At 46.2% G+C, this 57,671-nt stretch carries 50 protein-coding genes, 1 tRNA gene and 1 other RNA gene (1 of these 52 running past the window's edge); 33 read left to right on the top strand and 19 right to left on the bottom strand.

Translation table 11 applies throughout. The annotated features are described in order from the left end of the window. From ACIGBN_RS11175 to ACIGBN_RS11165, 3 genes are all read right to left on the bottom strand, one after another. Positions 1–1,246, bottom strand: the 5' portion of a protein-coding gene (locus tag ACIGBN_RS11175) for a methyl-accepting chemotaxis protein (protein WP_133003706.1). Its footprint begins 422 nt before the window's first position; only the first 1,246 of its 1,668 coding nucleotides appear in the window; the start codon lies at positions 1,244–1,246; the stop codon falls past the left edge of the window. Positions 1,247–1,585: 339 nt separating this feature from the next. Then, positions 1,586–1,990 carry a phosphoribosyl-AMP cyclohydrolase gene (gene hisI, locus ACIGBN_RS11170; RefSeq protein ID WP_133003705.1) on the bottom strand — a complete coding sequence of 135 codons (405 nt, stop codon included), beginning with the start codon at positions 1,988–1,990 and terminating at the stop codon, positions 1,586–1,588. A 25-nt stretch (positions 1,991–2,015) separates the two neighbouring features. Then, positions 2,016–2,882: a 6-carboxytetrahydropterin synthase gene (locus ACIGBN_RS11165; protein WP_396665461.1), complete on the bottom strand. Its 867-nt coding sequence runs from the start codon at positions 2,880–2,882 to the stop codon at positions 2,016–2,018. 228 nt (positions 2,883–3,110) lie between these two features. Here ACIGBN_RS11165 and ffs point away from each other — a divergent pair. Beyond that, an RNA gene (ffs, locus tag ACIGBN_RS11160) (signal recognition particle sRNA small type) lies at positions 3,111–3,207 on the top strand. 151 nt (positions 3,208–3,358) lie between these two features. Here ffs and ACIGBN_RS11155 read toward each other — a convergent pair. Together ACIGBN_RS11155 and ACIGBN_RS11150 are read right to left on the bottom strand one after the other, a co-directional pair. Next, complete coding sequence (locus tag ACIGBN_RS11155; RefSeq protein ID WP_396665459.1) at positions 3,359–4,081, bottom strand: SDR family oxidoreductase; 723 nt, start codon at positions 4,079–4,081, stop codon at positions 3,359–3,361. 267 nt (positions 4,082–4,348) lie between these two features. Continuing rightward, positions 4,349–5,278 carry a DMT family transporter gene (locus tag ACIGBN_RS11150; RefSeq protein WP_396665457.1) on the bottom strand — a complete coding sequence of 310 codons (930 nt, stop codon included), beginning with the start codon at positions 5,276–5,278 and terminating at the stop codon, positions 4,349–4,351. A 179-nt stretch (positions 5,279–5,457) separates the two neighbouring features. Between ACIGBN_RS11150 and ACIGBN_RS11145 the strand changes: the two genes are divergently transcribed. The 3 genes from ACIGBN_RS11145 (at position 5,458) to pyrC (ending at position 9,574) form a co-directional block, all read left to right on the top strand. Beyond that, positions 5,458–6,345: a LysR substrate-binding domain-containing protein gene (locus ACIGBN_RS11145; protein ID WP_396665455.1), complete on the top strand. Its 888-nt coding sequence runs from the start codon at positions 5,458–5,460 to the stop codon at positions 6,343–6,345. Positions 6,346–6,522: 177 nt separating this feature from the next. Continuing rightward, positions 6,523–8,373 (top strand): DEAD/DEAH box helicase, encoded by a 1,851-nt coding sequence (locus ACIGBN_RS11140; RefSeq protein ID WP_133003696.1) that lies wholly within the window; start codon positions 6,523–6,525, stop codon positions 8,371–8,373. A 169-nt stretch (positions 8,374–8,542) separates the two neighbouring features. After that, positions 8,543–9,574 (top strand): dihydroorotase, encoded by a 1,032-nt coding sequence (pyrC, locus tag ACIGBN_RS11135; protein ID WP_133003695.1) that lies wholly within the window; start codon positions 8,543–8,545, stop codon positions 9,572–9,574. 224 nt (positions 9,575–9,798) lie between these two features. Here pyrC and ACIGBN_RS11130 read toward each other — a convergent pair. Continuing rightward, a tRNA-Leu gene (locus ACIGBN_RS11130) sits at positions 9,799–9,883 on the bottom strand. Positions 9,884–10,064: 181 nt separating this feature from the next. Here ACIGBN_RS11130 and ACIGBN_RS11125 point away from each other — a divergent pair. From ACIGBN_RS11125 to ACIGBN_RS11105, 5 genes are all read left to right on the top strand, one after another. Then, positions 10,065–10,796, top strand: coding sequence for a DUF599 domain-containing protein (locus ACIGBN_RS11125; RefSeq protein WP_133003694.1), 732 nt, complete (start codon positions 10,065–10,067; stop codon positions 10,794–10,796). Beyond that, entirely contained in the window at positions 10,786–11,487 is a 702-nt protein-coding gene (locus ACIGBN_RS11120) for an O-methyltransferase (protein ID WP_133003693.1), read from the top strand. The genes ACIGBN_RS11125 and ACIGBN_RS11120 overlap by 11 nt, the downstream gene beginning before the upstream one ends. Before the next feature lie 188 nt (positions 11,488–11,675). Next, positions 11,676–13,604, top strand: a complete 1,929-nt coding sequence (htpG, locus tag ACIGBN_RS11115) for a molecular chaperone HtpG (RefSeq protein ID WP_396665451.1) — start codon at positions 11,676–11,678, stop codon at positions 13,602–13,604. A 187-nt stretch (positions 13,605–13,791) separates the two neighbouring features. Then, positions 13,792–14,670 carry a DNA ligase gene (locus tag ACIGBN_RS11110; RefSeq protein WP_396665449.1) on the top strand — a complete coding sequence of 293 codons (879 nt, stop codon included), beginning with the start codon at positions 13,792–13,794 and terminating at the stop codon, positions 14,668–14,670. A gap of 34 nt (positions 14,671–14,704) precedes the next feature. Next, complete coding sequence (locus ACIGBN_RS11105; protein WP_396665447.1) at positions 14,705–15,397, top strand: alpha/beta fold hydrolase; 693 nt, start codon at positions 14,705–14,707, stop codon at positions 15,395–15,397. 60 nt (positions 15,398–15,457) lie between these two features. On the opposite strand, the gene ACIGBN_RS11100 is transcribed toward ACIGBN_RS11105, so the two are convergent. Both ACIGBN_RS11100 and xthA read right to left on the bottom strand, forming a co-directional pair. Then, positions 15,458–15,775: a helix-turn-helix transcriptional regulator gene (locus ACIGBN_RS11100; protein WP_133003690.1), complete on the bottom strand. Its 318-nt coding sequence runs from the start codon at positions 15,773–15,775 to the stop codon at positions 15,458–15,460. Positions 15,776–15,952: 177 nt separating this feature from the next. After that, positions 15,953–16,768, bottom strand: coding sequence for an exodeoxyribonuclease III (gene xthA, locus ACIGBN_RS11095; protein WP_133003689.1), 816 nt, complete (start codon positions 16,766–16,768; stop codon positions 15,953–15,955). A gap of 176 nt (positions 16,769–16,944) precedes the next feature. On the opposite strand from xthA, the gene gorA reads away from it, so the two are divergent. From gorA to ACIGBN_RS11000, 19 genes are all read left to right on the top strand, one after another. Continuing rightward, entirely contained in the window at positions 16,945–18,321 is a 1,377-nt protein-coding gene (gorA, locus tag ACIGBN_RS11090; protein WP_396665444.1) for a glutathione-disulfide reductase, read from the top strand. A gap of 237 nt (positions 18,322–18,558) precedes the next feature. Further along, complete coding sequence (locus tag ACIGBN_RS11085) at positions 18,559–19,140, top strand: DedA family protein (RefSeq protein ID WP_207923398.1); 582 nt, start codon at positions 18,559–18,561, stop codon at positions 19,138–19,140. Then, complete coding sequence (locus tag ACIGBN_RS11080) at positions 19,137–20,270, top strand: D-alanine--D-alanine ligase (protein ID WP_396665442.1); 1,134 nt, start codon at positions 19,137–19,139, stop codon at positions 20,268–20,270. The genes ACIGBN_RS11085 and ACIGBN_RS11080 overlap by 4 nt, the downstream gene beginning before the upstream one ends. A 32-nt stretch (positions 20,271–20,302) precedes the next feature. Further along, the gene (locus tag ACIGBN_RS11075) at positions 20,303–20,851 is read left to right on the top strand and encodes a DinB family protein (protein WP_396665440.1); all 549 of its coding nucleotides are present in this window, start codon (positions 20,303–20,305) and stop codon (positions 20,849–20,851) included. 2 nt (positions 20,852–20,853) lie between these two features. Then, positions 20,854–21,624: an NRDE family protein gene (locus ACIGBN_RS11070; protein WP_396665438.1), complete on the top strand. Its 771-nt coding sequence runs from the start codon at positions 20,854–20,856 to the stop codon at positions 21,622–21,624. Beyond that, a complete protein-coding gene (locus tag ACIGBN_RS11065; RefSeq protein WP_133003684.1) occupies positions 21,621–22,058 on the top strand; it encodes a YHS domain-containing (seleno)protein in 438 nt (145 codons plus the stop codon). The genes ACIGBN_RS11070 and ACIGBN_RS11065 overlap by 4 nt, the downstream gene beginning before the upstream one ends. Before the next feature lie 11 nt (positions 22,059–22,069). Continuing rightward, positions 22,070–22,534, top strand: a complete 465-nt coding sequence (locus ACIGBN_RS11060; protein WP_396665435.1) for a hypothetical protein — start codon at positions 22,070–22,072, stop codon at positions 22,532–22,534. After that, positions 22,528–24,294: a lysophospholipid acyltransferase family protein gene (locus ACIGBN_RS11055; protein ID WP_396665433.1), complete on the top strand. Its 1,767-nt coding sequence runs from the start codon at positions 22,528–22,530 to the stop codon at positions 24,292–24,294. Before ACIGBN_RS11060 ends, ACIGBN_RS11055 begins: the two co-directional genes overlap by 7 nt. 146 nt (positions 24,295–24,440) lie before the next feature. Then, the gene (locus ACIGBN_RS11050) at positions 24,441–25,337 is read left to right on the top strand and encodes an alpha/beta fold hydrolase (protein WP_396665431.1); all 897 of its coding nucleotides are present in this window, start codon (positions 24,441–24,443) and stop codon (positions 25,335–25,337) included. Positions 25,338–25,453: 116 nt separating this feature from the next. Then, on the top strand, positions 25,454–26,929 hold the full coding sequence (locus tag ACIGBN_RS11045; protein WP_396665429.1) for an aminoacyl-histidine dipeptidase: 1,476 nt from the start codon (positions 25,454–25,456) through the stop codon (positions 26,927–26,929). Between the two features lie 210 nt (positions 26,930–27,139). Further along, positions 27,140–28,111, top strand: a complete 972-nt coding sequence (locus ACIGBN_RS11040) for a transposase (protein WP_396665427.1) — start codon at positions 27,140–27,142, stop codon at positions 28,109–28,111. A 567-nt stretch (positions 28,112–28,678) separates the two neighbouring features. Further along, complete coding sequence (locus ACIGBN_RS11035) at positions 28,679–29,371, top strand: cupin domain-containing protein (RefSeq protein WP_396665425.1); 693 nt, start codon at positions 28,679–28,681, stop codon at positions 29,369–29,371. 185 nt (positions 29,372–29,556) lie between these two features. Continuing rightward, positions 29,557–30,399 (top strand): 2Fe-2S iron-sulfur cluster binding domain-containing protein, encoded by an 843-nt coding sequence (locus ACIGBN_RS11030; protein WP_396665423.1) that lies wholly within the window; start codon positions 29,557–29,559, stop codon positions 30,397–30,399. A gap of 86 nt (positions 30,400–30,485) precedes the next feature. Continuing rightward, positions 30,486–31,763 carry an exonuclease subunit SbcD gene (gene sbcD / locus ACIGBN_RS11025; RefSeq protein WP_133003677.1) on the top strand — a complete coding sequence of 426 codons (1,278 nt, stop codon included), beginning with the start codon at positions 30,486–30,488 and terminating at the stop codon, positions 31,761–31,763. Next, positions 31,760–35,479, top strand: coding sequence for an SbcC/MukB-like Walker B domain-containing protein (locus ACIGBN_RS11020; protein ID WP_396665421.1), 3,720 nt, complete (start codon positions 31,760–31,762; stop codon positions 35,477–35,479). Before sbcD ends, ACIGBN_RS11020 begins: the two co-directional genes overlap by 4 nt. A gap of 303 nt (positions 35,480–35,782) precedes the next feature. Further along, positions 35,783–36,508: a septum site-determining protein MinC gene (gene minC / locus ACIGBN_RS11015; RefSeq protein ID WP_133003675.1), complete on the top strand. Its 726-nt coding sequence runs from the start codon at positions 35,783–35,785 to the stop codon at positions 36,506–36,508. Between the two features lie 66 nt (positions 36,509–36,574). Beyond that, complete coding sequence (minD, locus tag ACIGBN_RS11010) at positions 36,575–37,384, top strand: septum site-determining protein MinD (protein ID WP_133003877.1); 810 nt, start codon at positions 36,575–36,577, stop codon at positions 37,382–37,384. Between the two features lies 1 nt (position 37,385). Further along, positions 37,386–37,640: a cell division topological specificity factor MinE gene (gene minE / locus ACIGBN_RS11005; RefSeq protein ID WP_133003674.1), complete on the top strand. Its 255-nt coding sequence runs from the start codon at positions 37,386–37,388 to the stop codon at positions 37,638–37,640. 221 nt (positions 37,641–37,861) lie between these two features. Next, the gene (locus ACIGBN_RS11000) at positions 37,862–38,917 is read left to right on the top strand and encodes an aldo/keto reductase (protein ID WP_343771714.1); all 1,056 of its coding nucleotides are present in this window, start codon (positions 37,862–37,864) and stop codon (positions 38,915–38,917) included. A gap of 355 nt (positions 38,918–39,272) precedes the next feature. Here the strand turns inward: ACIGBN_RS11000 and fusA are convergent, their stop codons facing one another. From fusA to ACIGBN_RS10975, 5 genes are all read right to left on the bottom strand, one after another. Next, on the bottom strand, positions 39,273–41,369 hold the full coding sequence (fusA, locus tag ACIGBN_RS10995; RefSeq protein WP_133003673.1) for an elongation factor G: 2,097 nt from the start codon (positions 41,367–41,369) through the stop codon (positions 39,273–39,275). Positions 41,370–41,555: 186 nt separating this feature from the next. After that, on the bottom strand, positions 41,556–42,725 hold the full coding sequence (locus ACIGBN_RS10990) for a cation:proton antiporter (protein ID WP_133003672.1): 1,170 nt from the start codon (positions 42,723–42,725) through the stop codon (positions 41,556–41,558). A gap of 11 nt (positions 42,726–42,736) precedes the next feature. Continuing rightward, on the bottom strand, positions 42,737–43,405 hold the full coding sequence (locus ACIGBN_RS10985) for a TIGR04211 family SH3 domain-containing protein (protein WP_396665417.1): 669 nt from the start codon (positions 43,403–43,405) through the stop codon (positions 42,737–42,739). A 123-nt stretch (positions 43,406–43,528) separates the two neighbouring features. After that, positions 43,529–44,005: a DUF934 domain-containing protein gene (locus ACIGBN_RS10980; RefSeq protein ID WP_396665415.1), complete on the bottom strand. Its 477-nt coding sequence runs from the start codon at positions 44,003–44,005 to the stop codon at positions 43,529–43,531. Continuing rightward, the gene (locus ACIGBN_RS10975; RefSeq protein ID WP_396665414.1) at positions 43,989–45,650 is read right to left on the bottom strand and encodes a nitrite/sulfite reductase; all 1,662 of its coding nucleotides are present in this window, start codon (positions 45,648–45,650) and stop codon (positions 43,989–43,991) included. Before ACIGBN_RS10975 ends, ACIGBN_RS10980 begins: the two co-directional genes overlap by 17 nt. Positions 45,651–45,886: 236 nt before the next feature. On the opposite strand from ACIGBN_RS10975, the gene nfuA reads away from it, so the two are divergent. Beyond that, entirely contained in the window at positions 45,887–46,468 is a 582-nt protein-coding gene (gene nfuA, locus ACIGBN_RS10970) for a Fe-S biogenesis protein NfuA (RefSeq protein WP_133003668.1), read from the top strand. Positions 46,469–46,559: 91 nt separating this feature from the next. On the opposite strand, the gene ACIGBN_RS10965 is transcribed toward nfuA, so the two are convergent. Together ACIGBN_RS10965 and ACIGBN_RS10960 are read right to left on the bottom strand one after the other, a co-directional pair. Further along, on the bottom strand, positions 46,560–47,636 hold the full coding sequence (locus tag ACIGBN_RS10965; RefSeq protein ID WP_133003667.1) for a 3-deoxy-7-phosphoheptulonate synthase: 1,077 nt from the start codon (positions 47,634–47,636) through the stop codon (positions 46,560–46,562). A gap of 100 nt (positions 47,637–47,736) precedes the next feature. Further along, the gene (locus ACIGBN_RS10960; protein WP_133003666.1) at positions 47,737–48,498 is read right to left on the bottom strand and encodes a sulfite exporter TauE/SafE family protein; all 762 of its coding nucleotides are present in this window, start codon (positions 48,496–48,498) and stop codon (positions 47,737–47,739) included. A 107-nt stretch (positions 48,499–48,605) separates the two neighbouring features. Between ACIGBN_RS10960 and cysB the strand changes: the two genes are divergently transcribed. After that, positions 48,606–49,580, top strand: coding sequence for an HTH-type transcriptional regulator CysB (cysB, locus tag ACIGBN_RS10955; RefSeq protein WP_396665411.1), 975 nt, complete (start codon positions 48,606–48,608; stop codon positions 49,578–49,580). A 56-nt stretch (positions 49,581–49,636) separates the two neighbouring features. On the opposite strand, the gene wrbA is transcribed toward cysB, so the two are convergent. The 4 genes from wrbA to ACIGBN_RS10935 all read right to left on the bottom strand — a co-directional run bounded on the left by wrbA (position 49,637) and on the right by ACIGBN_RS10935 (position 53,297). Further along, on the bottom strand, positions 49,637–50,236 hold the full coding sequence (gene wrbA, locus ACIGBN_RS10950) for an NAD(P)H:quinone oxidoreductase (RefSeq protein ID WP_396665409.1): 600 nt from the start codon (positions 50,234–50,236) through the stop codon (positions 49,637–49,639). After that, the gene (gene arsC / locus ACIGBN_RS10945) at positions 50,236–50,577 is read right to left on the bottom strand and encodes an arsenate reductase (glutaredoxin) (protein ID WP_133003663.1); all 342 of its coding nucleotides are present in this window, start codon (positions 50,575–50,577) and stop codon (positions 50,236–50,238) included. The genes wrbA and arsC overlap by 1 nt, the downstream gene beginning before the upstream one ends. A gap of 79 nt (positions 50,578–50,656) precedes the next feature. Continuing rightward, complete coding sequence (locus ACIGBN_RS10940; RefSeq protein WP_133003662.1) at positions 50,657–52,381, bottom strand: proline--tRNA ligase; 1,725 nt, start codon at positions 52,379–52,381, stop codon at positions 50,657–50,659. A gap of 46 nt (positions 52,382–52,427) precedes the next feature. Continuing rightward, entirely contained in the window at positions 52,428–53,297 is an 870-nt protein-coding gene (locus ACIGBN_RS10935; RefSeq protein ID WP_396665406.1) for an SMP-30/gluconolactonase/LRE family protein, read from the bottom strand. A gap of 85 nt (positions 53,298–53,382) precedes the next feature. Between ACIGBN_RS10935 and ACIGBN_RS10930 the strand changes: the two genes are divergently transcribed. The 3 genes from ACIGBN_RS10930 (at position 53,383) to ACIGBN_RS10920 (ending at position 57,281) form a co-directional block, all read left to right on the top strand. Further along, a complete protein-coding gene (locus ACIGBN_RS10930) occupies positions 53,383–53,826 on the top strand; it encodes an HIT domain-containing protein (protein WP_133003660.1) in 444 nt (147 codons plus the stop codon). Positions 53,827–53,889: 63 nt separating this feature from the next. Further along, a complete protein-coding gene (locus ACIGBN_RS10925; RefSeq protein ID WP_396665404.1) occupies positions 53,890–55,590 on the top strand; it encodes a DUF2786 domain-containing protein in 1,701 nt (566 codons plus the stop codon). A 173-nt stretch (positions 55,591–55,763) separates the two neighbouring features. Beyond that, positions 55,764–57,281, top strand: coding sequence for a fumarate hydratase (locus ACIGBN_RS10920; protein WP_396665402.1), 1,518 nt, complete (start codon positions 55,764–55,766; stop codon positions 57,279–57,281). Positions 57,282–57,671 lie beyond the last annotated feature (390 nt).

The raw sequence follows: 57,671 nt of genomic DNA, 5'->3' as shown, positions 1-57,671 counted from the left end.
GCTCACCGGCTCTGGCGGCTTCGATGGCCGCGTTAAGTGCCAATAGATTCGTTTGTTCAGCAATGCCAAGAATGACATTGAGTATATTACTGATTTCGTTTGTGTTGGCTTCCAGTTCGTTGATGATATTGGCAGAGCTGGAAATCTCTTCGGCTAATTCTTGAATGCTGCCAATCGTATTGGCAACAATTTTGGCGCCTTCATTGGCGGCTATTTCTGCATCGTGGGCGGCTTTACTGGCATCGCTGGTGGATTCAGAAACATGCACGGCAGTGGCTTGAATTTCTTGCACCGCTTGCGATATTTGCGAGGTCTCTTGTTGCTGGCGCTCGACCATCTCGGATGATTCATCGGTGATCTTGTTTAATGCGTTGGCGGAGCTGGTCAGCATGCTACTCGATTGTGCCACCTCATTGATAATACCGCGCAGTTGAGCGACTAGCTTATCCATGGCGGTTTCTAACATGCCAATTTCATCTTTACGGGTAGAGCGAGACTCTTTCAAGATGAGTTCACCTGAGGCGATTTCTTCCGCACGACGAACCGCTTTGCGCAGTGGCACACAAATGCCATTAACAATAATCAGACTGATCACCAGGCCAACAACAATTAGCACGGCGGCAATAATGCCACTGGCGTAGGTGCTTTGGTCCATGCTTTGTTCTTGCTGCTGGGTGGTTTTGTCGTTGTAGTCGTGGAGTGCAGTCAGTATCTCTTCCATCTGTGCATTGATGGCTTTTAAACTGGCGTCGGCGCTGCGGCGTGATTTGTTCGCCTGCATGGTTTTCAGCTTGGTCCACCATTGGTAAGTGGATGTGCTCGCTTTTAAGAAGATGGCTTGTTGCTCTTCAAGGGCGTCAATTTGCGTTAGTAAGACAGTGCGCTCTTCATTGGCTGGCATGGTGGTCAAAATACGTTTGGCATTTTCAATGCTACTGACCAGTTCGTTTGTGTATTTTTTGAATTTTTTCTCGGATTCTTTGATTTGTTCGGTGCCATAACCAATGATGGATTTGGCAATGGAGACCTGAAAGAAACCACGCTCGAACTCAACGGATTGCTGCAGCAAGAGCTGACGGCTTTTTTCTAAATTGCTCATTAGGTCTATGTTCTGGTTAGACAATGTTTGTAATTCGGAAAAAACTTTTTTACTGGAAATGGCGGAGTTCACACTGACGCCAATGATGACGATCGAAAACAACGCAATAAGAGAGAGTATTTTGGTGCGGACAGAAAAATTCAGCATGCATTAACCTAGTTGTCATTATGTGAGAGGTGACTTCATTATTTTGAGCAAAACATATGCCAATAGATACCGAGTATCGGATATCTTTTGTTCTAGCTTAATACGTGTGTAAATTGTTTGTCTATCTACTTGTTCGTTTTCATGAAGTATTCGCTATATATCGGAAAATAAAGGATAAAATCTCTGACTATCATAAATTCGGGAGAGGGAAGTTATGGTGTGGGATTTGTTTGTTTTTTGAACTGAATGAGGGCGAATTTGAGGCAAATAAAAAAGAGACACGGATAGGAAACGGCTTCCTGTGTCTCTTTGTTGAGCAGGTTTGTTGTGTTTTTTGCTTTATTGTGGTGCGCTATGGATGACAACCTTGTCACCCTCAACACGAAAGAAGAAGCAGTCGCGTCGATTGGTGTGGCAGGCAGGGCCTTTTTGATCCACTTGCAATAAAATGCAATCCCCATCGCAATCAAAAGACATGGACACTAAAGATTGTCGATGGCCAGAGCTTTCTCCTTTGCGCCAATAGGTTTGGCGGGAGCGAGACCAATAGCAAACTTGGCTTGTTTCCAGTGTTTCACGAATGGATTTTTCATTCATGTAAGCCAGCATTAATACTTCGCCTGTATCGTGCTGTTGTGCGATGCAGGCAATTAATCCGGCATCGTCTGTTTTAAGATTAGCGAGCACCTCATCCAGTGCTAGCGTCTCGCCTTTCTTCATGGTTTCAAACGCTTTTAAACTCATGCTTTGTTTCCTGTTTTGCTTGTCTTTATTGTGCATCTATTCGTTTTTCTGAAATGGCGCCTTTGCCGACGCCTTCAAAGGCATGAACCTCAAAGTGTGAGCCAGGGTTTTCTTCGGCAAGAGTGTCGGCAATGTGCGCCGAAAGAGACTCTACCGTGGTGTCGCTGTTCAGTATGTAGACTTGCTCGCTGTCGATGAGCAGTTCAAACTGGCCTTGGGCACTTTCATAGCCAAACCTGTGGTAGTGGTGCTCGTCTTCGTCGATCAATTCAAGCAGGTCTTCTTCTGTGCCTAAATAGCTGTCTTCCCAGCGTTTGGCCCATTCTTTTTCTCGTTCTAAACTGCGTTCACCGTCTTCATAAATTTCGATGGTTGAGCGATGGCCATGGGCGATACGTTGGCAATTACCGGCATGCTTTTTTAAACCGTGGCTATATTGGTACTCGGCGCCATCGATGTTTTCAGGTGAAAAGCGTACGCGAACGGCTTCTAGTTCCGCTGGTAGCAAGTTCAATATTTGCGACTCTACCCAGGCCGCTGCCGCTTCTGGGGTGATGGTGCTCATCGGCAAGCGGCAAATAGCTTGGCTTGGTGCTTGGCATAGGAAGCGACGACCATCCGCATGATCAAACTGAAAAGAGACGCGATCCCTGTCTAAGGTGGTGAATGTGGTGCTCGGGTGCTCAGCCGGGATCGCGAGCATATGATCGATGTGATCATCTAGCCACTTCTTAATGTGTTTTTTGACAAGACTGAAGTCGCAGATCATGCTCTCGTCGTTAAGCTTGCCGGTCAGCACTATGTCTGTTTGCCAGCTTTCGCCTAATAAACCGCGCTCAGCATCAAAGTAGGATAAATCCACGTGCGTAAGGTTTTTAACAAATAGCTTCAAGTAGCCACTCCTCTAAAAATGATGGCGCTATCTTACCGTAAATAGCGAAACTGGTACTAATCTAAAAAACAACGAAAGGGTAAGGGGAGTGTGCATAAACTGTTCGTTTTGAGGGGGGAAATGTTTTTTTTGCTAAGCATTTGAAAAACGTAGCAAAACTTGTTGATATTTCATCATGGCTGCGTATAATTCTGCCCCAAGGTCAACAGGCCTCCTTTATGGTGTCTCTGCTGGTCCCCTCGCAACGATAAACCGTTAACCTGGTCAGGTCCGGAAGGAAGCAGCCACAGCGGTGGACTTGTGTGCCGAGGTGCGGCTGGTAGAGATGCCACCTTAATATCTTCAGTCTCCCTTTGTTGTTCATATCTGTTTATTTTAGCCATAGATTGGCTCCATAAATTCAACTATTTCTTCATTTTCAAAATTCACCAAGCCAATGGTATTGCATGTAAAACGCATGGATATTCTGTCGTTATTTAAATGGAGTGTGTTACGCCACCATCGACGCGTATATTTTGGCCAGTAATATAGCCTGCCCCATCTGACAGTAAAAAAGCAATGGTGGCTGCGATTTCTTCGGCTTTACCATAGCGTCCCATGGGCACGCTCTCTCTTCGTTCATCCGTAGCGGGGAGGCTATCAATCCATCCGGGTAATACGTTGTTCATGCGAACGTTTTGCTTTGCATAACGATCGGCAAAAATTTTGGTGAAGCTGGCCAGCCCTGCGCGAAAAACGGTCGAGGTTGGAAAAACCTCAGTAGGCTCAAAGGCCCACGTGGTTGATATGTTCACTATGCTGCCACCGCCTTGCGCCGCCATAATAGGCGCGACCAGTCTAATAGTGCGTACCGCACTCAGAAAATACACTTCCATTCCTAAATGCCAGTCTTCATCGGATATGTCGAGAATGGGTGCGCGCGGTCCGTGACCGGCGGAATTCACTAGGGCGTCAATGCGTCCCCATTTCTCCATGGCTAGATCCACCAGCTTTTGTACATCGTCGATGGATTGGTTTGAACCGGTAACACCTATGCCGCCGAGTTCTTTGGCAAGGGCTTCGCCTTTACCGGAAGAGGACAGAATCGCAACATGGTAGCCATCTTCTGCGAGCTTACGGGCGGCGGCAGCGCCCATGCCAGAGCCGCCGGCGGTAATTAGGGCTACTTTTTGTTGAGTGTTTACTGCTTGTGGATTCATGGTGTGCTCCTTCATGCGGGTGAAGGAATAGTATGTCTAATAGTAGAAGATAGTTCGCGCGATAAATATGCGCGCTATCCAGTAGAAAAACTATTGATTATTGGTGCTGTAAAGCGTGTTTTGGGTAGTGCGGAAGGGTCACTTGAGAAGGTGTTTTGTGTGAGTCCACTGAGGCGCATCAGGATTTTGTTTGGCTATTGAAGTGGCAATGTCGCTAGCCTTGTGGCGTCTGCTGCTAGCGACACAGCTTGTTGCTTGATAAGAGGTTTATTTGATCTGTGCTGACGCGTCTGTTGTTTGCTGTTTTGAATGTGCTGCAAGGGGGATTTTGCGTTTGCCTGTCTGTATTAGGACGACGCCACCTAGGATCATACAAAGGGCTAAAATCACAGTGCCTGTAATGTCTTCGCCTACGATTGCACCGATTAAAACCGCCACGACAGGCGCGATATAAGTAGCGCCTGCAGCTCGCACTGGACCGAGTTTTTCAATAACAAAGTAGTAGATGAAGAAGGCGCCGCCTGTGCCCAATATGCCTAAGCCTAGAATGGCGCCAAGTAGAGCGCGTTGGTCGTTGGCAATGGCGCTAATGCCATCGAAAGGTGTTAGCACAAGCAAGGTAAGGGTGGCGAAACCTGTTTGCCATGTGGCTAAAGCCAGTGGTGGAATTTTTAGCGGGGATAAAAAGCGCTGGGCATAAACAAAAGACACCCCAAGGCTAAATGTGCCTGCTAGCATCCAAAGGATTCCTGCCAATTCAGCACCGGCGACACCTTCCCATGGTCGTGCGCTCACGGCAATGCCAATGAATCCTAGCAATACCCCAGCGCCCATTTGCCATGTGGGACGGTCTTGGCGCAGGAATAGAAAAGCGCATATAAAAGTAAAAATAGGAATGGAGCCACTCAGCAAGCCAGCGATGCTGGTGGGAAGGCGAGCGGTTCCTGCCACAAAGCCATAGTAGTAAAAAGTGGTGGCTAGTACGGACATGATGGCGAAGTGGGGGAGGTGTTTGAGTTGTTGGCGGGTAATGACTTTCGCTTTGATGGCGACCAGCAATAGTGGAACAAAGCCAAAAAATACGCGTAAAAAGACGGTTTGTGTTGGGGAAATTAAATCGGTTGCCCATTTCATAAAAATGAAGTTAGACCCCCAAATGACGCCTAAGGCGACCAATGCAAGATAGGTTCGAAACACCTTGTTGCTCCTTTATGTGGGCTGGTTTGTACTTTTTGTTTTAAGGGTTAATTTTGAAAGTTAGTTGGGTGCGTTCAGTATTGATTTGTTTGCTGGTGTTTAAATTATAGCCGCAAAGCGGCTTTCTTTCGCGCGATAAATAAACATGCTAGCCTGTAGAAAAATTACAGGGTAGATGGATGTTGTATTCACGTCGTAAATTGCCTTCTTTAAATGCCTTACGAGCGTTTGAAGCGGCGGGCAGGAAACTAAATTTTCGAGCGGCAGCGGATGAATTGGGTGTGACCCAAGGTGCGGTTGCCCAGCAAGTGCGGGCGCTAGAGGAGCATTTGGGGATTGTCTTGTTTCAGCGTTTGCCCAGAGGCTTGATTCTGACGTCGCCAGGGGCGGTGTATTTTGCTGAAATCACTCGGGCGTTTGATGTGTTGGGTGAAGCAACCGAGCAGCTGTTGGCCAGCCCAGACACGGTCACCATTAGTGTGCCACCAAGCTTTGCGACAAAGTTATTGATTCCACGACTTGCTGAGCTGAACGCGGCCTTTCCTGATGTGGAGTTGCGTACTGTGGCAACCGAATCGTTAGCCGATTTTGACCGTGACCAAGTGGATATTGCAGTGCGTTTAACAAAAGGGGCATTTCCGGCCAACCTTGAGGCGCAATGTTTGTTTCAGCAAGAACTGGTTGCTGTGGCCAGTCCGCATTTATTGAAAACCGCTGGGCTTCCTTTGACTGCAAAAGAGGTGCAAGGGTTGCCGCTTTTGCATGACTCGCACCAGCATTGGCCTGCGTTCTTGCATTCTCGGGGCAAACTGCCTGGCGCGGTGTTTAATCAAACAACACTGGCGCTGGACGCCGCGTTGGCAGGCCAAGGGGTGGCAATAGCGTGTCGTGCTTTTGTGGCGCAAGATCTTGAAGCTGGGCGTTTGGTGCAAGTAATGGCCCAGTCGTTAACCATTGAACCTCATTATTTTTTAGTACGTAAGCGCTTGCCTGCGCACAGAAAAGCCGCGCAAGACATCTGGGGTTGGTGTGCCAAGCGGCTTTCCTTCGACGCTGTTTCTGAATAAAGGGGGTGCCTTAATTTTGCTTGGCCTTGATTTTGCTTGGATTGTTCACTGGCTAAATTTTTCTTGTTCGTATATAATACCTGATCAGGTTTTCCTCAGAGAATTTCCAGAGTAATTTCGTTAAGGCGTGTAAGTTGTTACAGGCCTTGATCCCACCAAAAAAAGGTACACATTTACATGTCTGACGCTGAAATTCAGCCTACATTTGATTCGTTGGGCTTAATTGCCCCTGTTCTTAAAGCGGTTGCCGACCTCGGTTATGAGCAACCCTCAGCTATCCAAGCGCAAAGTATTCCATATTTACTAGAAGGCCGAGACCTTCTGGGGCAAGCGCAGACGGGTACTGGTAAGACGGCGGCGTTCGCGCTACCGCTACTGTCTCGCATAGACGTTACAGACAAAACGACACAGCTACTTGTATTGGCTCCAACTCGTGAACTTGCTATTCAGGTTTCTGAAGCATTTCAAACTTATGCTCGCCACCTTCCAGATTTTCATGTTCTGCCTATTTACGGCGGCATGTCATACGACACTCAACTTCGTCAGCTAAAGCGTGGCGTTCAAGTTGTTGTTGGTACTCCTGGTCGTGTTATGGACCATATTCGTCGTAAAACATTGAAACTAGATGGCCTTAAAGCGCTGGTTCTTGATGAAGCCGATGAAATGTTACGTATGGGCTTTATCGATGATGTTGAGTGGGTTCTTGAACAGACACCACCAACTCGTCAAATTGCGTTGTTCTCCGCGACTATGCCTTCTGTGATTCGTCAGGTGGCTAACCGTCATTTGAACAATCCTAAAGAAGTCAAAATCGTTACGAAAACATCGACTGCGACAACTATTTCTCAAAAATACTGGCAGGTAAGTGGTCTACATAAGTTAGACGCTTTGACACGTATTCTTGAAATGAACGAACACGATGGCATGATCATCTTTGTTCGTACGAAAGCGGCGACAGTGGAATTGGCTGAAAAGCTAACCGCTCGTGGTCACGCTTGTGAAGCCCTAAACGGTGACATTAGCCAGAATTTACGTGAGCGTACGGTTGATCGCATTAAGAAAGGTCAGATTGACATTCTTGTTGCAACCGACGTTGTAGCGCGTGGTTTGGACGTTGAGCGTGTTAGTCACGTAGTCAACTACGACATTCCATACGATACAGAGTCTTATGTTCACCGTATCGGTCGTACTGGTCGTGCCGGTCGTTCTGGTACTGCAATCTTGTTTGTTGCTCATCGTGAGCGTCGTATGTTGCAAGCCATTGAGCGTGCGACTCGTCAGCCGATCGAGAAAATGAACTTGCCAACTGCTTCTGATATTAATGAGCAGCGCGTAAGTCGTTTCAAACAGCGCATTACAGACACAATGGATAATGAAAACTTAGATTTCTTCTTGGAGCTTGTTCAAGGCTACCAAAAAGAGAACGAAGTTGATCCTTTGAAAATGGCCGCTGCTTTGGCTCACATGGCACAAGGCAAAACGCCTTTGCTATTGTCTGAGATGGAAGTGCGTCAAGAGCGTCGCGAACGTTCTGATCGCGGTGATCGTCCAGACCGTGGAGATCGCGGTGATCGTCCAGATCGCGCGCCACGTGAACGCAAGCAACGTCCAGTTACGAAAGACGCTATGCCATTGAAAGACGATCCAAATACCGCGATGACGCGTTATGTGGTTCAAGTTGGTTACAGCGATGGTGTTAAGCCAGGTAACATCGTAGGCGCGATTGCGAATGAAGCGGACATTGAAAGCCGTTACATTGGTCATATCGAAATCTACGAAAACTTTGCGACTGTTGATTTGCCAACAGATCTTAAAGCGGAAGCGATCGATAAATTGAACAAAACCCGTATTTGCGGTCAGCGTTCTGAGATTGCCAAACTTGAAGATGCAGATGCATTGAACAAACTTGCAGCAGCGCCGGCTCGCCGTCGTCCAAGCAGTAACGGTTCTGGTGATCGTCGTCGTCCAAGTAATCGCGATAATAATCGTGGTGACCGTCGTCCAAGAGCACCTCGCAAAGACAGTTAATCTTGTTTTGTAGCGTAAAAACATTAAAAAGGCTGAGCAGCTAAGTTGCTCAGCCTTTTTTTATGGCTTGTCGTATCCTGAAATAGGCTTGCGTCTCGCTTTGCGCTGTCTCTGTGTTGTGATTCTGTTAGAATCCCCTTGCTTTCTTTTTTTGACCAAAAGGCCTGTGATGAACGAAATTACTATAATCAAGCCAGATGATTGGCATCTTCATTTTCGTGATGACGATATGCTATTGGAAACCGTACCAGCAACGGCACGTTGTTTTGAGCGTGCGGTCGTGATGCCAAACCTGGTGCCACCGGTTACGACGGCTGCCTTGGCGCTGAGTTACCAAGAGCGTATTTTGGCGGCTCGACCTGAGGGCAGTACTTTTACCCCTGTGATGACCATTTATCTTACCGATAAAACCTCGGTAGAAGACATTCAGGCTGCGAAAAAGGCGGGTGTGCTGGCGGCTAAAATGTACCCTGCAGGCGCGACAACCAATTCGGATTCTGGTGTGAATTCACTGGAGTCATTGTACCCTGTGTTTGAGGCGTTGGCCGATAACGACATGCTGTTGTTGATTCACGGTGAAGTGACGCAAAAGCACATTGATATTTTTGATCGCGAGAAAGAGTTTATCGATCAACATATGGTCAAAATCGTTGAGCGAGTGCCTAACTTAAAAGTCGTGTTTGAACACATTACGACAAAAGATGCGGTGGACTTTGTGCTGTCAGCGCGTGACGGTGTTGCTGCGACTATTACGCCGCAACATTTATTGTTGAACCGTAATGATATGTTGGATGGCGGTATGCGCCCTCATAATTACTGTTTGCCAGTGTTGAAGCGTAACATTCACCAAGACGCATTGCGTGCTGTGGTGAAGTCTGGTTCGCCTAAATTTTTCTTGGGCACGGATTCTGCGCCGCACGCTAAGCATCGCAAAGAGTCAGATTGCGGTTGTGCTGGGTGTTACAGTGCCTGGTCTGCTTTAGAGCTTTATACGCAAGTGTTTGATGAATTAGACGCTTTGGATAAGCTGGAAGGTTTCGCTAGCTTGTATGGTGCCGATTTTTATGGTTTACCTCGCAATACGCAGACAGTCACTCTTGTGAAGCAGGCGTGGCAAGTTCCAGATAGCATTGTTTTGCCAAATGGCGACCCTATTGTGCCTTTCTTTGCTGGTAAGCAAGTCAATTGGAAGCTGAAATAACTGCGCTGAAATGATTGTGCTGAGATGTTTTTCTCACCATTAAGAGAGTGAAGAAAAGTCTTATAAAATACGTCGAGTTCAGAAATGGGCTCGACTTTTTTGTTTTCAGCGGGGGAAATATAAAACAGTGGAAATAACGCAAATAAGCGATTTTGAAGCAAAGTAATACAAGTAAAAGACAGTAATTAAGGAATTCGATAGGGGAGTGCTAGAAGGGTATTAAATGGTGCGGATGGAGAGACTCGAACTCTCACGCCGTGAAGCACTGGAACCTAAATCCAGCGTGTCTACCAATTCCACCACATCCGCATGTCGTGTTGACGCGTGCATAATACGTATATCTAGCGACTATGCAAGACTTTTTTGTTTTTTCGAGAATAATAGTTGGCTTTTATCTTTTCTATTTTTGCTCGCAGTAACTAGGACAAAGAGGGCGAAAAGTGATTTAATGAAGACCTCCTTTTAAATCGTCTGCTGAAAGAGTTCCAAAATGGAAAGCCGCTCCGTCTCTTCGCTTCTTGATCCTCTTGATCTTGCTACCTTATTTGTTTTTGTTCTTTGTTGGGGTGGGTATGCTTTTTATGCCACTTATAACTCCAAACGACGTTCTTGCCTTGTTAGCGTATTGCACCAATTTCGTTTGGCGTGGATGTCACGTTTGTTAAGACGAGATAACCGCATTGCCGACGCGTCCGTTATGGCGAATCTAGAACGAAGCAGTTTGTTTTTTGCCTCCAGTTCATTGCTTATTATTGCGGGTTTGTTTGCAGGCTTTAAGTATTCTAGCGAGGCGCTTGAGGTGTTATCCGATTTTTATTTGATGTCGCCCAGTAGTCGTCAAGAGTGGGAGCTTAAAATCATTGTGCTGGTATTGATTTTTGCCTATGCCTTTTTCACCTTTACTTGGTCGGTTCGACAATACAATTTTTGTTCCGTCTTGGTTGGCAGTGCCCCTCTGGCCACAGAACGAGGCATCGAAGACAGTGAGCGAGAGCTTTATGCCATGCACATGGCGCAAATTTGCAGTTTGGCGGCCAACCAATTCAACTATGGTTTGCGAGCGTATTATTTTGCCATGGCATTTTGCGCTTGGTTCCTAGGGCCTTATTTTTGTATGGCGGCGAGCATTACGGTTGTGGCTGTGTTGTACCGTCGCGAGTTTAGATCTAAAACCTTTAAAACATTGAGTCGAGGGCTCGTTATTAAGTCTCATGCTTCCTAATTTTCCTAAACCGTTACCTGATCATGATAATCCAACCAATCGCACCGTTAAGGTGGATGATAGGTTGTATCAATATTTAGTCGATGTCTCAGTCCGTGAGAGCGATATATTAAAAGCCTTACGACGTGAAACTGCGCAATATCATATGGCGAGAATGCAACTTTCGCCTGAAGTTGGGCAGTTATTGAGTTTGCTGGTGAAGCTGCAAGCGCCGAAGAAACTATTGGAAATTGGCGTATTCACTGGCTACAGCACCTTATCGATGGCGACGGCGATGCCGACCAACGCCACCTTGGTTGCGATTGAAAAGAAACAAATGTGGTTGGACATCGCGTCCCGCTATCTTGACGAGGCGGGGGTGCTAGACCGCGTCACAACCTATTGTGATAAGGCGTTACCAGTACTTGAGGCATTGCTCGATGAAGCGGGCACCTTTGACTTTATCTTTATCGATGCCGATAAAAAGAATTTGCTCGCTTACTATCATTTGGCGAAACAATTGCTGCGACCAGGAGGTTGTCTGTTGATTGATAATACCTTGTGGTGGGGAAATGTGGCGGATGACGCATTTGATGACAAAGACACTTGCGTGGTTCGAGAGTTGAACAAAACCATTCATCAAGATAAGGACGTTGAGCTGTCATTGATTCCAATTGGCGATGGTTTAACGTTAGTACGAAAAAACACCTAATCCTCTTATGGCCCTCCTTTTTGCTCGTTAATTGGCTCATGTATCTGAATTTTTTGTGTTTTCTTCTTCTTTTTTATAAATACGCCTCTTGAAATCTGTTCAAGAGGCTTTATCTAGAAGGCACAAGTATTAAGAAATACACCCTTGGCTTTGTCTAAGGGTTCATTCAAATAGGAGCAAGCTATAACATGGCAACTGATACTCAAAAAGAAACGTTGGGATTCCAAACAGAAGTAAAACAACTACTTCATTTGATGATCCACTCTTTGTACTCCAACAAAGAAATTTTTCTAAGAGAGCTGATTTCTAATGCGTCCGACGCAGTAGACAAGCTTCGCTTTGAGTCTGTCGCTAACGCAGACCTTCTCGCTGAAGACCCAAACCTACGCGTTCGCATTGAATTTGATAAAGACACGAACACAGTGGTTATTGATGATAACGGTGTGGGCATGTCCCGTGAAGAAGCCATTACGAACTTAGGTACTATCGCTAAGTCTGGTACTTCTTCTTTTCTGGAGCAACTAAGTGGCGACCAGAAGAAAGACAGTCAACTAATTGGTCAGTTCGGTGTTGGTTTTTACTCTGCTTTCATCGTTGCCGATAAAGTGACGGTTGAGACTCGCCGTGCAGGGGCTTCTGAAAACGAAGCGGTTCGTTGGGTGTCTGATGGTTCTGGTGAGTTCACCATTGAAACCATCGAGAAAGCGACTCGCGGTACGCGCATTACCTTGCATCTTAAAGCCGATGAGAAAGACTTTGCGGATAACTTCCGTCTGCGCTCTTTGGTGACTAAATATTCAGACCACATTTCCATTCCTGTGGAAATGGAAAAACCGGTTTATCCAGAAATGGATGAAGAGGGCAATCCAAAACCTTTGGATGAAACCAAAGCGCCAGAATTCGAAGCGGTTAACTCTGCAAAAGCTTTGTGGACTCGTCCTCGTAACGACGTCACCAAAGAAGAGTACGAAGAGTTTTACAAGCACGTTTCTCATGACTACCAAGCGCCTTTGAAATGGTCACATAACAAAGTCGAAGGTAAGTTGGAATACACAAGCTTATTGTACATTCCATCCAAAGCACCGTATGACCTTTGGAACCGCGACATGCAGCGTGGTCTAAAACTCTACGTGCAACGTGTTTTCATCATGGATGAAGCCGAAGCCTTCCTACCGCCTTACATGCGTTTTGTAAAAGGTGTGGTGGATTCTAACGATTTGTCTTTGAACGTATCGCGTGAAATTCTACAGAACGACCACGCGGTTGACTCTATGCGTTCAGCATTGACTAAACGTGTGTTGGATATGCTGGCCAAAATGGCGAAAAATGAGCCAGAAGAATACCAAAAATTCTGGAACGAGTTTGGTAATGTCATCAAAGAAGGTCCTGCCGATGACATGGGCAACAAAGATAAGATTGCCGCTCTCATTCGTTTTAGTACCACGAAAACCGATGCGCCTGAGCAAACGGTTTCTTTGGCTGAATACATTGAGCGCATGGCGGAAGGCCAAGATAAGATTTACTACATCTACGCTGAAAGCCACAATACGGCGAAAAACAGCCCTCATCTAGAGATTCTTCGTAAGAAAGGTTATGAAGTTCTGTTGTTGAGCGATCGCATCGATGAATGGATGATGTCTTCTCTGCAAGAGTTTGACGGCAAATCTTTCCAAGATGTGACCAAAGGTAAGCTGGATATCGCTGAAGACGAAAGTGAAGAAGCGAAGAAAGAGAAAGAAGAAAAAGCAGAGCAACTTAAACCTTTGCTAGAGCGCATGAAGAAAGTGCTGGAAGACAAGGTAGCGGATGTTAAAAGCACCGATCGTCTAACCAGTTCTCCTGCGTGTCTTGTGGTTGGTGAGCATGATATGGGCTTGCAAATGCGTCGTTTGCTTGAGCAAGCGGGTCAGCAATTGCCAGACTCTAAGCCGAGCTTAGAAGTGAACCCAGATCACCCAATCGTCGCGAAAATGGATTCTGAATCTGATGAAGACCGTTTCTCTGACATGGCGTGGTTGTTGTTCGAACAAGCCACATTGTCTGAAGGTGGCCAGCTTGAAGATCCTGCAACATTTGTTAATCGCATGAACAAATTGATTGTTCAGCTAAGCAAATAATCACAGGTTAAATCACTCACTCTGTCGTACACTAAAAGCTCATACTCTTAACAGGGTATGAGCTTTTTTTTCGCCAGTTGGTGTGCCTTGACGCTTGAGTGTGTCAGGGACAGGGCCTCAGACAATGGATTGTTTGGGGAGATGAGGAGCGCACCAAAGCCATTATTTCGAATCCAAGGAGTGGATGATGATTCAACCTAATAAGCGGTCCTGCTTGTGTCTATCTAAGGCATTCTTCGTTGTCGTATTTACTGTGCTGTTGTTTTCTCAAGCTAGCTTGGCGTCGCCAGCGGTGCAATTGGCAAAACGGTATCTTGATACCGGTTCAGTGGCAGACTTTTTGATCAGTGAAAAATACGATGGTGTACGCGGTATATGGACAGGCTCTGAGCTATTGAGCCGCACTGGCAAGCGTATTCACGCACCTAGCTGGTTCACAGAGGCATTACCGAATGTCTGGTTGGATGGTGAGCTCTGGTCAAAGCGTGGTGACTTTCAGTTTATTGCCTCAGTCACGTCGAAAGAGTCGCCTATTGATAGCGAATGGCGTCAGCTACAATACCTTGTGTTCGATGCGCCAGATTACGAGCATACCTTTTTGGAGCGCAGTCGGCGGTATCGTCATCTTGTCACCCAGCTCAACGTGCCCTTTGTGGTTGCGGTCGAGCAGTTCACCCTAGCAGACAATCAACAGCTGGCTGAGCGACTAGAGCAATATGTTCGCCGTGGTGCTGAAGGTTTGATGCTGCATCGCAAATCCGCCATGTTCTCAGGGGGGCGCAGTGACAACTTGCTTAAGTTGAAGCCTTTTATGGACGATGAGGCAACCGTTGTGGGAATCAGCCCAGGAAAAGGAAAATACACAAATCAAATGGGGGCCTTATTGGTGGAGACGCCAGCCGGTATTCGCTTTAAAATTGGCTCTGGGTTTTCGGATGCAGAGCGCGCAAATCCTCCGAGCATTGGCGCTATCATCACTTACAAATACCATGGTCACACCAATAAAGGGGTGCCTCGTTTTGCCAGTTTTTTACGAGTGCGCAACACGCCTGAGACGTCCCCTTGAAAAGCTACCCTTGAACAGAAAAAAGAGAGGTTCTTTGAAAAACGTTTATTGTTTACCCGGCACCATGTGCGATGAGCGCTTATGGCAACTGACGCAGCCATTGTTAAATGACATCAAGCTGCAGCCTATTTCGCTGCCGATGGAAGACTCTATTGATGGCATTGTGAGCGCCTTAGCGGCGTTATTACCAGATGAGCCTATTTGTCTATTGGGTTTTTCCATGGGGGGCTATTTGGCGAGCGCTTTCTCGGTGAAATACCCCTCTCGTATTAAGCAGTTAATGGTGGTGTCCAATGCGGCAATGGGGTTGATGGAAAATGAAATAGCACAGCGTAAGCAGGCATTAAACTGGGTGCTGAAGCAGGGTTACCACGGCATTCCTAAAAAGAAAGCGATTGCGATGCTGGGCGAGCGTAATAAAAAAAGCGATTTTCTGATCGAGCTGATTCAAAGCATGGACGCCAGTTTGGGAGAAAGTGTGTTAGTTCAGCAGTTGAGCAGCTCGTTAGAACGACCGACTCTTTGGCCTGCGCTCAGTACGCTGCCGATAGACTGTTGTTTCTGCACCGGAGAAGAGGATGTTCTGCTGCCCGATGATATTTGTGAGCAGCTTCAGCATTATTCTAATGTGTCTTGTCATTCTGTTAAGCACTGTGGGCATATGATTCCGCTTGAGCAACCTGTTTGGTTTGCTCAAAAAATACAGGCGTTCTTTTGTTTCCCATAAAGAGCATCGCCCTTCAAGCGAGGACAGGCTTAAAGTGCGGGCTGGTTAATCCCAGTGCGCTTAGTTGAGAGAAGGGCAAAACAAATCATGCAGGGTACGGATTAGGGTAATGACTTTTGGGTCGCCGATCCGGTAATAAATAGTCTGGGAGTCGCGTCGCGTTTCCACTAAGCCATCTTTTCTCAGTATCGCCAAATGCTGGGACAGGGCGGACTGGCTAAGAGGCAGTTTATTGTTCAGTGCTGAAACGGACAGCTCTTCATCCAATAAGTAGCAAAGGATCATCAGGCGGTTTTCATTGCTAATGGCTTTTAAAAACGCCGCCGCTTGAGCGGACTGTTTTGCCATTTCATCCAATGGAAGGTCATTTTTTGGCATTGGTTTCTCTTGTTCTCATTGTGTGATGGCGTGTTCAATTTTATTTCAATTTGTGAATTCATCCACATAGTCTGTGGATAAATCTGGGGGTAGTCTTCAGTGATCGTGATCTTGCTCATAAGGGGCGCACGTCGGATTGATTTGTTCAAAAAACAATCAACGGTAACCCCTTTGAGTTTACTTGTCTAAATTAAAGGTTGACCAAATTGGAGCGTGGTCAGACGGTTTCTCTAATGCTCTTAATTCATAGTCTACATCGGACGCTTCTAAGTAAGGGGTAAGCCCTTTAGAAGACATAATAACATCGATGCGCAGACCGCGTTTTGGCTCATCCGCAAAGCCTTTAGAGCGATAATCAAACCAGCTGAAACGGTCATTTTTTGTTGGATTCAGCAGGCGGTAACTGTCATCAAATCCCCAGTCCGTAAGCGTTTTAAACCATTCGCGTTCTTCGGGTAAAAAACTGCACTTGCCGGATCGTAACCAACGCTTCGCATTGGCTTCACCAATACCTATGTCTAAATCTGTGGGCGATATATTGATGTCGCCCATGACAATGATTTTTTCCTCTGGCGAGTGATTGTCTAAATAAGCCATTAGGTCAGCGTAAAACTTTCTTTTGGCTGGGAACTTTGTTTCATGATCGCGGCTTTCACCTTGTGGAAAATAGCCATTCAGCACTTTCACAGGACCTTGTGGTGTATCAAAGGTGGCTATGATCATACGACGCTGGGCGTCTTCGTCGTCACCTGGGAAACCGTATTCAATAGAGGTGGCGGCTTGTTTGCTGAAAATCGCGACACCGTAATGGGATTTTTGCCCATAATAATACGCGTGATAACCCACTGACTCTGGGATCTCATGAGGGAAGGCATCGTCATGTACTTTGATTTCTTGCAGGCCGATGACATCGGGAGCGTGTTTTTCAACCAGCGCTTCAATTTGATGAGGGCGAGCACGTAAACCATTGATGTTAAAAGAGACAAATTTCACTGTCATTCCTTGGTAATCGAATTTCGTCAATCATACCCAGTTGTGTATCGAGCATAAAGTGCTTCATGGTGGTGGTTTCATTGTTTTTACTCATCTTAAGACCTGAAGGGCTTTTTACTTAGTTCGTGCTACTGGTACACTGCGGGGCATCTATAGTTAGTTTGTTGGAGATAATAATGTCCTATCAGTACGATTTGTTTGTGATTGGCGCAGGCTCTGGTGGTGTACGTGCTAGTCGTGTTGCGGCTGCTAAAGGCTATAAAGTGGCCGTTGCTGAGGGCAGTGCGCTGGGCGGTACTTGTGTCAATATCGGTTGTGTGCCGAAAAAATTGTTTGTCTATGGTTCTGAGTTTGGTCATGGCTTTGAGCAGGCAGCAGGGTTTGGTTGGAGCACAACAGGCTCTTCTTTTGACTGGTCGGTATTGCGCGACAATAAAACCAAAGAAATTGAACGTTTAAACGGCATTTACTCAAACATGCTGAATAACGCTGGTGTGAACATTATTTCAGGCTTTGCCTCTTTTGTGGATGAACACACAGTAGAAGTAAATGGTGTTCAATACACCGCAGAACGTATTTTGATTGCGGTAGGGGCTAAGCCTTTTATTCCAGAATTTGATGGCAGTGAATTCGTTGTCAGCTCTAATGAAATGTTTTTCCTAGATGAGTTACCAAAGAAAGCCTTAGTAGTGGGTGGTGGTTACATCGCAGTGGAATTTGCAGGCATTTTAAATGGTTTAGGTGTGGACACTGCGTTGGCGTATCGTGGCGACCAATTATTGCGTGGTTTTGACCAAGACGTTCGAGAGTTTGCCTCAGAAGAATACCGTAAATCTGGCATTGACGTTCGCTTGAATACCGATGTTAAAGCGATCGAGTTGGCTGATGTCACGAAACCAGATGGCGAGCGCATTGTTCACTTTAAAGATGGTCATTCTGAGACGTTTGGCTTGATCTTGTACGCAACAGGCCGAGTGCCAAATGTGGACAAGCTTTCATTGGAGAAAGCAGGCATAGAAACAGGCAAAAATGGTGCGGTGAAAGTGGACAATAACTTCACCACCAGTGCGTCTAGTGTGTTTGCGTTGGGTGATGTAACAGACAATATTCAATTGACCCCAGTGGCAATTAAAGAAGCGATGGCATTAATTGGCTATTGGTTTGATGGCAAAGAAATAGACTTTGATTATGACAATATTCCTACTGCTGTTTTCAGTCAGCCATCCATCGGCACCGTGGGGCTGAGTGAGCAAGAAGCGGAAAAACGTGGCTTGGACTTCCGTGTTTATCAAACCGATTTTCGCCCAATGAAACACACCTTGAGTGGCAGTACAGAGCGAGCTCTAATGAAACTCTTGGTAAACAACGCCGATGATAAAGTCATTGGCGCTCATATGGTGGGGGATTATTCTGGTGAGATTATGCAAGGCTTGGGCGTCGCGTTAAAAGCGGGGGCAACCAAAGCGGATTTTGATGCGACAGTCGGGGTTCATCCAACCAGTGCTGAAGAATTTGTTACCTTTTCTGATGCGGCATTAAAGCCTAAAAAATAATACCTAACGCAGCCGACGACATGGTCGTTGGCTGTTTGTAGCATAAAAAGCGCCGTTTTTTTAACCGGCGCTTTTTTTTGAGCAGATTTTATCGTATTGATTTTTAAGGTTTATCTTATCGGGGAGAGCGATTAATAACGATCTATTTAAAAAAGTAGGGTTTTTATTTGTAATAAATAGCCGGTCACTCACGACTAACCATTAAATAAAGTGGGTAAACCTGAGTGAGAGGCTTTCTTGTTAAATGAATTTCAACAGTTAATTAATGTCGATACGGCTTCTGTTTGGCTCATTATGGCCGGCATTATTGCTTTTTCCTATTTATTGGAAGACGCCGCTATTGTGGTGGCGGCCTCATTATCAGCGCAAGATATATTGCCTCCAACTTATGCCCTGATTGCCATTATGTTTGGCATTATTACTGGCGATGCCGGTTTATATCTTATTGGTGTTTACGCTAAGAAAGTGCGTTTTTTACGCTATCGAATCTACCACAATAAATACTTCACTCCGCTTCGAACTCGCTTTCAAAAACAGGTCTTTCTAAACCTTTGTATTATCCGTTTTATTCCTGGTCTGCGCACGGCAGGCTTTACCTTAACGGGTTTCCTCTCTGTGCCTTTTACTGTTTTTTTGAGCGCTGCCATGCTGTCGACCACTCTTTGGGTGGCGGTTGTTTTTTCATTGATCTATCGATTGGGGAGCAGTGCTTGGGTGCAAGCGGCTCAATACCAATGGATGCTTATTTTAGTGGCCGCAGCCTTGTTGTACGCGGTCAATCGGATTGTCCGTTATTCCATATCAAGAAGGTTGTCATGATCCCAGTTACCAAGGTTCCCTGTATCCCAGAGGGCAAAATCAATGCCGGTATGCCGCTCTTGGTTGAAGACGCCCGTGCGGCGGTATCGCCTTATGAATTTCTACCAAGTTGGTTTTTTTATACGCCAGTGGTGGTGCAAAGCCTGTTATTGGCAGTGCGCTATGGTGATGTTCGTTTGCCTTTGGTGGTAAATCCAACGATTTTTTTAAGCGGTATGGTGGGGGAATCTAAGCACGATATTTTGACTTTAGCAGGCCCTATTGCGAAACCTTGGATTTCACCTTTTGTATCGTTAATAAAAACGTCGGCGTTATTAACTGAGCAAAATACCAATGCACAACACACGCTTGCAGAAGCAAATCTGAGTTTTCCTGTGGTGGCCAAACCGGATTTAGGCTGCCGTGGCGTGGGCGTTAAGCTGATAAAAAATGCGCAGCAGCTGCAAGACTATATCGCCTCTTACCCTCAAGATGCGCGTTATTTATTGCAAGAAAAAGCCCCCTATGAAGCAGAAGCAGGCGTGTTTTATGTGCGTCATCCGAATGAATCAAAAGGCAAAATCATCTCAATAACATTGAAATACACACCCTCGGTTTTAGGGGATGGGGTGCGCACACTCAAGGCGCTGATTGAGCAAAACCCAAGAGCCGGTCAGTTAAGCCATTTATATTTTCCACGCCATGAAGACAAGTTGGATTGGGTGCTGCCAGAAGGGCAAGAGTTTCAATTGGCTTTTGCTGGCAGCCATAGCCGTGGTTCGATTTTTCGTGATGGAAATCAGTACATTTCAGAAGCTTTAACGCAAAAGTTGGATCAGATTCTTGCGGATGTCGACGGCTATTACTATGGCCGTTTGGACATTAAGTTTCGCGATATCAACCGTTTTATGGCGGGTGAAGACTTTACTATTTTAGAACTCAATGGCGCGAGCAGTGAAGCGGCGCATATTTGGGACCGTAAAACCCCCTTAAAAGAAATCTACAGAACCTTGTTGGCGCAATATCGACTCTTGTTTGAGATTGGTGCCGAGCAGAAAAGACGCGGTCATAGACCGGCTTCGATTAAAACCTTGATTGGCGCATGGAAAGAAGAAAAAGCGCTTATGAAACAGTATCCAATGACGGATTAACGCAGTATTTCATTATTATTTTGGAGTGGTTTATGTCATTGAATTCTAGCAAGTCGTTAGTGCAAAAAGCGACAAACGGCAGCGCGATTATCAACGGTTGCATAGAAAGCCTAGAGCAAGGTCGGCAGTTTCTAAAATCGATCAGCGATGAGCAATATTGTTATGTAGCGACTCCCCATGTGACGAGTTCTATTGGTGAGCATTTTCGCCATTTACTGGATGTTTTTTACAGTATTTATCAAAACCCTACGGCCACGAATTATAACCAGCGCCGCCGTGGTCATGCTTTAGAAACCTCTCGTGCCGAAGCGCTAGCGGCCATTATGACCGTCACTCAATGGTTGCAAACGTTAGATCAAGAGACTTTTGATAAAAGGGTCGCTGTGTTTGCTGAAGTGTCTTTGAGCCACGCACAAACCTGCGAAATGGGCTCCACACTAGGGCGTGAGCTGACGTTTGCGTCCTTGCATGCAACGCATCATTTTGCCATGGCAAACGTGGTTATGAGTTTGTTGAATGGGCAAGTTGGCCGCCGTTTCGGCTATGCACCTGCCACTGTCACTTATTTGCGGGATCAATAGTTATGTGCTCGGTTTCTTGGTTGCTTAGTGAAGAGGGTTACCAACTCTTTTTTAATCGTGATGAGCAGAAAAGTCGTGCTGTAGCCTTACCGCCACAGTCATTGTCGTTGAATGGGGTGGCCGTGTTGATGCCGATTGATCCTGTGGCAAATGGCAGTTGGATCAGTGTAAACGAGTTTGGTTTGACTTTGTGCTTGTTAAATAACTATCAGGGGCAATCTCCCAGTGGCCCATTAATTAGCCGTGGGCAATTGTTAAAGCGACTTTCCAGTGAACGGGATATTCCCACTTTGAACGCAGCGTTTGACTCTTTAGATCTTAGCAGATTTGCGCCTTTTACCTTATTGGCTTTTGACCCAAGGTTAACGCGAACAGACAAAGCCGTGATGGCGTTTGAATGGGATGGAAAACACCCTAGGATTTTTTCTGAGTGTTCACCTCGATTTTCATCTGGTGTGGACTTAGAGGAGGTTCAGCAGGCGCGAGAGCAAGCTTACAAAGCATGCTTAGAGCAAGGGAGCAATCGACATGATTTGCTGGCTCTGCATCAAAGTCATCACCCAGAGCAACTTCATCATTCGTTCTGCATGCACAGAAGTGACGCTCATACGGTGAGCTTCACGCACGTTGAAGTGACACCTTATGGGCAAAGTATGTCCTATGTTGGTGGGGCACCTTGTCAACATTTAACCGAGGCGGCGCTTGCGTTGCAGTGCGTTACTTTGTCTTCTCATGATCCTTCTACAGACTCTCTTATTAAGGGCTTATTATGAAATATTTATTGTCGTTATTGTTGTTTGTCAGCACCTTCAGTTATTCCCAAGACCCTGTCTATACAGGATATTTTAGCAATAAAGCGCTGCAAGGCTATGACACGGTTGCGTACTTTACTGAGCAAAAACCTGTGTTGGGCAGTAAGCAGTTTGTGACGGAATATAAAGGGGCTGATTGGTATTTTTCTAACGCTAAGCATTTGGCCATGTTTGAGCAAAACCCAGAAAAATACGCGCCTCAATACGGTGGTTATTGCGCTTGGGCTGTCGCAGAGAAGCGCAGTTTTGCCCCAGCAGACCCTCATCAGTGGGCGGTTGTAAATGGGAAGCTGTATTTGAATTACGATGCTGACATTAAGTCGAAATGGGACAAGGCCCCAGTCGATTTTATTAATAAAGCGAACAGTGTTTGGCCTCAATTGATTGCGGAATAGCGGAGAAGATTATGAAAGCCAGAATATTATCTTATGTTCCTGTTGTGTTTATTGCGTTTATTTTTATTCAATCGCTGTTCTTTAAGTTCTCTGGGTCGTATGAAACTCAGTACATTTTTGGCATTTTAAGTACCTGGTCTGGCCTTCATTGGTTTCGAGATTACGGTGCTTACTTGGTCGGTAGTGGCGAACTAGTGGCCAGTGTTTTGTTGTTTAGCCGCTTCCAGTTTTACGGTGCTTTGCTGACGGTAGGTGTGATGTCGGGCGCTATTTTCTTTCACCTGTTTACGCCTCTTGGCATTTATATGCCGGAGTTTAATGAGACCGGCAACATTATTGGCAGTGATGGTGGAACCCTATTTATTTTGGCCTGCTTAGTGTGGCTTGCGGGCAGCTTTTTGGTCATTCGTGAGATAACGTCAAAACACAGTGCGCCTTGCCAAGGGCTGGATGATGATGGTGAACCATTATGCTAACCAATAGCCTGTTAACTAGCCCATTTCGATTGCCTCGTGTGACGCCCTTTGGGCTTGGTGAAACCTTGCTTGAATGGATGACGGGACTGAACCAGTTGGATTCTTTGTATCAACAGCGACCTGAAAACCTCAGCAGTTTTGAATTCATGCGCTACACCTTAGACGCGCTAAAGATTGACTATGATGTGTCGTTAGGCGCGCTTGACACTATTCCTGCCAGTGGCCCGGTTGTGATTGTAGCCAATCACCCATTAGGGGCGATTGAAGGCGTCATCTTGGCTGATTTGATTGGCTCCATTCGAGGCGATGTGAAGGTATTGGCCAACCAGTTGCTAAAGCGTCTGCCTGAGATTAACGATCTGTTTATTGGGGTGGATGTGTTTGGCGGGAAAAACAGCCGAGCGACCAACAGCGCAGCAATTGTAGAGGCGAATCAACATCTTGCTGATGGCGGCTTGCTGGTAGTCTTTCCCGCAGGAGAGGTGTCTAGCTACCCCAAGGGATCGGCTCATTTAGCGGATATTGAATGGCGAAACTCGGTGGCTAAGTTTGTTAAACACAGCCAAGCCACTACCGTCCCCATCTTTATTAATGGACAAAATAGTCCGTGGTTTTATCGAGCCGGTACGGTTCACCCGCTATTACGAAGTGCCATGTTGGGTCGTGAACTATTAAATAAAAAGGCGAGTCGTATCGCTATTTCGATTGGGGCGGCGATTCCTTTTAGTGAAGTTCGTGATTTCTCGTCGGATAAAGACATGGTGAACTATTTTCGCCTTAATACATACCTCATGGGGTCAACTGAGCGAGAGGAGGCAAAAACCTCGAATCAGGCAATGAGCATGCCTATTATCGAAGCCCTTGACGAGCAGCTATTGCAGACAGAAATCGACGCTTTGCCGGCGTCTTATCATCTGCTTGATCAAGGCGATTTTGCCGTGTATTGCGCGCCGTCTCAGCAGATTCCTTACCTGATGCAGGAGATTGGCCGTGTTCGCGAAGCAAACTTTAGAGAAGTAGGAGAAGGCAGCGGCTTGGCTTGTGATCTGGACGATTATGATCTGTATTATCAGCAGCTGTTCGTTTGGCATAAGAGCGACAAGCAACTAGTGGGCGCGTATCGACTTGGGATGGTGGATGAACTGATTGCGGAGAAAGGGCTGGAGGGTTTGTATTCCCGAAGCTTGTTTCATTACGATCAAGCCTTTATCGATACCATGGATGAGAGTATCGAAGTGGGACGCTCTGTGGTCGCCGCGCCTTATCAGAAAAGCTTAAACGCCTTGTTAATGTTGTGGAAAGGGATAGCGACCTTTGTTTATCGCCATCCTAAATACACGCATTTATTTGGCCCAGTGAGCATCAGCAATGATTACAGTTTGGTGGCGCGTCAGTTGATGGCAGAAACCTTGTCTGTGCATTATTACGATGAACAAAAAGCACGACTGGTGTCACCTTCGACGCCCTTATCTAAAAACAGCAGTGCGTTTTGGCAGTCAGGTTTGTTGTCTGCTTTAGCCAGTGTGCAGCTGTTGTCAAAAGTTTTATCTCGTATGGAACAAGGAAAAGGGCTCCCAGTATTGCTGCGCCAATACTTGAAAATGAATGGCAAATTGGTGTGCTTTAATGTGGACCCTGCGTTTCAGAATTGTTTAGACGGTTTGATCGTTGTGAATTTAAAGGAAGTCCCCTTAGCCACACTTTCGAAATACATGGGGAAAGATGAAGCGCTCTGTTATTTACAGAACAGGGTCGAGTAGAAGGGAACCCATATGTGGCGCCTATGTAGGAAAAAATGCCGACATTACGGCCATCTCCCTAGCGCTTATGTGACCTGGAAATAGTCATTTTATCGAGTGATAAGCCTAAATAATGACCTGTTAATAGGCGAAAAGGAAATGAGGTTATGGGGTTAATAACACAGTTAGTGGCAAGAGTTGTGACGGGGGCCGCCTTGCCTAAAGAAGCAGAAAATAACGCTAAGCTGGCAGAGCAGGTCCTTCATACTCCAGGCTTGATTGATCATCATAAGGTGAAAGTCGAGGCGGCTGGTGAGTATCAGGGGGAGCTGCATTATGTCTGCAGTGACCCGCGACCAATTGGTCGTCCGACTGTGTTGTTTGTTCATGGAAGCCCTGGGAGTTGGGCGTCTTTTGCCCCCTATTTTTTACAACCGGAACTATTGGACGGTTTTCGGCTGATTGCTATTGATCGGCCAGGCTGGGGCGCGTCTACCGTGACAGGCAAGCGCTTTCCGAGCCAGTTATCTGAGCAAGCCCATTTACTCGGTCCGCTTTTAAACGCTGTTTATGAGCAAAACCAGCAACAGAAAATAGTCCTAGTGGGTCATTCATTTGGGGGGTCTTTGGTGCCTGTCCTAGCTGCGCTTTATCCAGATATTATTCGCAGTGTGTTGATTTTGGCTGGGGATGTTAGTCCTGCTTTGGCGAAGCATCGCTGGTACAACAGTGTGCTAGCGGGTATTCCTCGCTTTTGTATAAAAAAGCATTGGTATCACTCGAATCTGGAAATACTGGATTTATCAACGAGTTTATACAATCAGCAAGAAGCGATGGCAAAGCTAGTACACCCAATCAGTATGATGCAGGGAACCGGTGATAAGTTAACGGACCCTAAAAATGTGCATTTTGCTGACACTCTTTTTCAGAAGAGTCGGCTGACAGTGCAATGGCTCCCTGATACTGGGCATATGATAAATTTGTTGTGTGTGGATAAGGTCAAAGCAGCGATTGTTCATGCTTATGAAAGCAGTGATGCATGTTTTCGTCATCACGGTTCATGATTGTCTGTTTAGACATACGTTTTCTGCATAACCCCTAGTCTTAATTTCAATTGCTTCATTCTCTGCGTTTGCAATAATGCTGCTATGCATATGTGTCTAATAACAAAGAGATAGCCATGAACGAGATTTTAACGACCCTTGAACCGCAAGCCATTTGGAAACATTTCCAGACCCTCTGTAATACCCCAAGACCTTCTTATCATGAGGCGGCATTGCGTGAGCACCTTATTGCGTGGGCGCATAATCTTGGCTTAACGACCTATGTGGATCCCGTTGGTAATTTGGTGATTCGTAAAGCGGCGTCGCCAGGAATGGAAGGCGCTGAAACGGTGGTCTTGCAAGGTCACTTAGACATGGTGGCGCAAAAAGACGCCGGCGTTGATCATGATTTCGAGACAGATCCGATCATCACTCGTGTAGTCGATGGTTGGGTGCACGCAACTGGGACAACCCTTGGCGCAGACAATGGCATTGGCGTTGCGGCCGCGTTGGCGGTATTGGAGTCGACTGATTTACAGCATGGTCCTATTGAAGCGCTATTCACCATTGAGGAAGAGACCAGTTTACGAGGTGCATTGCAGCTTGAAGAAGGTATTCTCAAAGGGAAAATCCTTTTAAATCTAGACTCAGAGGACCGTGGCGATGTGTACATTGGCTGCGCGGGCGGCATTGATATCAATGTAGATAAGCACTATGAGGTTTTACCAGCCGAGCGCGCTGCGAAAGCCTTAACCGTCACCATTACAGGGCTGCGAGGCGGTCATTCTGGATTAGACATACACAAAGGACGAGCCAACGCGAACGTCTTACTAGTGCGGTTATTGAATGGGCTTAACGAAATCTGTGATTTTGGCTTGAGTGCATTTCAGGGGGGAACCTTGCGCAATGCAATCTCTCGTGATGCCAGTGCCACCTTCAACTACCATCCGCAAGACAGAGAAGCGATCGAACAGGCTATTCAACGCTTTAAACAAGACACGCAAGTGGAATACGCGAGCATTGAAGGCAACCTTGATGTAAGGGTTACGGATGCCGATGTGGACACTCAACTGGCTCCAATGCAACAAACGGCATTGATTAATGCTATCAGCTGCGCGCCACATGGGGTGCATCGCATGAGCGCGGAATTAGAAGGTGTGACGGAAACATCGTGTAACCTTGGGGTGATTAATCTTAAAAATACCTCTGAAGGAGGCAAGTCGTTTGATGCTTGCTTATTAGTGCGTTCTTTAGTGAACTCGGCGGTTGATCACCTTGCTCTTACAGCAAAATCTGCGTTCAGCCTGATCGATGCCAATGTGGTATTGGAAAATGGCTACCCAGGTTGGCGGCCTGACCCTAATGCTGGCTTGTTAAAACATTTTTTAGCAGTACACAAAGACGTTATGGGCCAAGAAGCCAACGTCAAAGTGATTCATGCAGGCCTTGAATGCGGCATAATTGGCGCGAAATACGAGGGTATGGAAATGGTCTCCTTTGGCCCTAATATTCGCGGGGCTCACTCGCCAACCGAAAGAATGGAAATAGACTCAGTCGGGGACTTCTGGCGATTGCTGGTGGCGTTACTGGCCTCAGTTCCTAAAGCGTCTTAACCAAGACAGGCATACTAAAAGCTCAGTAAGAACTCCTTAACCAAGACAGGCATACTAAAAGCTCAGTAAGGGTAAGGGCTTACAGTAACAATTTACTAAGACAGGCATGCTAGACATTCAGCCGAGACAAACTTGGAGATTTTTCTCGGCTGATGTCACTCATCTTATCTATACTTAATCTGTGTTTTCTCAAGGAAGAGGAGCCTGATTATGGCAATACCTAGAAATCAGCAAGTGTGTTTAGCAGATACCCCTTATTATCATTGCGTTTCTCGCTGTGTTCGCCGGGCTTTTTTATGCGGTGAAGACTCATCCACTGGGGTAAGTTATGAGCATCGTCGTGCTTGGGTGGAAAATCGACTATTATTTTTAGCCAGCGTATTTTCGATTGATGTCTGCGCCTACGCCGTGATGAGCAACCACCTCCATATCGTTTTGCATATAGCCCCTGAGAAAGTAGATACATGGTCAACCCGTGATGTATTGCAGCGTTGGCATAAACTCCACAAAGGCACGACTTTTACGCAGCAATACGTAAAAGGTGAGTCTTTACCTAGCTATGCTTTGGCCTTAGTGGAAGCCTCTGCAAGCCTTTACAGGCAACGCTTAAGTGATATTAGTTGGTTTATGAAAGAATTAAATGAGCCTATTGCTCGAAGAGCTAATATTGAAGATGACTGCACAGGGCATTTTTGGGAGGGACGCTTTAAATCTCAAGCATTGCTAGACGAAGCCGCACTCCTAGCCTGCATGGCGTATGTGGATTTAAACCCTATCAGAGCGAAAATAAGCCAAACACCGGAAGATTCCAGTTTTACCAGCTTAAAGAGGCGCGTGAGTTCGGCAAAAGAAGGGCATCAGCCAAAAGTCTTATTTCCTTTTGTTGGTACTCCTAAAAAAGCCGTATCTTGCGGTTTACCCTTTAAACTGACTGACTACTTTGAGTTGCTTGATATGACTGGGCGCATTATCAGAGAAGGCAAGCGTGGTATTATTGATGCCTCTTTGTTGCCTATCTTGCAACGCCTACACATATCGTCTGAAAATTGGTTGTGTATTGCGACAGAGTTTGAAAAAAGAACGGCGAATGTTGTCGGCCAAGAAGATGCAATCGATCACTATTGCGAATCTCACCATAGGCGCCGCAAGCCCAATCAACAAGGCGTGAAACTCCTCGCTTAGCTTTAAACAGCAGCGTCTCGTTTAATATGTTTAATCAGCAATGTGTTGATGCCAGCTGCCAAGTAAATTTCGATTAGAAGTGCTTTTTCTCAAGAAAAACAACATAGGTCTAAAAAATACGAGCTAAAAAGTTGGATGCTTGTCGATGTTGATCAGCAGTCGTCTCGTTTTAGTTGGTTTTTAAGTATGCCTGTCTTAGATAATAAAAGGGTGAAGAAAAGTGTGTGTCCTGGATGAGTAAGGGGTTCCATTGAGGGAGCTCAGGCGCTTTACAATAAGGCCATTGAGTTAGGTGCAACGGATGCGGGTGCGCCGGGTCAACGTTTTGATTTCTTTTATGGCTCTTATGTATATGATCTGGATGGCAATAAGCTTTGCTTCTTCCACATGACTTAATGATGAACAAAGAAGCGGCGGAAGGGCGATGACAGATCGGCCTTCTTGTTTTGATTGTAAATCGAGACTTATGTCATTGAAATATTTTTGCTTACGATGGTATTCCAATAAAATAAGCGTAAGAAATAGCAATACCCCCTTTATTTAACACACCAAATCAAGGCGTCAAAAATGAAAATAGCGGCCGATTTTAGCCAGCGTGTGGTGGTTCACAGTGAGTCACTTGAATGGGTTGCATCTCCTATGGCAGGTGTTGATAGAAGAGCGTTGGACAGAGTGGGCGATGAAGTCGCACGCGCTACAACCATTGTGCGTTATGCGCCTAACAGTCATTTCTCTCCACATGTTCATACTGGCGGTGAAGAATTCATTGTATTGGATGGTGTTTTTCAAGATGAGCATGGCGATTTTCCTGCAGGCTCTTATATTCGCAATCCGCCGCAATCTAAGCATAGGCCCGGTTCTGAAGAGGGCTGCATTATTTTTGTCAAACTTTGGCAGTTTCAACCGAGTGATAGGACTCATGTACGCCTTCAAACCCACTTTATGGGAAGTGTGCCGCACCGTGATTTCCGTGGGGTGAGTGTGACGCCCTTGTATAAAGACGAATGGGAAGAAGTGAGTTTGCTGCACTTTGAACCAGGTGCTGAAATTTCAATAGATACAAATGGCGGCGCGGAAGTGCTGGTGCTTGATGGTTCGATAGACGAGCAAGCGGATACGCTAGTGAAAAACAGCTGGCTACGTACGCCTCTTCAGAGCGCTATAAATGCAAAAGCGGGCAAAGAGGGCGCCAAAGTCTGGATAAAAACAGGTCATCTAAGAGACGTTGAAAATCAAATTTCACGAGTACAAAACGCTTAATATCGTATCTGATATTAAGCATGATACTGTGTGTCTTCGTTATTTATTAAGAATGATAGCGTGTGTGTCTTTGTTGTATTTCTTGTTGTATTAGAGGTATGGCTTTTCCTTTTTTAGGAAAGAGGCGCGGTGAGAAAGTGAGAATATGTCATAATAGCCAAATCATTGATTGGTTAGGTGGCATCATGGGTTCACAAGCGCTCACGGTAGAATTGGATGGTAAGTGTTTTGACGCAATGCGAGGCGATAATCTGCTTGAGTCGTTGTTGTCTCAAGGCGCTTATGTGCGTCATGGTTGTCGAGCGGGGGCGTGTGGTGCGTGCCGTCTTTATGATCAAAATAATTGTGAATCTATTTTATCCTGCCAGACGTCACTTTCATCAGGAATGTCGTTAACCACTCAGATCCCTTCTGCGTCTTCTGTCTTTTCTATTGTATCTAAGCGAACGCTTAGCGATGCGGCCGTTGAGCTGACGTTGCTGGGGCCAAGTGACGACTCTTTTGGCGATCGTGTGTCTGTGTCTTTTTCGGAGGACGCAGAGCAAGGTTTTTTCGAGTGCATGGCGTTAAACTCGGCCGGAGCGCCTCTGAAAGTCGTGCTGCAAAAAGAAGCTATAACGGCTTTAGCATGGCAGAGTATGCTGTCTTTAGCAGAGGGCGATTCTCTTCAGGTGGCCTTGTCGTCAGGCGTTCGAAAAGGTCGCTTATTGTTTGAAATGGGCATTTCCGGAGAACCTATGGCCGTGGTGTCCTCTTCGTATAATGGTGTGTTTGAATCTTATTGGCGTGATGCCTTGGCGGATTATTCAGTTCAGTATTTAGGTCACTATCTTTTGCCGGCGAACAACGAACCAAGTCTTGGTTTGAACGCTGATGCTTTTGTCTCTTTTCTCAAAGAAGCGCTTGCCAATGCAGACCATGGCGCTTTGAATATTATTTACCATGGCCAACAAATTTCAGCCCAAGAGTGGGCCCTGTCGCTTCGCCCGCTGCGCGTTAGAACCAGCCAGTTGCATTTTGTTCGTTAGTTTTACGAGGTCTTTTGAGTGCGCGATTGTGTTTGGCATTGCGCGGTTACATGGGTCTCGTTCATATTTTTAAATGGATTCTATTAATGAAAATTCTTCACACATCGGATTGGCATCTCGGTCAACATTTCATGGGGAAATCCCGCCGTGATGAGCATAGGGCGTTTATTGATTGGTTATTGGCGCTGGTGGACAGTGAATCGATCAATGCGGTCATTATTGCTGGGGATGTTTTTGACACAGGGTCGCCACCAAGTTATGCGCGTGAAATGTACCATCAATTGGTATTGGACATGAAAGCTCGCCAATGTCAGTTGGTGATTGTTGCGGGTAATCATGACTCGGTGAGTATGCTCAATGAATCAAAAAGCTTGCTGTCTTATTTGGAAACACAAGTCTCGAGTCAGGCCAATCTGGAAGACCTTGATTCCCATGTTATTGCGCTTAACGATAAAGCGGGTGAGGTGTCTGCTTGGGTGTGTGCGGTGCCGTATTTACGCCCTAAAGATGTGATGAAAAGTGTGTCTGGTCAGTCTGAGCAGGATAAGAAGCTTGGCTTGTTGCAGCACATAGGCGACTTTTATCAACAAGTGTATGAGCTTGCGTGTGAGAAAAATAAAGCACTCAAGCGCGCGGTGCCGATTATTGGCACCGGCCATTTAACGGCCATGGGCGGACAAGTTAGTGAGTCGGTGCGTGATCTGTATGTTGGTACTCTCGAAGCCTTGCCTACGTCTGTGTTTCCTCATTTTGATTACCTGGCCCTTGGCCACATTCACCGTGCACAGGCGATTACCAAAGACGGTCGCTTTCGCTACAGCGGTTCACCGATTCCATTGAGCTTTGATGAATTGGGTCGAGAAAAGTCGTTGGTGATCATTGATACGACGCTATTGGGTGAGCAGCCTCAGGTGCAGGATCTCTTTGATGAAAGGCAAGAGGCTATTCGCTGCCATACCATCCCCAGTTTCCAGCCTATGCAGAGCTTAAATGGCAACCTTAAAGACATTTTAAAGCGGATTGAGGCGTTGTCACTGACCGAGCTGAATGCGCAGAACCAGACACTCTGGTTAGAAGTGACTGTGGTGGCCGATGAGTATTTAAGCGATCTTCATAAGCGTCTGCTAGAAGCCATTGAAGGCAAGCCTATTGAATTGCTTCGCGTGATGAGAAAAAGCGCGGCGGACACAAAAAAGGTGGATTTTGAATCGCGCCAAACCTTGTCTGAATTAACGGTCAAAGATGTGTTTGATAAAAGCCTACAAAGCAATGAGGGTATTGATGAGGAAGAGCGCGTGATACTGACCAATTTATTCAATCAGTGTTTGATTGAGATGGAAGACAGTCAGGAGCAGCCAGCATGAAGATTTGTAAGTTGCGACTAAAAAACATCAATTCTTTAAAAGGCGAGTGGCAGATTGATTTTACCAAAACACCGTTTGACGACGCTGGTGTGTTTGCCATTGTCGGGCCTACAGGCTCTGGAAAATCTACCTTGTTGGACGCCATTTGCTTGGCGCTGTACCACGAAACACCACGCCTAAAAGTCTCCCCCAGTCAAAATGAATTAATGACGCGCCATACGGCAGAATGTCTCGCCGAAGTGGAGTTTGAGATAAAAGGAAAGGGTTACCGAGCCTTTTGGGGGCAGCGTCGTGCTCGGGGTAAGAGTGATGGAAAGCTACAGCCAATGACCTGCGAGTTGTGCGAGCGCGATGGCACCATTATTACGACGAAAATTAATGAGAAAATCGATAAGATTGCTGAACTCACCGGATTGGATTTTTCTCGTTTTACCAAATCTATGTTGCTTGCGCAGGGCGGATTTTCGGCGTTTTTGAACGCTTCTGCGAATGACAGAGCAGAATTACTAGAAGAGCTTACTGGCACAGAAATCTATGGGCAAGTGTCGCAGTGGGTGTTTGAAAAGCACAAAGCTGAGCGGCAGAAAATTGTTCAGCTAGAAGCGGTCAATGCACAGCGTCAGCTATTGAGTGAAGACGAACTGCAAGCGCTCGTAGAGCAAGAAGCCTCCTACACAGCAGAAGACAAAAGCCTTGCCGATGAACTCAAATTGCATCAGTCCAATCTTGGGTGGCGCCAGACAGAAGCCAACTTGGTTGAGCAATTGGCAACACGTCAGCAGCGCAGTGCGGAGGCGATAGCAGCGCTGGAGAATTTTAAACCCAATCAAGAGCGATTAGAAAAAGCCAGTATTGCGAATGCATTGCGACCTCAGTATGAGCGTTTGACAGACATTCAGCGGCGAACAAGCGAGCTTGAGAGCGAACAGGCCGACGTCTCCCAACAGTACTCAGAACAAAATAAAGCGATGCAACAACTCGACGTTCAGGCCGAGGAGGCAAAGCAAGCGTTTGAGCAACAATCGCAAATCTGGGAGGCATTCAACGAAGACATTAGTCGCCGTATTCAGCCTTTGATTTCTCGACGTGAGAGTGTCAATGAGCAGCTGTTAGACACAGACAAGCGACGTCTTACGCTTGAGCAAAAACACGGTGAGAGTGTCCGTGCGTTAACGCAGCAGAAACAGGCACTCAAGGCCAGTCAACTGGCGTGTGAAAACAATCAGCAGCGTTTGTCTGAATGGCAAGCTCCAGAAACAATTGAGTCCCAGTTATCGAATTGGCAATACCAACAATCTTCTATCCAAACGTATGAGCAGACGTTAGCTCGCCTGAGCGCAGAAGTGTCTAGTGCACAAGCCTCCCTTGATTCTGCATTGAGCACTTATGCCGCCGATAAAGTGCAACTGGAGAAACAGAAAAGCCATACAGGGGAGCTGGAGCAACAGCTGAGCGTGATCATTGAAGCGTTCAATACCCTGTCATCTGGACGGGAGCTGAATGAGTGGCAAGAGCATTATCGGCATCTCGAAACGCAGCAGCAAAAAGCCACAGAGCTTGAGCAACGTTATCAGGCGTACCAAGGCAAGCATCAGCAGAGTCAACAGATGGATGAAGCCATTGCGGACTTAGTGAATAAGCGGACACAACAAGAGGAGCGGCTCGTACAGCAACGCCAAGCTTATACAGAAAAGCAGGCGCACTGTTCGGATTTGGCTCGATTAGTGGACGCAGAGCGCCATATTGCCTCGCTAAACGAACTGCGTCAGTCATTGGGTGAGCATGATGCCTGTCCACTGTGTGGTGCCCACGAGCATGATCTTGAGCAGGCTTTGCATCAAGAGGTGAATCTTGAAAACCAAACACGCTTACAGCAATTGCAGTCTGAAGTAGACGACTTGGTGCAAGTGGGGCAAGCGCTGAAAGCCGATCAAAAAGTGGTAGAGCGCGAGCTTGAAATGCGTCAGGAGCAACGTCTTGCTTTGAAAACAGAGTTGTCGCTTGCAGAAAGTGAGTTGCTAACCATGTTGAATGCGTTGCTCGTGTTTGGTGATTGGGATAGCAAGGCGCCCTTGTCAGTGTTTGATCCGAGTCGCATGTCGTCTTGTGTCTTTGCGATTCAACAAGAATGGACGCGTACTGTTGAACTCAATCAAGCCTTGTCGCAAACACACCAGCAACGAATCACCTTGGAACAGGCGCTGGTCAGTGTGACAACTCAAGGTCAGCAGAAGGCGCAGGAGCTTCAGCAGTTGGAGTTTCAAGGTCGTTCATTACGTCAAACCCTTGAGGCAAAGCAGCTGGAATATCAAACCGCCCAGGCGGAAAAAGAGCGCATTGATCAACAGCTGGTTGCGTCTATGGTTGCTGCTGCTGTGCCTGAGCGTTATTTGGCTTCTCCTTTGGCGGAATCGTTATCCGCACTGCAATCTTCATTGCAACAATGGCGTGCGTTGAAAGTGGATCATGATGCGCAATTGAAGCGCATTGAACAGCTTGGTTATGAGATTTCCGTATTAGAAGATCGAGTGAAAGAAAGCGCCGTAGAGGTGAATGACGTCACTCTTAAGGCAAAGGCATTACGCAGCGAGCTGGACAACATGGATGCCGCCTTGCTTGATGCGCTAGCGGGCAAGTCCTTGGCAGAGGTCAGGTCTGGTGAGCAAGCCGCATTGGCCAGTAAACGCGCGGATTATGACTCTGTCTTAAAAACGCGAGAGCGGGTTCAAGAAACATTGACGACGCTGGCGGCTACTTTAAAAGCGCTAGAGAAGTCATTGAGCGCCTTGCATAAAGAGTCGATCTCAGCAAACTCTGTGTGGCAGGCGAAGTTAACAGAAAAAGGCTTTAGTGAAGAGCGCGCGTGGCGACAGGCGTGTTTATCGGAGGATGAGGTTAAGGCCTTACAATTGACCTTGGCGACCCTGAAAGACGCCATGGTTCAACAAGCTGCGTTGCACCAGCAATCAGAAGACGCCTTGGTCGTGCATACACAGCAAAAGCCTAGCAATGAATGGGTTGACCGCTATTCTCTTGATGAGCTGATCGCCTTGGTTGAAACACTGGAAGGTCAGCGTCAACAGTTGAATCGAAACTTGGGAGAGGTGTCGCAGAAAATACGTGAAGAGACGCTGCGTAGGCAACAAGCCGCGGCCTCATTGGAAGCGTTAAATAGCTTGCGGGATAAGTTGGTTCATTTGGACCGTTTGAATCATTTGATTGGTTCGGCTGATGGGGCCAAGTTCCGCCGTTTTGCGCAAAGTCTCACCTTGGATCATTTGGTCTATTTAGCCAATCAGCATTTGGCTATTTTGCATCGTCGCTATCAATTAATGCGCCATGAAGAAGCCTTGTCATTGGCCGTGGTAGACACTTGGCAGGCCAACGCTTCTAGAGACACTAAAACCTTGTCCGGTGGTGAATCCTTTTTGGTGAGTCTTGCGCTTGCTTTGGCTTTGTCGGACTTAGTGTCTCATAAGACCAGCATTGATTCGCTGTTTTTAGACGAAGGCTTTGGTACCTTAGATAACGAAACATTAGAGTCTGCTTTGGACGCCTTGGATAATTTACAATCCTCTGGCAAAACCATTGGTATTATTAGTCATATCCAGGCATTAAAAGAGCGAATTCCAGTGCAAATTCGATTAACAAAGCAAGGTGGGTTAGGCGTAAGCCGGCTTTCCTCCGAGTTTGCCGTAGAAGCCACTGCGGGTTAAAAGGTGAGCGTTTTAGGGGGCGAAAAGTTTTCCCCAGAAACACGGGAACAACCTTGTAAATAAACCGTAAAACATTATATGAATCAAACGCTTATTAACACGCTCAATATTGTACATAAAGTAGAATGTAAGGCATTATAAGGCGCTACTGGATAAAGTCTGAATTTGCAGAAAAGACTTTGCCACATGCCTTTCTTTAATTAGTAACCTTGATAGAATAAGTGAATTTTAAACGCTACTGATAAAGTGGCGTTCACCCATCACTCATTAAGGGTGTTTGGGCATAACAAAAGGATGGTTTGCATGACAGACTCAAGCTTCCAGTTAAAAGGAAGTGTAGTGACGACGGTACTACTTGAAATTCAGACACTTTCACTGCAAAGCATTGTTGCTCAGTTGAAAGAGAAAATTGATCAAGTGCCGCATTTTTTTAATCAAGCGCCCATTATTATTGATTTGTCGAAAGTAGAACAAGACATTCCATTTGATGAATTTGAATCCTTGGTGGATTCGTTGAATGGGTTGGGGTTAGGGGTGATTGGTTGGCGTTGTGCCCAAGAGAATAAACCTCATTGGTCTGGTGACGTGACGATTCCTTTATTGCCAGCGAGCAAAACGCGTCCGATACATGTGCCTGAGCCTGTTAGTGCGCCATCCAGCCCGGATGTGGTGGTGAAAACGGTCGTTGAAGAGCGTTTGGTGCCACAATCTGCAAAAATCATCACCAAGCCTATTCGCTCTGGGCAACAAGTCTATGCGGAAGGGGATTTGATTATTCTTGCGCAAGTCAGTGCGGGGGCCGAGGTGTTGGCCGATGGCAATATTCATGTTTACGGTGCGCTTCGTGGTCGCGCACTTGCGGGTGTGAAAGGCGACTCAGACGCACGAATCTTTTGTAAAAGCATGGAGGCTGAGCTGGTCTCCATTGCTGGAAACTTTATGTTAACCGATGCCTTGCAAAAAATTGTTTGGAAAGAAGCAGCACAAGTGTTATTGGTTGACGATAGCTTAGAAATTATACCGCTGTAACAGCATTAATATTATTAGATATATTTTATGGATAGGCTCTTAGTGGAGTCATCGGGGGATATGGCATTGGCAAAGATCATAGTGGTCACCTCAGGCAAGGGTGGTGTTGGTAAGACAACATCCAGTGCAGCGATAGGGACGGGGATAGCGTTAAAAGGATTTAAAACAGTAATTATCGATTTTGATGTGGGCTTGCGTAATCTAGATTTGATTATGGGTTGCGAGCGACGTGTGGTTTATGACTTTGTTAATGTGATTAATAAAGAAGCCACCTTGTCACAAGCGCTGATTAAAGATAAACGAACAAAAGATCTTTATATTCTTCCTGCCTCTCAAACCAGAGACAAGGATGCGCTAACCCAAGAAGGGGTGCAAGGTGTTCTTGAAGAGTTGGCGAAAGAGTTTGATTACATTATTTGTGACTCGCCAGCGGGCATCGAGAAAGGCGCGCAAATGGCGTTGTACTTTGCGGATGCCGCGATTGTTGTGACTAACCCTGAAGTGTCGTCGGTTCGAGATTCGGATCGTATTTTGGGCATTTTACAAAGCAAATCACGCCGTGCAGAAGAAGGCAAAGAGCCGATCGAAGAATTCCTGCTGTTGACGCGTTACCACCCTGAGCGTGTGGCATTGGGCGAAATGCTTAGTGTGTCTGACGTGGAAGATATTTTGGCCATTCCTTTGTTGGGGGTGATTCCAGAGTCTGAAGCGGTGCTTAAGGCGTCTAACCAAGGTACGCCAGTTATTTTGGATACAGAATCAGAAGCCGGCTTGGCTTACATGGATGCGGTGGATCGCTTAATGGGCGAAGAGCGTCCTTTGCGTTTTCTGGAAATCCAGAAAAAAGGATTTTTCAAACGATTATTAGGGGGTTAGTGTGGGGATTTTCGATTACTTTAAAAGCAAAGGCGAGCCAAGCTCTGCATCCGTTGCTAAGGATCGCTTGCAGATTATTGTCGCGCACGAGCGTAGCAAGCGTAAGCAACCTGATTACTTGCCTCAAATGCAGCAAGAAATCATTGATGTGATCAGAAAGTACGTCAAAGTAGGCAGTGAGGATGTTCAGATTCAGCTTGAGAACATCGAAGACTGTTCCATTTTAGAAGTGAATGTCACCCTGCCTGATAACTAGATCACCTATTACTCCCTAGTAAAGCGCTTAACTCGACTGTTGGTGCTTTACTGGGGACGTACTTTTTTGCCGTGTAGCCGTTCTGGCGTAATCCTTTTCTTGTTGCTAATCCTTATTGTTTTCATTGATAAAACTGGCCTGATGCTTCATTTTTTATTACATTGGAGTTAACTATTTTGGGGCGAGTTTGCTTGCACCCTACTAAATGCGAAAGGAATAAAATGATGAAATACGTACCACTTGGTCGTACCGGTTTAGAGGTTTCACGAGTGTGTTTGGGAACCATGACATGGGGTACTCAAAATAATCAAGCGGAAGCGGACGAGCAGATTGAGTACGCGCTGGCAAATGGCGTGAACTTTATGGATACCGCAGAGATGTATTCTGTGCCGCCGACGCCTGAGTCCTATGGCAAAACCGAAACCATCATCGGCAACTGGCTGTCACGCAATCCATCGCGTCGAAAAGAAATCATATTGGCCACCAAGATTGCTGGTGCCGGGCTGCATTATATTCGTGATGGCGGGCCTATTACGGGCGCGGCAGTGATTGCGTCGGTCGATGCTTCTTTGCAGCGTCTGCAAACCGATTACATTGATTTGTACCAATTGCATTGGCCGAATCGTACTTCCCCACATTTTGCAAAACACTTTCCTGGTCATATTCGCTTTAGCGATGTGGACAGAGATGAGCATTCGGCGCAAATGCTGGATATTCTAAAAGGCATTGATACTTGTATTAAGGCCGGTAAGATTCGTCATTTTGGTTTGTCGGATGACACCACTTGGGGTATCAATGAATTTTTGCGTTTGAGTGAAAAGCATGATTTGCCGCGTGTGGCGTCTATTCAGAACGAGTTCAGTTTGTTGCATGCGAAAGATTGGCCTTATTTGATTGAAAACTGTGTCCATGAAGACATTGCTTATTTGCCTTGGTCTGCTTTAGCCGCGGGTGCATTAACGGGCAAATACATTGGTGGAGCACGCCCTGAAGGCAGCCGTTGGGCATACGCTCAGCGTCACGGTCTATTCAGAGACACGCCTCTGGTAGAAGAGGCGGTCAAAGGGTACATGGCGGTGGCGGAAAAGCACAATCTAACGCCAGCTCAGCTTGCGTTGGCTTGGTGTAATCAAGTAGATGGCGTGACGGCGACTATTATTGGTGCCACGTCACTGGCGCAGCTGAAAGAAGACATGGCGGCATTTGATATGGCGTTATCTGAAGATGTTCTTAAAGATGTAATGGAAGTGTTTAAAGCGTACCCAGTGCCATTCTAAGGGGCTTGTTGGTTTAGACTGAATGAGCAAGCGCTAGTCTGTTGCGATAAGCTCAAGAGGCTAATAGACGTCTCAGTGAAGTGTTCTCAATTAAGAGAGGCTTTTCTGGGGCGTTTTTTTTGCTCGTAAAATATGGTTCGAAAGAAGGCGCACTTTATGGGGCGCAGCCTCTTGAAAGAGGTTACGTGCCTTGAAAGGGATTGCGTGCCTTGAAAGGGTAGGCATTGTGTGAGAACGGATTGGTGTCGCAGAGTCGAGAAAGCGTCGAGGTCTGTTCTGCCAGGCTTTATTTAGCGCATAAAAAACCCGATGCATAAACTGCATCGGGTTTTTTTAAGGCGGTAATAATGAATTATTACTTGTCTTTTTTCTCTTGTTCTTTTTTCTCTTTCACAGCGGCGATTACTGTTTCAGCAACGTTAGAAGGACATGGTAGGTAGTGAGAGAACTCCATAGAGAACTGACCACGACCCGATGTCATTGTACGTAGGCTACTGATGTAACCAAACATTTCAGAAAGAGGAACGTCTGCTTTAATGCGAACGCCAGTCAAGCCTTTCTCTTGGTCTTTGATCATGCCGCGACGACGGTTAAGGTCACCGATTACATCACCAACGTGATCATCAGGAGTGAACACATCCACTTTCATGATTGGTTCGATCAACTGAGGGCCAGCTTTAGGGATAGACTGACGGAAAGCGCCTTTAGCAGCGATTTCAAAGGCGATAGCAGAGGAGTCAACTGCGTGGAAACCACCGTCGTACAACTCAACTTCAACGTCTAGTACTGGGAAGCCAGCTAGAACACCTTCGTCCATCATAGACTTGAAGCCTTTCTCTACTGCTGGGAAGAATTCTTTCGGTACGTTACCGCCCACAACAGAAGAAGAGAAAGTGAAGCCAGAACCAATCTCGCCTGGTTTGATGCGGTAATCGATCTTACCGAACTGACCAGAACCACCAGATTGTTTCTTGTGCGTGTAAGTATCTTCAACCGCTTTAGTGATTGTTTCGCGGTAAGCAACCTGAGGTTGACCAACGATCAAATCTACGCCGTAAGTACGTTTCAAGATATCTACTTTAATGTCTAGGTGAAGTTCACCCATACCGCGAAGAATGGTTTCACCTGAATCGATGTCAGTTTCAACACGGAATGTTGGATCTTCTGCAACCATTTTACCAATCGCAATACCCATTTTCTCGTTACCGCCTTTGTCTTTCGGAGTAACAGAGATAGAGATTACTGGCTCAGGGAAAACCATGGCTTCAAGCGTACAAGGGTGTTTAGGATCACATAGAGTGTGACCAGTTTGTACGTTTTTCATACCTACGATTGCTAGGATATCACCTGCTTGTGCAGAGCTGATTTCTTTACGGTCGTCGGCTTGCATTTCAACCATGCGGCCTACACGTTCTGTTTTGCCTGTGAAGCTGTTTAGAATCGTGTCGCCTTTGTTGATCTTACCAGAGTATACGCGTACGAATGTTAGTGCGCCGAAACGGTCATCCATGATTTTGAATGCAAGTGCGCGGAAAGGTTCGTCAGCCGATACAATGGCTTTTTCGCCGTTTGGATTACCTTCTTCGTCCGTAAGATCTTGTGGGATAACATCTGTTGGGCTTGGTAGGTAATCAACAACAGCATCAAGAAGAAGCTGCATGCCTTTGTTTTTGAAGGCAGAACCACAGTACGTTGGGAAGAACGCAAGGTCACGAGTACCTTTACGGATACAACGTTTGATGTCGTCAATAGAAGGTTCTTCACCATCCATGTAAGTCATCATTAGTTCGTCGTCTTGCTCAACCGCTGTTTCGATCAACATTTCGCGGTATTCTTCAACTTGATCAACCATGTCAGCAGGAACGTCTTCGACGCTGTAGTTTTCTGGCTGGCCAGAATCATCCCAAACGTAAGCTTTGCGGCTTAGTAGGTCAACAACACCAACGAACTCGTCTTCAGTACCGATTGGAAGCACCATGATAAGTGGTGTTGCGCCCAATACTTTTTTAACTTGGTCTGTAACGCGGTAGAAGCTAGCGCCTAGACGGTCTAGTTTGTTAACGAAAATGATACGTGCTACTTCAGATTCGTTAGCGTAACGCCAGTTAGTTTCTGATTGTGGCTCAACACCACCAGAACCACAGAATACACCAACACCACCGTCAAGTACTTTCAAAGAACGGTAAACTTCTACAGTGAAGTCAACGTGTCCAGGTGTGTCGATAACGTTGAAACGGTGGTCTTTCCAGAAACAACTTACAGCAGCGGACTGGATGGTAATTCCGCGCTCAGCTTCTTGTTCCATGAAGTCAGTTGTAGATTCGCCTTCATGTACTTCACCGATTTTGTGGATCATACCGGTTAGTTTAAGAATACGTTCTGTAGTAGTAGTTTTACCCGCGTCAACGTGAGCAAAAATACCGATGTTTCTGTATTTTGATAAGTCAGCCATTAGATTACTCTAAATAAGTTAGGGACGAAATTTGCGCGTTAGTATACAAGACTTTTTTCAATTTGTAGTCAGGTATTTCGCGGTATTCTATTATATTTTATATACTTAAAGAAAGGGGGCTCTGAAAAGCATTTCAGAACCCCCTTTTTTTCTTTGAAATTATTCATTACAAAGTGTGTATTTTGCCTAGTCTCTGCGTAGCCTGTCCGATATTGCAATCGGATTAGGAAAATTCAGAATCACCACGTACGTCGATAAGGCGAAGCTGAGTATAGCGGTTGCCTGGATCACATGCGAAGCTTCTGTGCCAATTAATCCGATATTTGCAGCTAAATATGCAATTAAGAGTGAAAACTCGCTGACTTGGCCTAGGCGAAAGCCAACTTCCCATGATGTGCTGGCATCTTCATTGATGCCTTTTAATAAAAAGCGGAAAACCACCGGTTTGATCAGCATGGCGCCAATGGCCAAGATGAGGGCAGGCACAATCACCACGCCCAGTAGGCTTAGATTGAAGCTGGCGCCAATACTGAAAAAGAACAAAATAAGGAAAAAGTCTCGCAAAGGCCGTAAATGCGTCGCTATGTATTGTGAGATAGGGCTGGTTGCCAAGGCAACGCCGGCGATAAACGCGCCCATCTCAGCAGACAAGCCGGAGTATTCTGCGGCCACGGCCATGGATAAACACCAGCCAATGGAGACCAGAAAAATGTATTCGTGGAAACGATCAAAGCGGGTGATTAATTTTAGCAATATGTATTTTACAAACAGGAAGGCCGCCCCAATGAGCAGAGGAAGGGCGATGAGTGGCTTGATGTATTGCATTACGCCAGCGTCGCCGTTCCCTGATGCGCTGTAAAGAACAAGCAGCACGCCAATGGCAATAATGTCTTGCAGTAATAGCAAGCCAACCACGAGCTCCCCTGTGTGTTTATGGTGCAGGACGGTGGTTGGTAATAGCTTAATGCAGACAATGGTGCTGGAAAACATCATGGCGATGCCGATGATCAAGCTTTCAATTTCAGTATAGCCAAACGCTAAAGCGATCAGATAGCCGAGCACGGCAAAGACGACGGAGCTCAGTAAGGCAATCCATGAGGCTTTTTTGAGCATATTGATAAGGTGGCTTGGTTGCATGTCCAGACCAAGTAGAAAAAGCAGGAAGATGATGCCTACATGGCTCATGTCATCCATGAGTTTTGGTTCGTTAATGAGTGACAGGGCAGAGGGGCCAAACAGCACGCCAAGTGCTATGTAGGCGATGATCATGGGTTGTTTGGTGTACAGAGCAATCGATGCAACGACAGCCGCTCCACCAAAAATTAAGAAAAAGGAGTGTACTATCGAGGCATCCATTTAACGTCCTATTAGCTCCAAGAGCTTGTGCTGCTCTTCTTCTTGCGGGAAAGTGGAATCAGAAGGCCAATGATTAGGCCGCCTAAAAGTGTGCCTGCGCCAATCGCAAACCATTTTTGCTGGGTGGTGCTTTGCTGTTGGTCAGCCGCTTGTTCCGCTGTCGCTAATTGTTTTTTTAAAGACTCAAGCTGGTAGCTGACGTCGTTATTCTGAGAGACGATGCTTTGTGCTTTTTCAGCCAGAGCTTTGTTTTGTTGGATTTGTTTAATGAGCTGTGTTTTGTCGCTCTCTAAAGACGTCACCTTGTTGTTTAAGTCGGTGATTTCTTTTTTGCTGTCTTGAAGCTCACTGTTTACCTTTTGTTTGCTTTCGGACAGTGCAGAGAGTTTTGACTGCAAGCTAATGACTTGATCCCTTGTGACTGCGTCGTCACTTAAGAAGTAATCCGCAATCCAGCCTTCATTTCCACTGGGGGTTTTTACCTTGGTGTAGCCATTTTCTTGTTCTAACACTTCTAGAGGTGTGCCGCTTTTGATGCCTCGTTCAACGGCGCGAGTGTTGTTGTTTTGACCTTCCCTAATCGCAACAAATTGGATGTCTGATACGTAGGTAGTCGTCGCTTGTGCAACGCCTGAGAGCAATAGTCCTGCAAGAATGCAGGTTATGTTTTTTTTCGACACGTTAAGATCCTTTAACAATCAATCACTTTTCAAATCATACGATAATCAGGGCAGCCAAAATACGCAATAGAAAAAGGCCCTTAAAAGGGCCTTTTGTCGGAATGTTGACAAGAGATTTAAACTTTACCGACGTAAGAACATCGGTCTTGGCTCGTTCACATCGCCTTGGTAAGCAATTGAAAAAGACTTATGCAGAGCAAGGGCTTTTTCTAAATCGACTTCGTCATTGAATTGGAAGCTGTTAAAACCAACGCGAAGTAGATAGCCAAGCTGATCTGGAATGAAATTACCCAGGGCACGGATTTCGCCTTTGTAGCCTAGACGTTCGCGCAGTAGGCGAGCGTAAGAAAAACCGCGACCATCGACAAACGCAGGAAAGTTAACGCCAATGACATCAAACTGGTTTAAGTCGATCTCAGCGAGTGCTTCGGTGCCTTCTCCGGCGTCAATCCAGATACCCGCCACTGGGCCGATACTGTCTTGTTCTGTTAGCCATTTAGACATGGGTACAATCGCTGACTCAGACGCAGCTGATTCTTTGTCTTGTTGCCATGTGTATAGATTGTCGACGATCTCGCCGTTCTTAATTAGCTTTGGCATAAGCGGCCTCTTTAAATGGTGTGATGCCAACGCGGCGGTAAGTGTCAATAAAGCGTTCTTCATCCGTACGATTGCTAACATAAACGTCCATTAGCTTTTGGATGACTTGGCTGATTTCTTCTTGAGCGAAAGAAGGGCCGAGGATTTTGCCGATGCTGGCATCGTGACCAGATGCACCGCCGATAGACACTTGGTAGAACTCTTGACCTTTTTTATCAACGCCAAGAATACCAATGTTGCCTACGTGGTGGTGACCACAGGCGTTCATACAGCCAGAAATATTCAGGTCGATGTTGCCAAGATCGTATAAGTAATCAAGGTTATCGAAGGTATTCTGAATTTGCTCTGCAATCGGAATGGATTTTGCGTTAGCTAGGGCGCAGAAATCACCACCAGGGCAGCAAATCATGTCCGTTAATAGACCCAGTGTTGGTGTGGCAAAGCCCGCTTCTTTCGCCGCTTCCCATACGTCAACCAGCTGGTCTTGGCGAACGTCGGACAAAACTAGGTTTTGTTCATGGCTAACGCGAAGCTCACCAAAGCTGAATTGGTCAGCCAGATTGGCGGCTTTTTCCATTTGCTCAGAGGTCGCGTCGCCTGGCGCTTGACCGGCTTTTTTCAGGGTCAAGGTGACGATGCGGTAGCCCGCTTTTTTGTGCTCAAATGTGTTGCGCTCATACCAGCGCGCAAATCCAGCGCTGCTCGCTAGTTTGCTTGATAGTGACTCAGGGTTGTTGTCTAGCGTTTCGTAAGCCGGCTCAGTGAAGAAGCTTTGTAGACGTTCGAATTCACTCATTGGTACTGTGCTTTCTTTACCACGCAAGTGAACCCATTCCGCTTCTACACGGTTACGGAATTCTTCAATACCCAGGGCTTTCACAAGAATTTTGATGCGCGCCTTGTATTTGTTATCGCGGCGACCTTGTTGGTTATAAACACGGATAATCGCGTCAAGGTAGGTCAATAGGTCGGTGCGAGGTAAGAATTCATTGATGGTCACGCCAACCATAGGCGTACGGCCAAGACCGCCACCAACGATGACTTTAAAGCCGATTTCACCCGCGTCGTTCTTTTTGATGTGCAAACCGATGTCGTGAACTTGTGTTGCAGCGCGATCGGCAGACTCTGTCGCATTAACGGCAATTTTAAATTTACGCGGCAAGAAGGCAAACTCAGGGTGGAAGGTCGACCACTGACGAATTAATTCGCAATATGGGCGAGGGTCCACGACTTCATCAGCGATAACGCCAGCGTATTGGTCTGTCGTTGTGTTACGAATACAGTTTCCGCTGGTTTGAACGGCGTGCATCTGAACCTTAGCCAGTTCGGCAAGAATGTCAGGAACGTCTTCAAGTTTAGGCCAGTTTAATTGTAGATTCTGACGGGTGCTAAAGTGCCCATAAGCGCGGTCATAGCGACGGCTGATGTCCGCTAGAGTACGCAACTGATCGCTTGATAGCATGCCGTATGGAATGGCGATACGTAGCATTGGGGCGTAGCGTTGAACATAAAGCCCATTTTGTAAGCGTAGCGGTAAGAATTCTTGTTCGCTCAACTCGTCGTTAAGATAGCGGCGTGTTTGGTCGCGGAATTGCGCTACACGCTCATCAACAAGCTGTTGGTCAATTGCGTCGTATTGATACATAAAGTAATAAACCGTCGTTAATAAATTTTCAGTTGCGCTACTCTACCAAAAATCCTTTATTCTAAAAATGAATATTTATCTATATCTATAGCGGTTTTGCTAATAAGGCTTATTAAGATTGAACAATGCGCAAATAAAGAAAAAATACCTTACTTTTTTACTGGGTCTTTGGATTTGCTGGTCATCTGCTGTAATATGACGGTATTGACAGTGTGGCCGATTTTAGAAGGGTTATTATGAATATTACTATTACTGATGGCGCTCAAGAGTACTTATCTTCATTGCTTGAGAAACAAGGAGTTGAAGGTATTGCTGTGCGTATATTTATCCAGCAGCCTGGCACCCCATATGCGGAAACGTGTTTGGCGTATTGCCGTCCTGATGAAGTGAACGAAACGGACGAAATTTTAAATCTGCCTAAGTTAAAAGTCTACATTGAGAAAAACTCAGTGAACTTCTTAGACGACGCCTTTGTGGATTATGCCACTGAAAAAATGGGTGGTCAGCTAACTATTAAGGCGCCTAATGCTAAAATGCCAAAAGTCAGTGCAGATAGCCCAATTGAAGATCAAATCAATTATGTGCTGTATTCTGATATCAACCCAGGTTTGGCGTCTCACGGTGGTGAAGTAAGCTTGGTAGAAGTTATTGATGGGCAAGTGGCGATATTGCAGTTTGGTGGTGGTTGCCAAGGTTGTAGTGCCGTTGATTTGACATTAAAAGAAGGTGTTGAGAAAACATTGATTGAAAAAGTGCCAGGTTTGACCGCGGTGAAAGACGCAACCGACCATACGGTCACTGATAACGCCTTTATGTAATCTTGATAAATACTAAAAAGGGGACCTTGATCGCTGATCAAGGTCCCCTTTTTTATTGCGCTCGTTGGCGGCAATAGAATGCGTTGCAGGTCTAGCTGCGATCGCGTTTTGGCAAAACGTCTTTAAGTTGCTGCGCCATGGTTAACAATGTGGTTTCCGTTGTTTCCCAGTCAATGCAGGCGTCTGTAATAGACACGCCGTATTGCAGATCGTTTTTATCAGCAGGCACTTTCTGATTGCCCCAGCCAATATTACTTTCGATCATCAAGCCCATAATAGATTGGTTGCCGTCTAGGATTTGCTGTGTAGCGTCTTCTACAACCGTTACTTGGCGCTCAGGTTTCTTGTTCGAGTTCTCGTGAGAGCTGTCGATCATGATGTTGTGTTTTAGGCTGGCTGAGGTTAATGCCGCTTCCGCTTTGGCAACATTCGCCGCATCGTAGTTTGGTAGGCCATTGCCGCCACGAAGTACCACATGACCGTATTCATTGCCTTTAGTGTTAACGATGGCAACTTGGCCTTCTTCGTTAATGCCTAGGAAAGAGTGCGGATGTGAGACGGATTGCATGGCATTGACCGCGACAGACATGGAACCATCTGTGCCATTTTTAAAACCAACTGGGCCAGACAGGCCAGACGCCATTTCTCGGTGAGTCTGTGATTCTGTGGTGCGTGCACCAATCGCAGACCAGCTGATCAAGTCTTGAATGTATTGTGGTGAAATAGGGTCTAATGCTTCTGTTGCCAACGGCAAGCCCATTTCAGCTAGGTCGATTAATAACTTACGACCGATGTGTAAACCTTTGTCGATGTCGAAGCTGCCATCTAGGTTTGGATCGTTAATTAAGCCTTTCCAGCCAACCGTAGTACGAGGTTTTTCAAAATAGGCGCGCATAATAATGTAAAGCGAGTCGTCTACTTTAGCCGCGAGTTCTTTTAAGCGACGGGCATAATCCAGTGCCGCTTCTGTGTCATGAATAGAGCAAGGGCCAATGACGATGGCTAGGCGATGATCTTTGCCATCCATGATGTTTTTGATGGTTTCACGAGCAGCAGTGACGCCATGGCTTACGGCATCACTGACTGGCAAATCTTGTTTTAGTTTTGTGGGGGTTACCAAAGAGGTAAAGGAGGCTATGTTTAAGTCCTCAAGGCGTGTATTACTCATTACGGAGTTTCCTGCTTACTGCATTTTTAGTGATAGCGTTTAACAGTATCTTGTTTTTGGCTTTTAATGAACCGCTACACACTGGTTTTCTAGCGTTTTTTTAGAAGAATAGGTATTTCAGTCCAAAAGCCATTAAGGCGGTAGCCAAAACGGGTTGCAAAACCTTATTCGGCACGAAGGTGGAAATTTGTGTGCCTAAATAAATGGCTGGGATTGAGCCAATTAATAGGCCTGCCAATAGGGTGTAATCGACATTGCCCAGAAACACGTGGCCCAAGCCCGCGACCAAGGTTAATGGCACTGCGTGGGCTAGGTCTGTGCCGACGATGTTTTTTGCCCGCATAATAGGGAACAGCAGCATCATAATGGCGGTGCCAAGGGCGCCCGCTCCAACTGACGTGAGTGTGACTAAAATGCCGAGGATAATGCCGCAAAAGAAAATGACCTTTAGGCTGCGAGACTCTTCCATTTGAAAATCAAAACGGGTCAATAGTTTGCCGCGAAAGGTAATGACCAGCGCGGTCACTAATAACATAATGCCCAATGTGGCGGTCAAAATTTGCTGGTAATGGTCGGGTTTTTCAAACTGCGACAGGGCCAGTACAGTAATAAAAGAGGCAGGAAGGCTGCCTGCGGTCATGGCGCCAACGATTTTCCAGTTTACATTGCCGCGTTTGGCGTGGAGATACACGCCAGTACTTTTAGCGATGCCTGCGTACATCAGGTCTGTCCCAATGGCGATGTGTGGTGGAAAACCAAATAACAATAATAGAGGGGTCATTAAAGAACCGCCGCCAACACCTGTGATACCTACGGCAAGGCCTACTGCGGCGCCGGCAAAAATATACCAAATAAAATCCATCGTAATCTTTCTTTCGCTGATTTAAGCTAGCAACACTAGAGGTTTTTCTCTATTCTATAAAGTAATGTTTTCTTCTGTTTTTAACTCTTTTTGGAATAAGGTGGTCGATGAAGTTACAGCAGCTTAGATATATTTGGGAAGTAGCACGTCATGACTTAAATGTCTCGGCTACTGCGCAGAGCCTCTACACTTCACAACCTGGCGTGAGTAAGCAGATTCGCCTGTTAGAAGATGAGTTGGGTGTCGAGGTGTTTGCTCGTAGTGGTAAGCATCTTACTCATGTGACGCCGGCGGGTGAAAAGATCATTGAATTGGCTGGCGAGATTCTGAATCAAACTCAGAATATTAAGCGTGTGGCCAAAGAGTTCAGTGATGAGCGTAAGGGGTCTCTTGATATCGCCACTACGCATACTCAAGCCCGTTATGCGCTGCCAAATATTATCCATGAGTATATGGAGAGTTACCCAGAAGTGACTTTGCATATGCATCAGGGAACGCCGATGCAAATTGCTGAAATGGCCAATGATGGCGTGGTTGATTTTGCGATTGCCACAGAAGCGCTTGAGCAGTTTGGTAATTTGGTGATGTTGCCTTGTTATACTTGGAATCGATCCGTTGTGGTGCCGAAAGACCATCCTTTGGCGCACGTGGACGTTTTGACCTTGGAGGCGCTGGCGTCTTACCCTATTGTGACCTATGTGTTTGGTTTTACTGGACGCTCTCAGCTGGATCAGGCGTTTTTAGATGCGGAACTTGAGCCTAATGTTGTGTTTACTGCGGCCGACTCTGACGTCATTAAAACCTATGTTCGTCTTGGTTTGGGGGTGGGGATTGTGGCGTCAATGGCATACGATGCCTCGCAAGATACGGATTTGGTTGCGTTGGACGCCTCGCATCTCTTCGCGGACAGCTGCACCAAAATTGGTATTCGCAGTAATACTTTTATTCGTGGTTATATGTATAAGTTCATCGAATCGTTTGCCCCACATTTAACAAAAGACCTCGTTATTGAGGCCATGGAAGCGCCCAATAGACAAGATGTGGATGCGCTTTTCCAGGGGATTGTATTGCCGCGATTTTGAATCAATGGCGTTGAATAAAAAAGCCCTTTTTCGTTAGGAAAAAGGGCTTTTTTCGTTTAATTGGCGAGCTTGATGGCGAGTTCTGCAATGCGTTTGCCTTGTGCTTCGCAGAGGGAGATCTCGTCTTTGCTGAGCGTGTTTTCGCTGGTCGCTGTGGCTAAATGGCTAGCGCCGTAAGGCGTGCCGCCAGTCACTGTATTGATGAGAGCCTTGTGTTTATAGGGTAGTCCTGCCCAAATCATGCCGTGGTGTAATAATGGTGTCATCATGGATTGGAGGCACTGTTCGTGTCCGCCATGCATTGAGCTGGCGCTGGTGAAAGCGCAGGCAGGTTTGTCTATTAATCCTCCTGTCATCCATATGGTGGAGGTTTGATCAATAAAGTGTTTGAGCGGTGCGGCCATGGCGCCAAAGTAAGAAGGCGAACCCAGCGCTAGCCCTGCGCAATCGGTAAGCTCGTCTAGGGTGGCGTATGGTGCGCCATCGGTTGGTATTGGGTCTGCAGTGGCCTCGGATATTTCTGAGACAGGAGGCACTTGGCGTACTTTTGCTTCGATGTTATTGACGCTGTTCACGCCTCGAGCAATGTATTTCGCCATTTCAGAAACAGAACCATGACGGCTATAGAAAAGGATAAGAACGTAGGGTGTGCTCATTAGAATAGTTCCAGCACTTGTTCGGGTGGTCGTCCTAGTTTCGCTTTGTCATTGTGGATCACAATAGGGCGTTCAATAAGAATGGGGTTGTTGTGCATGGCTTGAATGCGTTCTTCATCGCTGCTGTCTTTGTTGAGTCCCAGTTCTTTGTAAATGGATTCCTTAGTGCGCATTAATTCGATGGGAGTTAGCGCCAGTTGCGTTAATAGCGTTTCAATTTCTTCGATGCTAGGTGGTGTTTGAAGATATAGGCGAACCTCAGGTTGAAGGCCTTTTTCTTCTAAGAGTGCGAGCGTTTGTCGAGATTTTGAACAGCGTGGATTGTGGTAAATGGTGGTCATGGATTTTCCTTTTTCTTTGAGAGGCAGAAGAGGGAAGAGCGTAATCACTCGGCGAGGTGCCGAGTGATTGGTGATGCGGCTATTTTAGGCCAAAGATGAACTCAACGGCCTTGTCGGTCGCGATGTCTTGGTTTTCACCTTGGGTACGGTTTTTGTATTCTAGGGTGTTATTCGCTAGGCCTTTATCGCCAACCACTAAGCGATGCGGGATGCCTAGAAGTTCGCAGTCTGCAAATTTAACGCCAGGGCGCTCTTTACGGTCGTCGAGCAAAACGTCTAAGCCTTTCGCTTTTAGTTCGCTGTATAAGCGATCGCATTCCGTGCGAACGGCGTCTGATTTATCGTAGTTCATGGCAATAATGGCCACATCAAACGGCGCAATGCTTTCAGGCCATAGAATGCCTTTGTCATCAAAGTTTTGTTCAATGGCGGCCGCTACAATGCGAGAAACGCCGATGCCGTAACACCCCATGTGCATTACTTGAGCTTTGCCGTTTTCATTTAGAACGGTTGCGTTTAGGGCTTCAGCGTATTGTTGGCCAAGTTGGAAAATATGACCGACTTCAATGCCGCGTTTGATCACAATGGTGCCTTTGCCGTCTGGAGAAGGATCACCTTCTACGACATTGCGCAAATCGGCTACTTCAAAATCAGGGCAGTCTCTTTCCCAGTTTAAGCCAGTAACGTGGTAATCGTCTTTGTTTGCGCCGGCGCAGAAATCGGACATGACGGCAGCAGAGCGGTCAGCAATAATGCGAATGCCTTTTTCTTTTAGGCCTTGTGGGCCAATGGAGCCAGGTGCACAACCAATGTGAGTGAGAATCTCATCTTCATCAGCAAATTCAAAAGGAGAAACGATGCCATCCAGTTTTTCTACTTTCAGTTCGTTAATGGTGTGGTCGCCGCGTAAAACCAGCGCCACAATGGTGCTGTTTTCATTGGCATCAATGCCTTTAACCAACATGGTTTTGACTGTTTTTGTGACGTCTAATGTTAAGAATTCCGCCACTTTTTGGATGGTTTTGCAATCCGGAGTGAAAACTTCAGTCACATCTTGTGTTGCAGGGTCTGCTTTCTCTTTTAGAGTAATGGCTTCTGCTAACTCAACGTTGGCAGCAAAATCAGACGCGTCACTGAAGGCGATATCGTCTTCGCCTGAATCCGCTAATACATGAAACTCATGTGAATACGCACCACCAATGCTGCCAGTGTCGGCAAGCACTGGGCGGTAATCTAAGCCAATGCGATCAAACACATTGCAGTAGGCTTGGTGCATTACGTCGTATGTTTCTTGCAGTGATTCTGGGCTCACATGGAAAGAGTAGGCGTCTTTCATGGAGAATTCACGAGAGCGCATCACGCCAAAGCGAGGGCGGACTTCGTCGCGGAATTTTGTCTGAATTTGGAAGAAAGTCGCAGGCAGCTGTTTGTAGCTGGTTAGCTCGTTACGAGACAAGTCTGTGATGACTTCTTCGTGGGTTGGGCCTAAGCAGTAATCACGACCGTGGCGGTCTACCAAACGAAGAAGTTCAGGACCGTATTTTTGCCAGCGGCCAGATTCTTGCCATAGCTCTGCAGGCTGAACGCCAGGCATGATGACTTCCAGAGCGCCTGCTTTTTCCATCTCATCTCTAACGATGCTTTCGACTTTGCGGAAAACTTTAACGCCAGTTGGCAGCCAGGTGTATAAGCCTTTTGAAATTTGGCGGATCATGCCGGCGCGTACCATAAGTTGGTGGCTAGTAACGACGGCATCGGTTGGTGCATCACGTAATGTGGAGAACAAATAATTGCTTGCGCGCATGATAATAGTGTCTATGTCTGAATGTTAAAGTGTAAAACTCTGTGTTCTAGCCGGCGAAACGAGGTTCAATTTGGCCCGTTACATCGGTTTCAAGAGCGAAGATTCCGCCTGCTTGAGGGAATCTTTCGAGTTCTTCTTCTGTTTGTGCTGATCGGCAGGTACTGACGAATAAAGTTTTCATCTCGGGTCCGCCAAAAGCAACCATGGTGGGGTAGGTCGCGGGGACCGGATGTTCCTCTAAAATCTCGCCTTGGGGGCTGATTTTAACCACTCGTTGGCCTTGGTACAAAGCGCTCCAATAGTTCCCTTGTGAATCGACTGCGGCGCCGTCTGGGCGGCCATTGCCTCTTGGGAACTCAATAAAGGTGCGTTTATTGGTGGCACTGCCCGTCGTTAGGTCGTAATCAAACTGATAAACGATGTGGTTTGGCGTGTCTGAATAATACATAATTTTGCCATCAGGCGAAAACGCTAAACCGTTGGATGTCCAAGCGGCTTGATCGAGCTGTTTCTCTTGGCCATTTTCAAATTGGTGGAGTGCGCCTTTGAAAGCATCTTTAGGGCTGTACATGGTGCCAGCTAGAAAACGCCCTTTAGGATCGCAGCGACCGTCATTGAAGCGTGTGGTCTTTTGGTCGTAAGTCGCTTTCCAATAAGGCGTCAATGGCGCATTAAAGTCCGTAAATTGATAAACGCCTGAGCGAAAGGCCGCAATAAATCCGCCATTTTCGCAAAGAGAAAAGCAGCCAATTTCTTCATCGAACTGACGTGTTTCTATGCTGTAAGAATCCATGCTAAAAGCATGCAGTTTAAATGCGTCAATATCAACAAAATAGAGGGTTTGGGTCTGTTCATCCCATCGTGGGCATTCTGCTAATTTAGCCTGTGCGTCCAAGACACATTGCATATCAGTCATGCTGACTCCGAGTCTCTGGGTGATTTTAAATGTAAGGGTGCTATAGTGCTTATGAAAGGGCTTATTGTAAATAGGATAGACAAAGATGTTTGAGTTAAATTCGATATTAGAGCGCGACTCTATTTTGGTTGGTAATTTTGCACTGTCACAGCTTAGGTTGATAAATGATTCTCAATTTCCTTGGCTGATATTGGTGCCGCAGAGAAATGGCGTGAGTGAGATTCATCAGCTGGTAGAAAGCGATCGCCAATTATTAATGTCTGAAAGTTGCTTGTTAGCGGAGGTTCTGCACGACGCATTTTCAGCCGACAAACTCAATATTGCAGCCATAGGTAATAAAGTGACTCAGCTTCATGTGCATCATGTGGTGCGTTTTGAGACGGATCTTTGTTGGCCTGAGCCGGTTTGGGGTAAGGTGCCTGCCGTACCTTACAGTGAGCAAGCGTTGGCTGATGTATTGCAGAAAATCAGATCTTTATTAAATGACGATTTAACCTTGCCTGACAATAATGCTGAGCTTTACTATTAATCTGTGATTCAGGGTGTGCGCTATAGTATCAATAGCGTGGGTAAAACAGGGATAGATATTTTTATGAGTGTGCGAAGAAGAAAGAAAGCCATTAGCAAAATCATTAAGTTGCTAAATCTGGCCACTTCAACCAATACGACTGAATCCATCGTTGCATTGCGGCATGCTGAGGCCTTAATTCGACAATATAATATTGCGCAACGTGAGTTGCCTGTTGTTCAGCTGTACGATCGCACATTGCTTTATAAAGTCAGCTGGAATGGGGCAGCGCCTCGATTTATAAAGGAAACGCCCTCTAAGGCCGTCTCTAGTGACTCTGTGTATTCGCGCCGTTTTAGTGAAAAGCGTCGTGACGACAAAAAACAAAATTCGACAGCGTCATTAGATGGTGTGGATGAATCGCTTGAACAGGAGGCTGGTTGTCAGAGTGCGGATCATGAGCTTGGTCGTCATGATGGTGTCGGCGAAGTAAAAACTGCCGGCGAAGTGAAAACTGCCTCTAAGAATGACAGTATTGAAAGGGATGAAGGCGCTTCGATGTTTGAAACAAAAGAGATGTCTGAAACAAAAGAGATGTCTGAAGGTATGGAAAGTGCTTTTCCCAATAATGCAGTAAATGGCGCAGAGAAAGGGGACGACAACGTTAAGCGTCATACCCAAGAGGCCTCAGGAAGTTTGGATAATGTTATTGATGCTGCTCAGGCTTTTCGGCCTGAGGTGCATGCTTTTGCGGAAGCGCTTAAACCCCAGCCTGCGGTCAGCGAGTCTGTGGTTGATTTTTCGGATGATGTTTACTGGAAGCAGGTGCATGAGGAGCTAGCGGATTTCGATGAGGCCGGTATTCAGGCTGAAATGGAAAGCATTAAGCAGAGATTGCAGCAATCAGAGTCGTCGCTGCAGCGAAAAAAAGCAAAGCGTCATCAACAAGAGCGCAGTGAACTCCAAAAGCGTGCCGAAAGGGCAAAAATAGAGTTAAGTTTTGAAGAGGCGATTGAAAAAGCGTTTCAGGCGCGAGCGGTGGCGTATGAGGCCTGGGAGAAAGAGCAATGTCAGCAGCGTTTAATGTGTTTGCGAGAAGAGCAAGAAGCGTTGGCCGCCTACGAAGTTTTGGTTCAAGATCTGAATGATCGTGAATCGTCTCTCAATCGTCATATGCAGCGCAAAGAAGATTATCACGCGGCAAAAATAATGCACGATTTACGCCGCCACCTTGCGTTATCGGCTGCCGCCAATAAAGGCGCCTCTTCGTTTGAAAAAGTGGTTGAGATTATGGCGCAGAATGCGCTGTCATTAAAAGATTTAGAGTTTTCTGACATACAAAACAAAAGCTTGTTTATTCGCTTGCTAGAGCGAGAAAGTGCGTTGATAGCAGACGTTCATGAGCGAGAGCAGTTTACAGAAGCGATGCTAGAGAAATTTCTTAGTGCAGGGACTGTGACGCGTTCGCCCAATGTGGCAGACAATCCGATACAGCATATTCAACGTTTGCTTACTACGGCGAATAAAGGCGGGCAATTTGAAACGCAAAAATGCCTGGCGCAAGTGCAGAGATTAATGTCAGTTCACGATATCAGTGTGAGGCAAATAGGCTACGGCTATATCAAAAAATATTCTGTTTTCATCAGTCTCATTAATTGGGAGGCAGAACGCATTACGTCTTTGTCGGAGCGAGAGGCCTTTACTGCTCAAATTTTAGAAGAGTATATCCAGTATTCTGTACAAGCCCCTGAGCATTCATCTGATCAAAAAATAACACCTCGATAAAGGTCTTGCCCCTCTAATGGACGAATTAGGGGGAGCGCTCTAGTGTATTTGAATATTTATTTTGTGAATGGGCTATATATCTTGCCAAAATAGACTCTAACCCTTTCTTTGCGCCTACGCATCTTTTACCATTTCGCCTTCGATTTAATCGTAATCCTCAGCAGGAGAGATGCATGAGCATTATCAAAGAAAGTGATTTGATTGATAGCGTTGCAGACGCGCTTCAATTTATTTCTTATTACCACCCATTAGATTTTGTTAAAGCCGTACATGAGGCTTATGAAAGAGAAGAAAGTCAGGCTGCCAAAGATGCTATGGCGCAAATTCTGATTAATTCAAGAATGTGTGCTGAAGGCAAGCGTCCGATTTGCCAAGACACTGGTATTGTTACCGTTTTCATTAAGATCGGTATGAACGTTCAGTGGGAAACCACGAAGAGCGTTGCGGATATGGTGAATGAAGGTGTGCGTCGCGCTTATACGCTTCCTGATAATGTGCTTCGTGCTTCTATTCTGGCAGACCCTGCTGGTGCGCGTAAAAACACCAAAGATAACACGCCAGCTGTTATTCATATGGAAGTGGTTCCAGGTGATACGGTTGAAGTGCATGTTGCGGCGAAAGGCGGTGGTTCAGAGAATAAGTCTAAACTAGCGATGCTAAACCCTTCTGATGATATCGTTGAATGGGTGAAGAAAACCGTACCAACTATGGGCGCGGGCTGGTGTCCTCCTGGTATGTTGGGTATAGGTATTGGTGGTACGGCTGAAAAAGCCATGGTCATGGCGAAAGAATCGCTAATGGAGCCAATAGATATCCATGAGTTAAAAGAGCGCGGTCCTCAGAACCGTGTTGAAGAATTGCGCTTAGCGATATTTGATGCCGTCAATAATCTAGGCATTGGTGCACAAGGTTTGGGTGGCTTGACGACGGTTCTTGATGTGAAAATCATGGATTACCCAACGCATGCCGCGTCTTTGCCTGTTGCTATGATTCCAAACTGTGCGGCAACACGTCATGCTCACTTTGTGCTTGATGGTTCTGGTCCTGCGGATCTTGTTCCACCGTCATTGGATGACTGGCCAGAAATTACTTGGGAAGTAGGTGATAGCGTTCGTCGTGTCAACTTGAATGACATCACGCCAGAGCAAGTAAAAGACTGGAAACCAGGTGAAACCGTCTTGCTAAATGGCAAGATGCTAACAGGTCGTGATGCTGCTCATAAGAAGATGACTGAAATGATGGCGAATGGGGAAGAGCTTCCAGTCGACCTTAAAGGACGCTTCATTTATTACGTTGGGCCAGTGGATCCAGTACGTGATGAAGCGGTTGGACCAGCAGGCCCAACAACGTCAACTCGTATGGATAAATTCACACGCAACATTCTTGATAAAACTGGCTTGCTAGGCATGATTGGTAAAGCAGAACGTGGCCCAATTGCAATCGATGCTATCAAGGAATTTGGCGCGGTTTACCTTATGGCAGTGGGCGGGGCAGCCTATCTTGTGTCTAAAGCCATCAAGAAAGCGGACGTGGTGGCCTTCCCTGAATTGGGAATGGAAGCTATTTACGAATTTGATGTAGTGGATATGCCGGTTACTGTTGCTGTTGACTCTCAAGGGACTTCCGTTCATTTGACTGGGCCAGCAGAATGGAAAGCACGTATCGAAGAGCAAGCATTAGAGCTTAAATAAGCTAGTTGCTGGGTGCATGTGCACAAGATGATTAAAAAGCCACATTAATTTGTGGCTTTTTTGTTTTTAAGTGTTGCACTCTTTAATTATGTCTGTAATATACAGCCCTCGTTACGCAGAAGCGTAACCGCTCTTTAAGAATATAATCAGATAATTTGTGTGGGCGCTCGCTGGAGTCTTCAGAAGATTATCGCCGTTCGGTTTTACCGGAAGGTAGTTGATCAAAAAAATTGAAGTCTTACGAGAGTCTACAAGCAATTCGCTTTATGTTGATTTGTTGTCTTAGGGTGACAGGTTAATTAAGTTATTTGTTAGTGTAACGATTTGAGTGAGCAAGCTTTTTAACTGAAGAGTTTGATCATGGCTCAGATTGAACGCTGGCGGCAGGCT

Source organism: Marinomonas sp. NPDC078689 (genome assembly GCF_044542435.1).
GTDB lineage: Bacteria > Pseudomonadota > Gammaproteobacteria > Pseudomonadales > Marinomonadaceae > Marinomonas > Marinomonas arenicola.
The sequence above is the reverse complement of the archived record's forward strand: the minus strand, read 5'-3'. Positions and strand labels throughout refer to the sequence as shown.

Coding starts and splice junctions, on each gene's coding strand:
- ACIGBN_RS11000 (WP_343771714.1), top strand. CDS start 37,862: ATGATGAAATACGTACCACTTGGTCGTACCGGTTTAGAGGTTTCACGA.
- wrbA (WP_396665409.1), bottom strand. CDS start 50,236: ATGAGCACACCCTACGTTCTTATCCTTTTCTATAGCCGTCATGGTTCT.
- ACIGBN_RS11030 (WP_396665423.1), top strand. CDS start 29,557: ATGGGTTCACAAGCGCTCACGGTAGAATTGGATGGTAAGTGTTTTGAC.
- ACIGBN_RS11060 (WP_396665435.1), top strand. CDS start 22,070: ATGAAAGCCAGAATATTATCTTATGTTCCTGTTGTGTTTATTGCGTTT.
- ACIGBN_RS11140 (WP_133003696.1), top strand. CDS start 6,523: ATGTCTGACGCTGAAATTCAGCCTACATTTGATTCGTTGGGCTTAATT.
- ACIGBN_RS10940 (WP_133003662.1), bottom strand. CDS start 52,381: ATGCGCGCAAGCAATTATTTGTTCTCCACATTACGTGATGCACCAACC.
- ACIGBN_RS10935 (WP_396665406.1), bottom strand. CDS start 53,297: ATGACTGATATGCAATGTGTCTTGGACGCACAGGCTAAATTAGCAGAA.
- ACIGBN_RS11155 (WP_396665459.1), bottom strand. CDS start 4,081: ATGAATCCACAAGCAGTAAACACTCAACAAAAAGTAGCCCTAATTACC.
- ACIGBN_RS10980 (WP_396665415.1), bottom strand. CDS start 44,005: ATGCCAAAGCTAATTAAGAACGGCGAGATCGTCGACAATCTATACACA.
- ACIGBN_RS10960 (WP_133003666.1), bottom strand. CDS start 48,498: ATGGATTTTATTTGGTATATTTTTGCCGGCGCCGCAGTAGGCCTTGCC.
- ACIGBN_RS10930 (WP_133003660.1), top strand. CDS start 53,383: ATGTTTGAGTTAAATTCGATATTAGAGCGCGACTCTATTTTGGTTGGT.
- ACIGBN_RS11075 (WP_396665440.1), top strand. CDS start 20,303: ATGTCATTGAATTCTAGCAAGTCGTTAGTGCAAAAAGCGACAAACGGC.
- ACIGBN_RS10920 (WP_396665402.1), top strand. CDS start 55,764: ATGAGCATTATCAAAGAAAGTGATTTGATTGATAGCGTTGCAGACGCG.
- sbcD (WP_133003677.1), top strand. CDS start 30,486: ATGAAAATTCTTCACACATCGGATTGGCATCTCGGTCAACATTTCATG.
- ACIGBN_RS11055 (WP_396665433.1), top strand. CDS start 22,528: ATGCTAACCAATAGCCTGTTAACTAGCCCATTTCGATTGCCTCGTGTG.
- ACIGBN_RS11145 (WP_396665455.1), top strand. CDS start 5,458: ATGTTGTATTCACGTCGTAAATTGCCTTCTTTAAATGCCTTACGAGCG.
- cysB (WP_396665411.1), top strand. CDS start 48,606: ATGAAGTTACAGCAGCTTAGATATATTTGGGAAGTAGCACGTCATGAC.
- ACIGBN_RS10975 (WP_396665414.1), bottom strand. CDS start 45,650: ATGTATCAATACGACGCAATTGACCAACAGCTTGTTGATGAGCGTGTA.
- ACIGBN_RS11020 (WP_396665421.1), top strand. CDS start 31,760: ATGAAGATTTGTAAGTTGCGACTAAAAAACATCAATTCTTTAAAAGGC.
- ACIGBN_RS11100 (WP_133003690.1), bottom strand. CDS start 15,775: ATGCCAAAAAATGACCTTCCATTGGATGAAATGGCAAAACAGTCCGCT.
- minC (WP_133003675.1), top strand. CDS start 35,783: ATGACAGACTCAAGCTTCCAGTTAAAAGGAAGTGTAGTGACGACGGTA.
- nfuA (WP_133003668.1), top strand. CDS start 45,887: ATGAATATTACTATTACTGATGGCGCTCAAGAGTACTTATCTTCATTG.
- ACIGBN_RS10965 (WP_133003667.1), bottom strand. CDS start 47,636: ATGAGTAATACACGCCTTGAGGACTTAAACATAGCCTCCTTTACCTCT.
- ACIGBN_RS11040 (WP_396665427.1), top strand. CDS start 27,140: ATGGCAATACCTAGAAATCAGCAAGTGTGTTTAGCAGATACCCCTTAT.
- ACIGBN_RS11035 (WP_396665425.1), top strand. CDS start 28,679: ATGAAAATAGCGGCCGATTTTAGCCAGCGTGTGGTGGTTCACAGTGAG.
- ACIGBN_RS11050 (WP_396665431.1), top strand. CDS start 24,441: ATGGGGTTAATAACACAGTTAGTGGCAAGAGTTGTGACGGGGGCCGCC.
- ACIGBN_RS11045 (WP_396665429.1), top strand. CDS start 25,454: ATGAACGAGATTTTAACGACCCTTGAACCGCAAGCCATTTGGAAACAT.
- ACIGBN_RS10925 (WP_396665404.1), top strand. CDS start 53,890: ATGAGTGTGCGAAGAAGAAAGAAAGCCATTAGCAAAATCATTAAGTTG.
- ACIGBN_RS11120 (WP_133003693.1), top strand. CDS start 10,786: ATGCTTCCTAATTTTCCTAAACCGTTACCTGATCATGATAATCCAACC.
- ACIGBN_RS11070 (WP_396665438.1), top strand. CDS start 20,854: ATGTGCTCGGTTTCTTGGTTGCTTAGTGAAGAGGGTTACCAACTCTTT.
- ACIGBN_RS11065 (WP_133003684.1), top strand. CDS start 21,621: ATGAAATATTTATTGTCGTTATTGTTGTTTGTCAGCACCTTCAGTTAT.
- arsC (WP_133003663.1), bottom strand. CDS start 50,577: ATGACCACCATTTACCACAATCCACGCTGTTCAAAATCTCGACAAACG.
- ACIGBN_RS11110 (WP_396665449.1), top strand. CDS start 13,792: ATGATTCAACCTAATAAGCGGTCCTGCTTGTGTCTATCTAAGGCATTC.
- ACIGBN_RS11080 (WP_396665442.1), top strand. CDS start 19,137: ATGATCCCAGTTACCAAGGTTCCCTGTATCCCAGAGGGCAAAATCAAT.
- gorA (WP_396665444.1), top strand. CDS start 16,945: ATGTCCTATCAGTACGATTTGTTTGTGATTGGCGCAGGCTCTGGTGGT.
- ACIGBN_RS10990 (WP_133003672.1), bottom strand. CDS start 42,725: ATGGATGCCTCGATAGTACACTCCTTTTTCTTAATTTTTGGTGGAGCG.
- fusA (WP_133003673.1), bottom strand. CDS start 41,369: ATGGCTGACTTATCAAAATACAGAAACATCGGTATTTTTGCTCACGTT.
- hisI (WP_133003705.1), bottom strand. CDS start 1,990: ATGAGTTTAAAAGCGTTTGAAACCATGAAGAAAGGCGAGACGCTAGCA.
- pyrC (WP_133003695.1), top strand. CDS start 8,543: ATGAACGAAATTACTATAATCAAGCCAGATGATTGGCATCTTCATTTT.
- ACIGBN_RS11125 (WP_133003694.1), top strand. CDS start 10,065: ATGGAAAGCCGCTCCGTCTCTTCGCTTCTTGATCCTCTTGATCTTGCT.
- htpG (WP_396665451.1), top strand. CDS start 11,676: ATGGCAACTGATACTCAAAAAGAAACGTTGGGATTCCAAACAGAAGTA.